Raw genomic sequence first — 57,671 nt, forward strand, 5'->3', positions numbered from 1 at the left:
CGGAAGCCCGTTTACGGGCCGCCGGTAACAGAAATGCAGATGTCAGACCGTACATGCGCCTGCCAGGGCGCGGCTGGTAAGAAAGCCTTACAGGCGCACAAGAGGAACCACCGGCTATGCCGGTGGGACCCCATTTGTTTTTCTCATCCCCGATGAAACCGGTCTGGAAATCACACGGGCGGTACTGCCGAAACATGTCGGCATGTTCCGGCGTTTTCCTGCGTGGCAAAACGCGGTGGGCAAAGGGGAAAGACAGAAGGGTCCGTATGCTCCGCGGGGGAGGGGGAAGTTTGTCGGAACCCGGGGGCGAGAATCGGTGAACTCTGTACGCCGGGGTGTTTTGCAGGTGCAGAGGGCGACTTTGAGCTGCGTCCGGTTCGTGCGGCTGCATGGGCCTGCTGCGGCACGGGGCCTCGTTGCAGGAGAGGCGTTTTCCCCCGGCGTCTGCGGCAAGGAAGAGGGGATTCCCTTGAAGAGGTGACGCCCCGGTCAACCTATCCGCCAGACACAGACTTTCACGAAGCAGTCGAGGTGCGGGGGGGGGAAGAAGCAGGCGCTCTGCCTGGTGTTTTGCAGGCTATTCCTATGCGCTTCTTAGGGAACGGAAATTCCTTGTTCTCAGGCTCTACCTCTCCTGGTCGGGTATCTTTTCGTCTGCCTTGCTGAGGAGGGTGCCTGCACGGCAGGCGCTTCTGCCGGATTCGGCGTGACTTCGCACGAAGAAAATTGTTTTTGAACAAGGCCGCAGCCAAACGTCCTGCTCCGTGCCCTGTATGCGAGGGAGAGGAATGAAGGGGAATGTCCGCTTCCGCTGCCTGCCGCTTTCAGCCGATGCCGTTTTTGACCGCGGGAGGGATAACGGTCAGGAGCCGGTGTGTAATTGGAGGCAGTACAGACAGCGGGAGGGGATAACCGCTGCTGAACCTGAGGAAAACTGGACTGCCTCATCATTGATGAAGAGTCCTGCAGATGGCCTATGCAGAGAATACGCGGCGCTTTGTAAATATCGTTTCCGTGCGGAAGCACTGCGTTGCATGAGAAGCGGCTGCCCTAAGGCGCGGGGGAGAATGCGGGTACATGAAAGCGCGACATGTCTACCCCTTCCAGTTTCAGCAGGGCTATCTTGTTGTGTATACCCCCCGCGTAGCCCGTCAGGCTTCCGCCTGCGCCTACCACACGATGACAGGGAATGATGATGGATATGGGGTTGTGCCCCACCGCGCCGCCTACGGCCTGCGCGGACATGGTGTTCCGGTTCATCAGCAGGGCCGCGCGTTCGGCGAGGCTGCCGTAGGTGGTTACCTCTCCGTAGGGGATACGGCACAGCTCCTTCCAGATGAGCTGTCGGAAGGCGCTGCCCGAAGGGGCGAGCGGCAGTTCCTCCGGGGATGTTTTTTCCCCGGCAAAGTATCTGTCGAGCCAGGCTCGGGCCTGTGCCAGCACAGGGCATCCCGGATCGGGCAGAAGCGGTTCACGCAGGGTACTTTGAAAATATTTCTGCCCATCCAGCCACAGACCCGTGAGACGGAGTCCGTCTCCGGCTACGGTCAACGGGCCTACGGGAGAGAGATAACGGATGAAATACATGCGGTCTCCTTGGCAGGCGCTATTGTGGCATATTCCTGAAGCGACTTCCAGCACGGTACGGCGGCACGGGCAGCGGAACCTTCGGATTTTTTCTGTCTTCAGTCTTTGCTGGTATGCCCGGTCATTCTTCGTGCACGGAAGCCGGGCAATTTTTTCTCGCGGGAATTTTATCCACAAAAGTTAATTTTACAATAATGTAACCTATAATACGAAAAAATATCATTTTGGAGAACTGTTTTTCAAAAATGTCATTTTTCTTGACTTTTCAGGCTAATTTCGTATCTTTCTGAAAAAGCCAACGACAACTTCATCATGGAGTATTTTTTCATGTCCAAGATCAGAATCGGTATTGTGGGCTACGGCAATCTCGGCCGTGGCGTGGAACTGGCCGTTGCGGCCAACCCCGATCAGGAACTGGTGGCGGTGTTTTCCCGCCGTGCTCCTTCCACGGTGAAGATTCTCACCGAAGGCGTGCCCGTGTGCCCGCTGGCCGATGTGGCGGCCTGGAAGGGAAAAATTGACGTCATGATTCTCTGCGGCGGCAGCGCCACCGACCTGCCCGAACAGACTCCTGCTCTGGCGGCGCTGTTCAACGTGGTGGACAGCTTCGATACCCATGCCAATATTCCCGCGCATTTTGCCGACGTGGACGCAGCTGCACAGAAGGCCGGAACCGTAGGCATCATTTCCGTGGGCTGGGACCCCGGCATGTTCTCCCTGAACCGCCTGTATGCCAACTGCATCCTGCCCGACGGGCACGACTACACCTTCTGGGGGCGCGGCGTCAGTCAGGGGCATTCTGATGCCATCCGCCGTGTGAAGGGCGTGCTGGATGCCCGTCAGTACACCGTGCCGGTGCCTGCCGCCATGGAAGCCGTGCGCAGCGGCAGCAATCCTGAACTCACCACCCGCCAGAAGCATACCCGTGAATGCTTCGTGGTTGCCGCCGAAGGTGCGGACAAGGCCGCCATCGAGCATGAAATCAAAACCATGCCCAATTACTTCGACGAGTATGACACCACGGTGACCTTCATCACTCAGGAAGAGCTGGACCGCGACCACAAGGGTATTCCCCATGGCGGTTTCGTCATCCGTACCGGCAACACCGGTCTGCACGGTGAAACGAAGCATGTCATCGAATATTCCCTGAAGCTCGGCTCCAACCCCGAATTCACCTCCAGCGTGCTGGCGGCCTATGCCCGCGCCGCCTACCGTCTGGCACAGAAGGGCGAAAAGGGCGCGAAGACCGTGTTCGACATTGCTCCTGCTCTGCTTTCTCCCCGCGACGGCACCGATCTGCGCGCTCATCTGCTTTAATGTTCATGGCCCGTAGCCTGAACCTTCCGTAAAAAATGCCCGCCGCTTATTGTCGGCGGGCATTTTTTACGCTTTTTGCCCCGGAGGGCGTAATGGAATGATAATGCCGTCAGTTCAGGCCGAAGAATCGTTCTGCGTTGTTGTATAGAATGTTTTCCGCCTGTTCCGGGCACGGTTTTTCCAGGTACAGGGCACACGGGGAGAGGCGGGAGCGTACAGAATCCTGTCGCGCAGCATGGAGGTTGCCGCTTTGATGTAGCCTGCGTTCCTGCACCGTGCAGGGCGTAGACGTCGGGAAAGCGGCAGGCGCTGGTGCCGGACGGAGACTTTCTCCCAAGGCCGCAGGCATGGCGGAAGGGTATTTTTCCGCCGGAGAAAGGCCGTGGCCATGTTGCCCGCATGAACGGATCTGCGGAATTTGAGCACAGGTCTGCGGAAGCCGCCGCAGGAGATGACGGCGGGATGTTGTTCTGTTCGCAGAAGTCGTGCACGGGAAAGAGGTTTTCATCGTCGATCGCCACGCCGTGGCCCCCGGTTTCATGAATGCGTGATGCAGGGGCCGTCCAGCACATACGTCGGAGAGGCAGCGTTTCCTCGCTTCCTTCGGGCGCCATGTCCGAGAAAAAGGCCGGGCCAGTTTTCGGGCCGTTTCGGCAGTTCATCGGTTTCACGGCTGTGGGAGTTCTTGCGGATGGGCCACTCCGTCATGTCTCCGCCCCTGTTCCTTTTCTCGAAGAGTTTTTCCATGGGGCTTTTTTCATGGGGGGAAAGCTTCATGCCGAAGGCCCTGCAGAAATGTTTCAGAGCGAAGGGCTTTTCCTCTTCCCTGTCGCACATGTTGCCCTTGCCCGGATGGGGCGCGAATACGGGACGCGGGCGGACGTCGATGACTTTCATGACGGAGTCAGGGTGGGAAAATTGGGAGAGGATGACGTCCGCGGCGGGGGAAGGCGCGGACGCCGGGGCAGATGGAGCCGATAAGTCCGTGACATGCCAGAACCGGAACAGGGGCCAGACTCATGTTATGGAAGGTGAAGGGCTCGCCCCGGAAAGCGGCAGGGGACAGCCTTCATACGGGAACACTATACGGATGCGAACGTCGTATGGCCTTGACGGAACAGGTACGGCAGGCCATATCTATAACTGTGACTTTTCCCCGGCGTGCGTCTCTTCGTCGGACTTTCCGGGGCGGCAAGCAACAGGCTTTCGGGCACAAGGAGCGCATCATGGAATATACGGAAGTCGGCGTCATCATTCTGACGTACAATGACTGGAAAAACACCCTGGCCTGCCTTGCGTGCGTTCATGCCCAGAGCGGGCTGCCGCGCCGCATCGTCGTGTGCGACAACGGCTCTGAAAACGAGGTGGCCGACCGCATTCTGGAAGGCTGGAGCGCTCTTGCCGAGCAGGCGGGGCTGCCCGCTCCGGTGGAGGTCTACGGCTCCGATTCCTCCCCTGCGCCGCTGGTGCTTCTGCGCCGTGAGGAGCCGGAAAGCATCGGCGGGGCCATGAATGCGGGTATGCGCTTTCTGCTGTACGACAGGGAATGCCGGTCCTTCTGGCTTCTGCGCAACGACGCGAGGCCGGAATCCTTTGCGCTTGCGGCGCTCTTGCGTCATCTGGAGGACGACGACCTCAAGCTTCCCATAGGCATGGTGGGGTCCACGCAGCTTGTGAAGGATTCCGACGTGCTGGAATGTGCCGCCGGAGGGCGCTGGAGCCGGTGGACGGGCGATCAGATTCCGCTGGACAAGGGGCTTGAGCGGCATGGTCTTTCCGATAGAAAGGACATTGCAGCGAAGCTTGACTATGTATCCGACGCTTCCTGCCTCATCACCCGGGCCATGGCCGAGGACATAGGGCTTTTCGACGAGCGTTTCAGCGGATTCTATGAAGATGTGGAATACGGACTGCGCGCCAGAAAGGGCGGATACGCCCTGAACTGGGCGCCCGGCGCTCTGGTGCGGCGTATGGACTGTTCCACCGAAGGGCTGACGCCTTTTCTGAGCGTCACCGACGACCCGGAACTCGATCCTAGGGACGACATGAATTTTATCCGGGCTCGCTTTTACCTGCTCCGGCGTGCGCATCCCTTTGCGCTTCCCTTCATGCTGCTTCTGCTTCCTTTTTCCTGGCGTACGTTCCGTTCGCGCAAGGGGCGTTTTTTCATGGTCATGCGTGCGGCGCTGGATGGAGCCGCGGGCCGCATGAAGGAGAGGCAGACTGCGTAACCGACGCGGTGGAAGAAAGCTTTCCCGTGAGAACGCGGGCCGTGTGCCTTGTCACCTCAAGGCTCTCTTCCGGCTTCTGAAGCGTTTTCCGGGCGTGCCTTCCGGCGGAGCAGCCTTTACTGTTTGGACCGGGCAGGCCCCGCAGCAAGACTGTTCCGGCCGCGGATGCTTTCCCTTCGGGCGGCAGGAGGGGGGACCGCTCTGCAGATCGTCGGGGCGGAAGAGGTTTTTTGTGTGTGCCGGGCATGAAAAAAGCCCCGCTTCCTGCGAAGCGGGGCTTTTTCGTCGGAAAATCAGTTTTTGCCTTCCATTTCCATGCGGTACTGTGCCACGTCGTCAACCGTGGCAAGAGGCATGTTGTGGGCGCGGGCGAATTCCGCCACCTCGGGCAGGCGGGCCATGGTGCCGTTTTCCAGCGTGAGTTCACAAAGCACGCCTGCGGGGGTGAAGCCCGCCATGCGGCACAGATCCACCGTCACTTCCGTATGGCCTCTGCGTTCGAGCACGCCGTTGGGCCTGGCACGCAGGGGGAAGACATGGCCGGGGCGGTGCAGGTCTTCAGGTTTCGCATCGGGCGCGATGGCGGCCTTTACGGTGGTGACTCTGTCTGCGGCGGAAACGCCGGTGGTCACGCCTTCGGCGGCTTCAATGGTCACGGTGAAGGCGGTATGGTTTTTGTTGGTGTTGTTCTGCACCATGGGGGGCAGATCCAGTGCATTGGCCTTTTCGTCGGTGAGGCACAGGCACACGATGCCGCTGCATTCGCGGATGAGCAGGGCCATCTGAGCGGGCGTGAGCGTTTCGGCGGCGTAGATGAGATCGCCTTCGTTTTCCCGGTCCTCATCGTCTACGATGAGGACGCCGTTGCCCGCCTTCAGGGAGGCGATGGCGCGTTCTACGCGTTCACGGGGAGAACCGAAGGATTCAAGGATGGAGAGCTGACGCATGACAAACTCCTTTGGGAGAATATCCGGCATCAGGGCGGCATAAGGCACTGGGAGAGAGGAGAGGGGGACGCCCCGCAAAGGAGGCCTGCGATCCATTCTCTTTCGTCCGGACTGTTACCGTCGGCCCCGGAATTTCACCGGATCTGCGGCTCTTCCCATGAAGAACCGCCCGCGGGCTTCCGGCATCGCCGGATCACCGCCGGTGGGGACTTTCACCCCGCCCTGAGAAATATGGAATTATTTTTAATACGTTCCCGTCCTGTGTCAAGAGGCTGTGCGGCCTTTCGGCGGAACTTCCGCATATTCTTTATGCGTATTCTGCCCGGGAGCTGTTGAGCCATGCAGAGGGCAGGCAGGATACGCCGCATCCGCAAGGCCGGCGAGGGGCGACAGGGAGGAAGAGACAGAAAGGCGGGACAAGTTCACTTACGACGGACTGAGGCCGCGTTTCGTCTTCCTGACTGTGATTCCTCGTTTCTTCCGACCGTTGCTGCGGCTTTTTTTTGAGAGCGGAGCGGTTTACGGGCCTGTCCCCGGAGGCGTGTCGCCCGCAGGAATGCTGCGCCTGACGGGAAAATACGAAGCACGGCTGTTTGGGGCAGGCGGAAAGGAGGACCGGGGAACAGGCAAGACGGCCGTGCCTGCTGCCTGGGCAGCTATGCCGGAGCGTATCGGAAAATGTATTTTTCCGATGTCGAGAGACTCCTGTGCATGTGGGCGAGGAAAAACGTTTTTTTTCCCGCAGGCGGCATCAGAGGGGACATTCGGAGCCGTGTTGATCCGTTTTTTTCCGAAAGGGGGCGGAGCAGATCCGGCAGGAGGTCGGGCTTTTGTGTTTTTCTGAAAATTTCGATGAAGAACGCACCTGGGACATGCAGGGATACGGTCTGTGGAACACCTGCCGCCTCCCGGTTTGCCCATCGGAAGGAGAGAAATAACGGTGCCTCCCCGCAGAGCCGTGATGTGCAGAGATTGGCGGGCGCTGCGCGATGGGGAAAAAAACGCGTCCTGATGCCGTATGCCTCCGATCTTCGGGGAGATGGCCTGCGCGCGATGTGCACGGGGCCGTACTCTCCGCCGTTGACAGAGGCGTCCAAGCCTGCGACAATGCCTGCTTGCCCGGCTTCCGGCCCGTCCGGCGGACCGGCAGTAATTACCATTCAGCGCCGCTAGCGGCAGGAGCAATACAGTGATGACCATTGACGAACAGGTAAAGATCATACGTCGCGGCATCGTGGACCTTGTGAGCGAGGAAGACCTCCGCAAGAAACTGGCCCGCGACAAGCCCTTGAACATCAAGGTCGGTTTCGACCCCACCGCCCCCGACCTGCATCTCGGGCATACCGTGGTCATCCATAAGATGCGCCAGTTCCAGGAGCTGGGGCACAACGTCACCTTCCTCATCGGTGATTTCACCGGCCGTATCGGCGACCCTTCGGGCAAGTCCAAGACCCGTCCTCCGCTGACCGAAGAAGAAGTGAAGGCCAATGCCGAAACCTACAAGGAACAGGTCTTCAAAATTCTTGACCCCGAAAAGACCACCGTGGGCTTCAACTCCGAATGGGGCGACAAGCTCACTCCCGCCGAATTCCTGCGTCTCATGTCCAGCTGCACTGTGGCGCGCATGATGGAACGCGACGACTTCGCCAAGCGCTACCGCGAAAATTCGCCCATCGCCATTCATGAATTCATGTACCCCCTGCTTCAGGCCTACGACTCCGTCATGCTGCATACGGACGTGGAAATGGGCGGTACCGACCAGATCTTCAACCTGCTCATGGGCCGCACGCTTCAGGGACACTACGGCATGGAAGCCCAGTGCGCGCTCACCATGCCGCTGCTGGTGGGGCTGGACGGCGAGCGCAAGATGTCCAAGTCCTACGGCAACTACATAGGCGTGATGGAAGCTCCTTCCGACCAGTTCGGCAAGGCCATGTCCATTTCCGACGATCTCATGTGGAACTGGTACGAGCTTATTTCCGTGAAGTCTCTTGAGGAAATCGCCGACATGAAGGCCCGCGTGCAGGCCGGTTCCCTCCATCCCAAGCTGGTGAAGGAAGAGCTCGCCATGGAAATCGTGGCCCGCTATCACGGCCAGGAAGCCGCCGTTGCCGCACGCGAAGGCTTCAACAACGTGTTCACCAGGGGCGGCATTCCCGAAGACGCCATTACCTGGAGCGTGAACAGCGCGGAAGACGACTGTTCCCCCGTGGCCATTCTTGCGGCCACCGGCCTTGTGCCCTCCCGTGGCGAGGCCAAGCGCAAGATTGCGGCCGGTTCCCTCAAAGTGAACGGCGAGAAGCTCACCGACGGCCTCACCGCTCTGCCCGCCGGGGAGTATACGCTCAAGTACGGCAAGAAGGGCTTTGTGGTCCTTACCGTAAAGTAGGCTGTGCCATGAACGACATCAAGCCGGAACCTTTCGGCCGCTGTGCCGGAAACCGCTGCCCGGGCCGTTGCCCCTATCGCGACCCGGAACTCATGACGGCGGAAGGCCACGCAGCGCTGCTTGACGGCGTACGCCCCGCCGAAGGGGAACCGTGGCCCGCCAAGGTGGTGCATGTGCTCCTTCAGCCGGAGGAAAGCATCGTGGATGTGCCCCGTGTCAAGGCCAAGAACGTGGGCATACTGCTCAGAACGCTGGGGCTGAGGCAGGGAACGGCCATCGTTGCCTGCGGAGATACGCTGCTGACGCCGGACACGCCCCTTTATCCCAACCAGCATGTGCTGGTAAGAACGGTGATGAGCAGCGGCTAGCTTCCTCTCGGAGAGGGAGGCGCGGCGTCAGACGGGGCTTTTCCCCTTTTTGTTGCGGCCGACCGGGCAAAGTTCGGAATAGTTATTTTTACCCCTGTGTAATGTATATTTTTAAGGCGGAGCCATGTGCTCCGCTTTTTTTATGGGCAAAAACGGAAGCATTTATTTTCCGCATGTTTCGGATAGGATTTTCCGATTTGTCAAAAGAATGCGCGAAAAATATATACTGAAATAAATCATGACAGGTCCGGTTGTCAGGAAACGGCGGAAACGCCGCAAGAGTGCGTCCGGACGGCACCTTAAATTCCCTTCAGGAGATGTTATGAAAAAGTGGATTGCGGCCTTGTCCTGTTGTTCGCTGCTGGCGATGTCTTCCGGAACGTCCTTTGCAGAAGAAGTGCAGTTTCCGAGAAATGAGCCCATCAACTATCTGATTCCGTTCAGTGCTGGCGGGGAATCCGACCTGTTCGCCCGTATGCAGCAGCCGTATCTGGAAAAGATGCTGGGACAGAAGGTGGTGGTGAATTATAAAATCGGCGCGGACGGAGCCCTGGCTTGGAGCGAGCTGGTCAACAGTCCCGCTACCGGTCACAACCTTGCCGGTATCAACCTGCCTCATATCATAGTGCAGCCTCTGCAGCGGAAGAACGCCGGATATAAGACGCAGCAGCTCAAGCCCGTGATGATTTTCCATGTCACGCCCTGCGTGCTGGCCGTGCGTGCTGACAGCCCCTACAAAACGCTGGAGGAACTTATCACCGCGGCGAAAGAGAAGCCGGGCAGCGTCATCATCGGCGCCTGCGGCAACGGTACGTCCGGCCACCTTGCCTCCGTCATGCTCAATAGGGAGACCGGGCTCAATATTCCCTATATCCCCTTCCCCGGTACGTCGGATTTGCCCATAGCTCTGCTCGGCGGACATGTGACGGCCATTATGGCCTTCACGTCCGGCTATTCCCAGTATGCGAACGAAATGCGTGTTCTCGCCATAGCCTCGGAAGAGCGCGACCCCCACATAGATGCTCCCACGTTTAAGGAACTCGGCTACGACATCGTGGAAGGTTCCTTCCGCGGTATAGCAGTGCCTCCCTCTACGCCCGACGCCGTGGTGGAGAAACTGTATCAGGCCTGCGCCGCCATCAATGCCGAGCCTGAGTTCTCCAGAAAGGCCGGAGAGATGGGCATGACGCTTCTCGACATGAATCCGAAGCAGAGCGAGGAGTTCATCGCCGGGAAGATAGAGGAATATAAGGTTCTCCTCACGGATAACAACAAGTAAGTCCCCTGCCGGGAGGGCACCGGAAAATCCGGCGCTCTTCCGAGCGCAACATGTATTCATTCTCAGGAGACTTGTATGGATATTCTGCTGTCCGCCATAGGCGATGTATTCACGCTTCAGAATATGTGCTTTATGAGCGTGGCTATCTTTCTCGGCATCATAGCGGGCGCGCTGCCGGGCTTTTCCGCCACCATGGCCGTGGCACTCATGGTTCCGTTCACCTTTACCATGGATACCATTCCGGGCCTCGTCACCATAGGAGCCCTCTATGCATCCACCATTTTCGGCGGAGCCTTTTCCGCCATTCTTCTCAATACTCCCGGAACGCCATCTTCCATTGCGACATGTTTCGACGGGTATCCCATGGCGCGTAACGGCAGGGGCGAGGAGGCGCTCTATACGGCCTCGGTGGCCTCCAGTTTCGGCGGCGTCATAGGTACGGTCATCCTCATTCTCTTTGCCGTACCGCTTGCGAAGGTCTCCCTTCGCTTCGGCCCTCCGGAGTTTTTCTGGATGGCGGTGTTCGGTCTTACCATTATTGCCAGTCTTTCCGAGGAATCCATGCTGAAGGGCTTTGCCGGCGGTCTCATCGGCATTATGATAAGCATGATAGGCATGGCCCCCATAGGCGGAGACATCCGTTTCAACATGGGACTCGTATCCTTGCAAGGCGGGGTGGAGCTGGTTTCCGTACTCATCGGCTTTTTCTGCATTCCCGAAGTCTTCCGCATGGCCACTGCACCGAACCAGAAGCAGATGGTGGTGGGAAAGGTGCAGGGTAGCCGTAAGGCGCTGGTGGACGCCTGGCGTAACGTGGTGGGTCATATGGGCAATACCATGCGCTCTTCCGTGCTCGGCGCACTCATTGGTATTCTTCCCGGCGCCGGAGGGAACATATCAAACATCGTGGCCTATAATGAGGCGAAGCGTGCGGCAAAGGACCCCCAGAGCTTTGGTAAGGGCAACCCTCAGGGCGTAGTGGCCACCGAGTCGGCTAACAACGCCACGGTGGAAGGGGCTCTTGTCCCCCTGTTGACCATGGGAATTCCCGGTTCTCCGCCCGCGGCCATCATTTTCGGCGCACTGCTCATGCAGGGCATACAGCCCGGACCGGAACTGTTCAGCAAGAACGGCGACATCACCTATGCTTTCATGGTGTCCTTCTTCGTCTGCAACATTCTCATGGCCGTGTTCGGAATACTGGCCGGCAAGTACATTTTCCGGCTGGTGGTCAGTATTCCTTCACGTTGCCTCATTCCAGGCATCATGCTGCTTACGGTCATGGGCTCCTATGCCATACGCAACAACAGCATGGACGTCATTCTTATGTTCTCGAGCGGCATTCTGGGGTACTACCTGAAAGAGCTGGAATTCGACCCCGGCCCCATCGTTCTCGGACTCATCCTCGGCCCCATAGCCGAACGCGGCTTCGTGCAGGGCCTGCTTATGGGCGGTGCCGTCAGCGTGGAACACCCCTGGCTCATCTTCTTCATCCGTCCCATCTGCATCGCGCTCATGGTCCTCTGTGTGGTTTCCGTGTGTTGGCCGCTCATCAAGAAGCTGCTGAAAAAAAGCCCTGAGACAGGGAAGGCATGAGGTACATCATGAACGGCAAACTCAATATCGATATTCTCGGCGGTCTGTCCGTCTTGGCTATTGCAGCGTTTTTCTTCTTCCAGCTTGGTGACGACTTCTCCATGTTCGCGCTGTTCTTCCCCGAGAGGATGCTGCCAGCACTGGTCCTGCTGGGCCTTGCCGTCATCGTCAAGGGCTTTGTGCGGCCGACGAAACTTGAAAAGCCCGTGTTTCGGATAAACGGGACCATGATTGCGGCCGTGGTGACGGGACTTCTCTGGGTGATTCTTCTGGAGCCTGTTGGGTTCATCATCACGAGTTTTTTCAGCGTATCCGGTTTGCAGATACTGTACATGCCCCGGGATCAACGCAGTCTGAAAAGCGTTTTTGTCAATCTGGCAGGCTCCCTGATTATCGTGCTGCTTTTCTATTATGTGTTCGTTCAGTTCCTTGGTGTGACCCTTCCCGCCGGCGTACTCGGCATCTGATTCCGGTAGAGGGGAAGGGGATACCCCGTCCCCGGCCGTCAACATTCAACCATAAAGGACAAACGTCATGAAAGAATACCATATCGCCGTCATCCCCGGAGACGGTATCGGACAGGAAGTAACCCCCGAGGGCGTGCGTGTGCTTGAGGCCGTACGGGAAGTGACGGGCTCGTTCAGCCTGAACTATGAGTATTTTCCCTGGGGCTGCGACTACTATCTGAAAAACGGCTCCATGATGCCGGAAAACGGTATGGATATCCTCCGGCCTTTCGATGCCATCTATTTTGGGGCCGTGGGGCTTCCCGACCGGGTACCGGACCATGTTTCCCTGCACGGCCTGCTCATACGGATACGGCTGGAGTTCGACCAGTACATCTGTCTGCGTCCGGGCTACCTGCTGCCCGGGGTGAAGAGTCCCCTGGAAGGCAAGAAGTCCGGAGACATTGATTTTGTCATTGTCCGGGAGAATACGGAAGGTGAATATTCCGGTGCCGGTGGCCGATGTCATCCCGGTACGCCGTTCGAGCTTGCGCTTGAAACCTCGGTGTTCACGAAAACCGGCGTGGAGCGCACCATCCGTTATGCGTTCAACTTGGCACAGTCGAGAAGAAAGCATCTCATCTGCGTGACCAAGTCCAACGCCCAGCGTCATACACTTACGCTGTGGGACGAATGTTTCGAACGTGTGGCTCGGGAATTTCCCGACGTGAGAACGGAGCGCATGCTGGTGGACGCTATGGCCGCCCGTTTGGTGCTGCATCCGGAAAGCGTGGATGTAGCTGTGGCTTCCAACATGTTCGGCGACATACTTACGGATGTGGGCGGGGCCATTACCGGCAGTCTTGGTCTGTCTCCCAGCGGCAACATTAACCCCGAGCGCACGTTCCCCTCCATGTTCGAGCCCGTACACGGTTCCGCTCCCGACATCATGGGACAGGGCATAGCCGACCCCATCGCCATGATTTGGACCGGTGCCATGATGCTTGATTTCTTGGGCGAAAAGAGCGCCGCGGAGCTTATTGTAAACGCCATAAGGCATGTTACAGGAGAAGGGCGTTTTCTGGGACGCGACCTGGGAGGAACGGCAAGCACGGCGCAGGTGACAGATGCCGTCATCGCGCACATCAAAGCGTGTAGCTGAAGAGCTTCGGAGAAAAGGAACATACTCTGGTCAGCCACGGCTGCCGTCCCGATACCGGTTGACATTTCTTGGGAGTAGAAGAAAAGAGCAGGTCCTACTGGCCTGCTCTTTTTGCCGCTTCAGGTTGCGGGAACGTCTGGATACTGGCGTGGAATGGAGAGGCCCGTAGATGGTGGCGGGAACGGCGGGGCTGTGCCTGGTGCGTCGGCAGAGGCGCTTTTGCCGAATCTTCCGTGCTGTCGGTCCGGCTCGGCAACATGGCGCTACGGTATCATTACTCCAATGAAGGATATGACGGGCAAAGGGAAACGGCGGAGGCCGTGCTTACACAAAGGAACCTTTGTCCGTTTGGTGGAGAAAGCCCGCATACGTAACACGAGTGCTGTATTTCTTCGGCGCGGATATCGAAGAGCCGTACTCTAGGACAAGGTAGAGGGCACTGTCGCTAAGGCGGATACTTCGGGGAATCCCCGGTTCATCATGATAGGGGACTCCGGTGTTTCATTTCGCAGACGTGTTTTTTGCGGGGGCTTCCTGCTCCTCCAGAAGTATGCTTCTGAATTTGCGGAACAGGGCGTTGTAGTTTTCGTTCTGCCGTTCAATCATGCAGTAGGTGATGTTTCCTACGGGAAGAGACGAAGGCAGAACGGCCACAAGGTCGAGCTGAAGGCATTTTTCTATACAGCATCGGGGCAGGATGGCTATGCCTGCGCCTTCTATGATGAAGTTCTTTATCGACTCGATGTTGTACAGAATGTGCGGCGGTCTGTTTTCATTGTAGAAAGGCTGCTTTTTCAGATAGCTCATGGAGACTTCGTAGAGCTTGGTTCCTTTCTCGCGGATGACGAAGTCGCCGGACGTGCAGGTTCCTTCCTCAAGAAGTTTTCTGTAATGGTCGTACCGTTTGCGGCTTGTCAGCAGCACGCACGGCTCCACAAGAAGAGGTGTGAAGACCAGTCTGGGAAATCCCGAGGAAAAGGGAGCGAAGCCCATGTCCACAAAGCCCTCGTCCACCCAGGAGGCGATGGAGTGGGAGTTGCCGAATCTGAGCTGGATGTTGACGTCGGGATAGTCGGAAAAGACTTTCTGCAGAATATGCGGCAGATAATTGGAACCCATGACGGAAGAGGCCGCGATGTTCAGTATGCCCGAGAGAGTGTTGTTCTTGGCGTTGGCGTTTTTGATGGATTCTATCAGTCGGAAGATTTCCTCGACTTTGTGATAGATGTTTTTTCCGTGTTCCGTCAGACGGACGTTGTTTTTCTGACGTATGAGCAGCTGATATCCCAGCTCCTGTTCCAGCATCTGTATATGGTTGGTCACCGTGGGCTGTGTGGTAAACAAATCGTGGGCGGCCCGGGTGAAACTGCCGGTTTCGGCGACTTTTGCGAACGTCTCGAGATGGGCTATTTTCATGTTTGTTCCGGCATTGCTGGAAATGATGTTTTTCGGAATCCGGCAGGAGCATGACGTGGATCATGGTTCTTTCAGCGTGTCCAGTGTAGTGTTTTTCCCAGGGGGCTACAAGAGGCCCGGGCATTTTTCGGAGAGGAATGTCTGTTCCTCGCCGGACAGCCTTCGCCTGTGCCTTGTCGGAGATCATACGGAAAATCAGGAATGATTCCCCCTTGACTGCCTGCCGGGCGTGCTTATTTCAATGTCGATGCAGGAACATGATGCATCACAGGAGAATATGATATGGGTGTGGCTTACAAGGATTATTACAAGTTGCTGGGCGTCGAGCGTTCGGCATCGAAAGAAGAGATCGCCAAGGCGTACAAGAAGCTCGCCCGCAAGTATCATCCCGACCTGAATCCCGGCGACAAGAGCGCCGAAGAAAAGTTCAAGGACATCAATGAAGCCTATGAGGTGCTTAAGGACGAGGAAAAGCGCCGCATGTACGATCAGCTCGGCCCCAACTGGAAGGACGGCCAGCAGTTCACCGGCGGCCCCGGCTTTGAGAACTTCAACTTCAATTTCAACGGAGCGCAGGGCGGCTTCAGCGGCGTGAACAGCGACTTTTTCGAAGCGCTGTTCGGGCAGATGGGGCGCGGCGGTTTCGGCGGCCATGCGGATCGTGATCCCTTCTCCTCCTTCGGAGGCAGCTACGGCAGGCGTTCCCGCCGCGGTTCCGACGTGGAGGCTGAAATTGAGATCACCCTCGAAGAGGCGCGCAGGGGCGGTACCAAGCAGGTGACGCTTTCGAGCGGCCATTCCTCGAGCAATCTTCAGATCACCATTCCCGCGGGGATACGCGACGGCGGCAAGCTGCGTCTGCGCGGCAAGGGCAACCCCGGTGATCCTGCCGGAGACCTGTACCTTACCGTGCGCTATGCGAAGCACCCCGTGTTCCGCGTGGACGGGCTGGATGTGACCTGCGACGTGACGCTTCAGCCCTGGGAAGCCGTGTTCGGTACCAGAAAGCGCGTACCCACGCTGGACGGCGAAGTGGAAATGAACATTCCGGCAGGCTCTTCCAGCGGACGCAAGCTCCGCATACGCGGGCGCGGCCTCGGCCCGGCTTCCGGCCGCGGCGACGAATATGTGACCGTCGCCATCAGCGTTCCGAAACCGGATGACCTGAACGAAGAGCAGCGGAAACTGTGGAAGGCACTTGCCGGGTTGAAGTAGGCTCTGAGATTGATATTCGAGGTGGGATATGGCGATTGAATCGATAAGCGCGTGCTCTCCCGCAGCCTCGGCGCTGATCGCCTGGGCCGAATTTCTGGAACAGACGGGCACGCCCGAGGAACGTGTCAGGGAACTCATGGAGCTTGGCTGGCTGGAACCGGCCGGCCGTGCGACCCATGCCGTATTGTTCCGCCGTTCCGACGTGTACCGTACCAGAAAACTCACGCGGCTCTGTGACGACTTCGAGATGCCCTGTGTGGCGGGTACCATTATCGTTGACCTTCTGGACCGTATTGCAAGCCTGGAAACGAGGCTTCGCGAACTGGAAAGAAGGTAGAAGCCGCAAGGCTGTTCCCCGGGGAAACCCGGTTTTCACAAAACAGAAAATTTCGCACGGCGCGGGCGTATCCGCGCCGATTTCTGAAGTGCGTGCCGTGAAAGGCCGCAGGTCTTCGCGGTTTCGCAGGGAGGATACATTATGGATATGAACAAGTTTACCATGAAGGCGCAGGAAGCTCTGGGCGACGCTCAGAATCTTGCCCTCATGCGCAATCATCAGGAAGTGGACGTGGAGCACCTGGCTCTCGCGCTCATGCGCCAGAAGGACGGGCTGGTTCCCGGCATCGTGGGTCGTATGGGCGTAAGGGCCGAAGTCGTGGCCGCCGAACTGGAACAGGCTCTGGACAAGAAGCCTTCGGTCACGGGTTCCGGCGTGGAGCAGCAGACCATACGCATTACCCAGCGTCTGGCACGTGCCCTTGCGCAGTCGGAAGAGCTGGCCCGCCGCCTCAAGGATGAATACATCAGCGTGGAACACATCTTCGCTCAGCTCATCGAAGCGGGCGGAGCCATGGGCGACATCTGCCGCAAGAACGGCATCGATCAGGAAAAGTTCCTTCGTGCCACCGCCGAAGTGCGCGGCGGCCAGAGGGTGACTTCCGCCAGCCCGGAAGATACCTACGAGGCGCTTGCCAAATACGGACGCGACCTTGTGGAGGATGCGGGCAAGGGCAAGCTCGACCCCGTCATCGGCAGAGATCAGGAAATCCGTCGTACCATACGCATCCTGTCGCGCCGTACCAAGAACAACCCGGTACTCATCGGTGAGGCCGGTGTGGGCAAGACGGCCATTGTGGAAGGTCTGGCTCATCGTATCGTGAAGGGTGATGTTCCCGAAGGGCTCCGCAACAAGAAGCTCATCGCCCTGGATATGGGCGCGCTCATCGCCGGTGCGAAGTACCGCGGCGAGTTTGAGGAACGCCTGAAGGCCGTGCTGAACGAAGTGCAGAAGGCGGAGGGCCGCATCATCCTGTTCATCGATGAACTCCACACCATCGTGGGGGCGGGCAAGACCGACGGCGCCATGGACGCAAGCAACCTGCTCAAGCCCATGCTGGCCCGCGGCGAGCTGCACTGCATAGGTGCGACCACCATCGACGAATACCGCAAGTACATTGAAAAGGACCCGGCTCTGGAACGCCGTTTCCAGCCCGTGCTTGTGGAAGAGCCCAATACCGAAGACGCCATTTCCATTCTGCGTGGACTCAAGGAGCGTTTCGAGGTTCATCACGGCGTGCGCATCAGCGACTCCGCCATCGTGGAATCCGTGCTGCTTTCGCAGCGCTACATTTCCGACCGTCAGCTCCCGGACAAGGCCATCGACATCATCGATGAAGCCGCGGCCATGATCAGAACGGAAATCGACTCCCTGCCTTCGGAACTGGATGAGATCAACCGCAAGGTCATGCAGCTGGAAATCGAACGCGAAGCTCTGCGCCGCGAAACCGACGAGGCTTCCCGCGAACGGCTTCAGAAGCTGGAAAGCGAGCTTGCGGACCTGCGCGGCACGCAGACGACGCTGCGCAGTCGCTGGGAAGCGGAGAAGGGCGCCATTGAGGGCGTGCGCGGCCTCAAGGAAAAGATAGAGCAGACCCGCCATCAGATCGAGGAGGCGGAACGCTCCTACGACCTTGCCAAGGCCTCGCAGCTCAAATACGCCACGCTTCCCGAGCTTGAGAAGAAGCTGAAGGAAACCGAGGAAAAGGCTGCCGCCGTGAGCGACGGAAAGGAAAACCGTCTGCTGCGCGAGGAAGTCGGGCCCGATGATGTGGCCGACATCGTGGCGCGCTGGACGGGCATCCCCGTGACGCGGCTTCTGCAGTCGGAGCGCGAAAAGCTCCTTGAGCTGCCCGCCCGTCTGCATGAGCGCGTGATCGGACAGGATGAGGCCGTACAGGCCGTGTCGGACGCGGTGCTCCGTGCCCGTGCCGGTCTTTCCGACCCTCATCGTCCTCTGGGTTCCTTCATCTTCCTCGGCCCCACCGGCGTGGGCAAGACGGAACTGTGCAAGGCGCTGGCCGAAGCCCTGTTCGATACCGAGGACAACATGGTGCGCCTCGACATGAGCGAGTACATGGAAAAATTCTCGGTGTCGCGCCTCATCGGTTCGCCGCCAGGATATGTGGGCTATGAGGAAGGCGGTCAGCTTACCGAAGCCGTGCGCCGCAAGCCCTACTGCGTAGTGCTCTTCGACGAGGTGGAAAAGGCTCACCCGGACGTGTTCAACACGCTCCTGCAGCTTCTGGACGACGGCCGCCTGACCGACAGCCAGGGCCGCACCGTGGACTTCAGGAACACCATCATCATCATGACGTCCAACATCGGTTCTCCCATCATGCTGGACGGCATCGACGACAAGGGCGAATTCAAGTCCGGCGTGCGCGATGCGGTGATGGCGGAACTCAAGCGCTTCTTCAGGCCTGAATTCCTGAACCGTGTGGATGAAACGGTCATGTTCTATCCGCTGCGTGCCGATCAGATCGGCGCCATCGTGGACCTGCAGATCAGGAACCTGCAGAAGCGGCTCGACGAACGCAAGATTACGCTGGAACTCACGGACGACGCCCGCAACTTCATTGCGGAAACGGCGTACGATCCTGCCTACGGCGCGCGTCCGCTCAAGCGCTGGATACAGCACAATCTGGAAACCAGACTCGCCCGCGCCGTCATCAGCGGCGACATCCGCGACGGCTGGAAGGTCCGCGTGGTGGTGGACAGGAACGAAGACGGCGGTACCCTGAGATTTGAAAAAGTGGAAGGGTAAGTCCGATAACATAAAAAGAACCGCCCCTCAGGGGGCGGCATGAATAAGGCCCGCGATACCGGAAAGGTGTCGCGGGCCTTTCATGTTTAAGCCTTCAGGCGGGAGGCTCAGCGCGACCGAGGCGGCCCCCGAATGCAAAGGGCGCCGACCGAAATTCAGTCCGGCGCCCTTTGGCACGCGAATCAGCGGCCCTTACAGGGCAGGACAGGCTGCCCTATGCCGCTTTCGATTGCGGCGCATCATGCAGCGCGCTCTGTTTCATGTCGAAACTGGAACAGTGACGGGCAATGGTATTGATGTAATCCTCATAGTTGTCGAGATAGAAGGACAGCGCCCGGGAAAAATTCATGCCGAGCATACCGTCGACAAAGAGCTGGCAAACCTCCTGCACATTGAGCAGTATGCTCTGGAATCGGGCCAGCACCACACGTTCCTCTCTGGTCATGCCGCGCAGCATGGTCAGCAGCGTCTGCTGGGCGCAGGGCTGATAATACCAGAAATACATGAGATCCAGCGCGTTGATGATGCTTTCCACCTGAAGGGCGCGGGCCTCTTCCGATTTTGTGAAGCGGATGAATTCCCTGGGCTGCGCCAGCAGGGAGAGCATGTCCTTGTCGGGAAATGCCAGCTCCAGCCGTGTGTAGCAGTCGAAAAGATGCGTGAGCCTGGTCTGATAGTCCCACCGGCGCAGGCGGTAGTTGTTGCGGCGGTCGGCCACGGCTTCGATGAAGCCGGCCACGGTGTCGGAGGCGAATTTCGACACGATGGCGGCCGCGGGGATGAGTATCTGTTCCGGCGGCATGTTCGTCAGCAGCGGGAACAGCGCATACAGAACGGAGTTGTAGAGCATGGCCACGGGAATGGCCAGCACGCTGCGGAAGAAGTTGCCGATGATGGCGGTTCGGGGGAAGCCCCTGTAGATGTTGTGGGAGGAAATGTAGATGCCGTTGGCCAGTGCTATGATGGAAAAGACCAGCAGCGGATAGTTTTCCACCGTAAGATGCAGCACCTTGCTGAGCAGCAGGTTTCGGGTGAGGCCCTCCAGCAGAATGACCGAAATGCCGGTGTACATGAGCGAGTCGCACACCCGCGACCAGTTCACGAATTTTTTCCACGAAAGCAGCATGTTCTTGCGCACGCCGCCTCCGGCGATCACGGCCTGTATCACGTTGCGCACGCCGGTGATGCCGAACCAGATGGGCGCGCCGAGCCAGGCCAGCACCCACCACTGCTGGGTGATCAGGAATGTGGCGAGCGCGGGAATGAAGCCCAGAAGCACCTTGAGAATGTTGGAAAAGGTGGTGTTCAGATAGGCCTTGCCCGGAGATCCCTCTCTGTCGGGCATGGGCGCGTTGTTGGAGACGGTGAGGCCGTTGGTCTTTTCGATGGTGATGCCGCCCATGGTGATGACGTTGCCCGGCTGCCCGATGCGGACGTCTTCATCCAGCGGTTCCCATTCCCTTGTGCGGCGCATACCGCAGGTGACGATTCCCAGAGAACGGCGCATCCATGCGCAGAAGGAAGAGGTGTGTTCCCCGGGCATGTATTCCTTGCGATAGCGGAGCGGAACCTGTATGGGCAGCGTGACCACGCTGATGTACTTGTTGCCGCTGAGGCTTTTGCGGGCGTTGCCCGGCAGCGTTTCGGGTACGGCAAGTCCCATGCCGTAGCGGTTTCCCAGGTGGCTTGTGGAGTCGGTGCCCATGTGGCTGGCAAGCGGAGCGTAACGGTACAGGGCCTGAAGCGCGGGAATGTCGTCCAGAATGCTCTGGAATTTTTCGCACCGTTCCAGAGCTTCGGGGTGACGGGCGCAGTCGAGCCTGCGGATCATGTCGCGCAGGATGCGCTTGAGCTGCATGACGTCGCCTTTATTGACGGCAATCTGCAGTTCGTTGATTTCCCTGAGGTGTTCGAGATTGCCGTCGTGCCATTCCTTGACGTTGAAAAGTTCGAGGTGGGTGATGAATCCCTGCCCGTCCCAGATGAGTTCCAGCACGTCTTCCGAGGTGAGACCGGCAAGCTGCAGCGTGATACGGTAGCCGCTTCGCAGCGAACTCAGTTTTTCCAGAAGCTGCGTGACGTTCAGGCGCAGCAGTTCGGGACGGGTGTCGTCGTCCGAAAGGGGCGGATCTTCCGGGGAGGGAAGGTCGGGGTTGCAGGCGGGGGCAAGGCAACTGTCGTGAATGACGGAAGGCGTGAATTCATCCATGCGCCGTATGCGCCGGAGAATCTCCGCCTTGCGCGATTCGTCCGCTTCCTCAAGTTCCATGGTGAGGTCGGTTATTTTGGCCTGGAACTTCGGCAGCAGCGTTTTATGGGCGAATTCGGCAAGATGCAGCAGGGAGGGCTGTCCGTTGCCCACGAAGGCGAGAAACGCCGCCTTGTCCAGCGTGGCGACGGGGATGCCGAGATCCCGCGTGAGGGCCGGAGCGTGGCGGCTGTTCCATCGTTCCAGCGTGGCGAAGACATGCTCCTGTATCCAGCGCGAGGCTTTGCGGCCTTCCTCCATGAAGGCGCTCATGGAAGGGGAGGTGAGAAATTCCAGAAAGTCCTCAACGTCGGAGAAGCCGCGCGGCGCCCAGATGAAATCCACATAGCGGCCCCGGAAGGCGGCGCGGAATTCCAGCCCGATACGCACGGAAATGCCCATGATGGAGGCCGCGCTCAGAAGTTCGCGTGCCACGTTCACGTCCACATAGTTGTAGTACACCACGGTGAGGCTGCGTATGCCCTTTACCCAGGCGTCCATGATGAGAAAGGTGGCGTTCTTGCGGCCCTTGGTATTGGCGTCGTGAACGTGCTGGTCCAGCGTGAGCTGATTCCATTCCTCCGGCATTTCCATGAGGTGATGGCGGGAGAGAAACTCGCGCACGATGCGCGGGTTGCCCGATGCTGCCTTGCGGAAATCGTGTATCAGCTTGAGCTGGGTATATTCATCGTTCCGGGAGCGGATGATGGCCTTCATGATCTGAATGAGCACCCGGCCGGTATTGTAACGGAACGTGGTCTGCGCGCTGTGCAGCACCTCGTCGTGCAGGGTGCGGAGTGCGGCCAGTCTGTCTTCCGCAGGGCCCGCCTTGGTGAGGCTGCCCAGAAGGTTGATGACCGCCTGAGCCATGCGGAATTCGTGGGTGGTGGTCAGGTTCAGAATGCCGTGAGGATGAAGCCTGGCATTGAATATTCGGTGTTCCAGATCGGAAGAGGGACCGTAGTCGATGATGGCGTTGATCATCTTCATCAGCTCTCTGTCCTGCCTGTCGAAAAAGAACATGTTGGACATGGGCGCACCACCGGTATTTGAACGCGGAAAGCGGAGAAAAAGAAATTATGACATTTTGTCATATATACGTGCATATGAACAGGACAGTCAATGAAATCGCTTTTTTATGACAGTTTCTTTATAAATTTGTGAATAAGTTTTCTTGCTGCACAAAACGAAAGGAAAGACACGCTGCAAAAAAAAACGGAGCCGCTCCGTGAACAGAGAGCGACTCCGCAGAAAAAACGTTTCCGGCGTTACAGGTCAGATCTTCCGGTAGGGCTTCTGACCTTCCTCGTACTGATCGCCGCCGAAGCAGTCGGCCACGACGGTAACGGGGAAGTTTTCCACTTCCATGGCGGCCAGAGCCTCGGGGCCGAGTTCCGGCCATGCCAGTACGGTATAGGATCGGATGCAGCGGGAAATGAGGGCTGCGGCCCCTCCCGTGGCGGCGAAATAGACGCAGACGTTTTCTTTGATGGAGTCCATGACGGCCCGGGAACGGTTTCCCTTGCCGATCATTCCGGCAAGGCCGAGGCTGAGCAGGCGGGGGGTGTAGGCGTCCATGCGGCCGGAGGTGGTGGGCCCGGCGGAGCCTATGGGCCTGCCCGGCTTCGCAGGCGTGGGGCCAACATAGTAGATGAGCTGCCCTGCGGGTTCGAAGGGCAGGGGGCGGCCTTCATCGAGCGCTTCGACCATGCGCTTGTGTGCGGCGTCGCGCGCGGCGTAGATGGTACCGCTGATGAAGACGAGATCGCCGATGTGCAGAGAACGTATGTCGTCCCTGGAAAGGGGCGTTGTCAGGTGATGGGTGGCGGGCATGGCGTATCCTTACAGCACGGCGGTGGCGTGACGCGCGGCATTGCAGTTGATGTTGACGGCCACGGGCAGGCAGGCGATGTGCGTGGCGCAGTATTCCACGTTCACCTTGAAGGCCGTCACGCTTCCCCCGAGTCCTGCGGGACCGGTGCCGAGACGGTTCACCAGTTCCAGAAGTTCCTCTTCCAGCCTGGCGTATCGCGGATCGGGATTGCGGCTGTCCACATCGCGGGCACAGGCCTTTTTGGCGCACAGGCAGGCCAGTTCCATGTTCCCGCCTATGCCCACGCCTATGACCATGGGCGGGCAGGGGCTGGCTCCGGCGTGGCGCACGGTGTCGAGCACGGCTTTTTTCACGCCTTCCAGGCCGTCTGCAGGCACGAGCATGTGCAGCGCGCCCTTGTTTTCGCTGCCTGCGCCCTTGGGGGCCAGGCGGAGGGTGATGCGGTCGCCCGCCACAAGGCGCGTATGAATGACGGCGGGCGTGTTGTCGCCGGTGTTTCTGCGCTCGAACAGGGGTTCCTCCACCGAGGATTTCCGCAGATATCCTTCCGTATAGCCTTTGGCGATGCCCTGGTTTACGGCGTCTTCAAAAAGGCCGCCCGTGATGTGTACTTCCTGGCCTATTTCGGCAAAGACCACGGCAAGCCCGGTATCCTGACAGATGGGGACATTTTCCTCCGAGGCTATGGAGGCGTTCTGAATAAGCTGACCGAGAACGTCGCGGCCCGTGGGGGAAAGCTCGCATTCTCTGGCGCGGCGCATGGCGGACAGCGTGGATTCGGGGAGGCGGCAGCAGGCCTCGACGGCAAGGCGGGCCACGGTGTCGCGTATGAGGTCGACGGAAATTTCTCGCATGATATCTCCCGGATGCGTGAAGTCGGCCCCGAACATAGGCCTTTTTTTCGGGAAAATAAAGCGAACGCCGCCGTACGAAGAGATTTTTACGTCGTTTCCCGGAACGAGCATTCCCGGATGCCCGGCTTCTTCGGCATGTATTGCCGGGGGATGGGGAAAGGGACCGGCCACGGCGCCGGAACGGCCATGGCCGGGATGTGCGCCCTTACATTTTGGTGATGACGGACTTCACGGAAACGTGTTCAAGCTGGCCTATCTTGCCGGTCATGGCGGAAATGGCCTCATTGCTGCCGTCCACGGCGAGGGAGATGATGGAGACGCCGCGGTCGCGATAGGGAATGCCGAGGCGGCCGACGATGATGTCGGCGTACTGATGCAGAATGGCGTTGAGAGCGGCGGAGGATTCGATATCTTCCACAATGATGCCGACAATGCCGAGGCGGTTTTCTTCCATGTTCGTATCCTTATGTTCATGAGTCCGGGGCAGGGCTGCGGCGCGCGAAAGCCCCTTTTTTGAAGCGCGCCGGAACGGCACGATGCTTTCAGCAACGGCGCGCGCTGTCAAGCCGTGAGAAAGGCGCGGCGCCGGCGAACACGCGACGAGGCTCCGCCGGAAACCATGAAGAAACGCGGAGAGAGGATCGGCAGGAGAAGGAGATTTCTTTTTCTTGCCACAGGGAGGAGAAAGCGTATGATGCCCCTCATCCGACCGGCGGATTCATCTTCCGGGAGGATCGCCGCATCTGCGGCTTTTCGTTACGGTATCCCGACTGCGAAGAGCGCTTCCGCGCGTTCCGGGCAGAAAGGTCTGTGCCGCCCGCCCCGCCGCCGGCGAGGTATTTTTGTATTCCGGGCGCCTTTCCTTGCGGGAAGGCGCCTTTTCTTTTCCCTGGGCGCCTTGTCTGAACGGCAGTTTCTGCCATAGCCGGCTTTTGCCGGGGCGGCTTGTCCGCCGGGGGAAGTGTTATGTATAATGTCCGCTCGCTCGATTCCAACGAGTTCATCGACCATGCCGAGATCATGGAATCTCTGGAAGAGGGGAGAAAAGCGGCCCTGAACAGGGCCGAAGTGGAACGCATTCTGGAAAAGGCCGCAGGATACGGAGGCCTTACCCACAGGGAAGCCGCCGTGCTGCTCCATGTGGAGGATGAAGAGATCCGGCAGCGCATGTATGCGCTGGCCCGCAGAATCAAGGAACACATTTACGGTCGCCGCATCGTCATGTTCGCGCCCCTGTATCTTTCCGACTACTGCGTGAACAACTGCCGCTACTGCGGTTTCCATGCCAGCAACAAAACGGTGCGGCGCAAGCTTTCCCAGGAGGAGCTGCGCGAAGAGGTGCTGGCGCTGGAAAAGCTCGGGCACAAGCGTCTTCTGCTGGAAGCGGGCGAAGACGACAGAAACTGCCCCATCGACTATATTCTGGAGTGTATGCACACCATTTATTCCACGAAGCTGCGCAACGGAGCCATCCGCCGTGTGAACGTGGACATTGCCGCCACCACTGCCGAAAATTACCGTAAGCTCAAGGATGCCGGGCTTGGCACCTACATTCTCTTTCAGGAGACCTACCACAAGCCTACCTATGAGTTCATGCACATGGGCGGCCCCAAGGCCAGCTATGAATGGCATACGGAAGCCATGGATCGCGGTATGCTTCAGGGCGGGCTGGACGATGTGGGCATCGGCGCGCTTTTCGGCCTGTATGACTGGCACTATGAGGTGATGGGGCTGCTCATGCATGCCGAGCACCTGGAGGCCGTGGCCGGAGTGGGGCCGCACACCATTTCCTTCCCCCGGCTGCTGCCCGCCGAAGGTGTGGACTATTCCGCCTATAAACTGGTGAACGACCGCGACTTCAAGCACCTCATTGCCGTGACGCGCCTCGCCGTGCCCTATACCGGCATGATACTTACCACCAGAGAATCCGCAGAGTTCCGCCGCGAACTTCTGGATATCGGCATGTCGCAGATGAGCGCGGGTTCCTGTGTGGGCGTGGGCGGCTATGCCCACCCCGGTCGTGAGATTCCTGGCGAAGCTCCGCAGTTTCATCTTGCCGACGAGCGCAAGCCGGAAGATGTGCTCAAGGGGCTTGTGCGCGACGGTTATCTGCCGAGTTTCTGCACGGCCTGCTACCGTTCCGGCCGTACGGGCGACCGCTTCATGCCCCTTGCCAAGAGCGGCGAAATCAGCAACTGCTGCCAGCCCAATGCCATGCTTACCTTCAAGGAATATCTGCTCGACTATGCCGACGAAGAATTGAAGGAACTCGGCGAACGCATGATTGCGGCGGAACTTGAATCCATCACCCGTGACAGGCGCAGAACCCAGACCATGGAATACCTGAAGCGGCTTGAGGCCGGAGAAAGAGACCTGCGTTTTTAGAGGTCACTTGAAAAACTGAAAACTGCGGCGGCAGGGGAACCCCGGCCGCCGTTTTTCATGCCCAAAGGCAGCAGGCCTGCCCCGGGAACCTCCCGTGCTGAGAATATTCCTGCCCCGGACCGCGTAGTTTCATGCTTTCTCCTTGAAAAGAGTGCAGAAAAGGCGACGCTCAGAGCTCTGAGCGTCGCCTTTTCTGCATCCTTTTGTTTTCACAACAGAAGATATGAACGCACGATAGCAAATATCGGAATTCTGACAAGGGTGAAAAAGAAAGAGACTCTACTAACATATTATATTTTATAGCAAAAAAAAATAATACTGTTCGACCCCTCACGCATGTTTGTTGCGGTGTTGTCAGTTTATACCGGAAGAACAGGAAGATTATTCAATGTAACATGCTAAAATATATAAAGAAAACACTCCCTGCTGTCATATCTTCTGTTACTAGGGGGAAAGCCAGGCTTTTCTCCTTGAAGAATTTTCAATTCTTGCACGAAACAGCGGGGCGTATGGTGCTGAGCGAATTCATTCATACCAGGTATGTTCCCTACATCAGGGAACACAAGCGCAGCTGGCAGACGGATGTGAGGTATGTGCACCGGCATATTCTGCCCTATCTGGGGGACTGCCGGCTTGAGGATATTGATGAGGAGAAGCTCTGCCGGTGGAAGGAAGAGCTCCTTGCCGCCGGGCTGTCGCACAATACCTGCTACCGGCTGTTCTGGCTGTTGAAGTATATTCTGAACTGTGCGGTACGCTGGCATGTGCTGGCAAGCGACGAAGCCTTCCGCCATGCCGTGTGCCGCCGCAGCGCTCCGCGCTGCCCGGAGGTGCTTTCCGCTTCGGAAAAGCAGCGCCTCATCGGGCTTCTTACTCTGTATCGGAACAATATTGCGGCACGGGCCATCCACCTTCTGCTTCTGACCGGAGCTTCCAAGTCGGAAATTCTCTATGCCCGCAGGGCGGATGTAGATCTTCCCGGCCGCAGCCTTGCCGTACGCCGCGGCTCCGAAGTCGTGCGCCGTCTGCCGCTCAGCGAGGCGGCGGTCAGGCTCATTGCCGAGCTGCCCGTGCGTGCCGACGTGCCATGGCTGTTCTTCCGCCCCGCCACGGGGGAGAGGGTGGTCACGGTGTTCGCCTTCTGGGACAAGCTTCGCCGCGAGCTGGGGCGTCCCACCCTGCGCCTGAACGACCTTCGTCATATCTTCGTGCATTCGCTGCTTCAGAACGGGGCAACGTACAAGGATGTACGCAGCCGCCTGGGGCACTATTCCTCCGAGGCTTTTCTTCTTCAGTCGCAGATGCAGGGCGGTCAGGCCGATCCTTCGCAGGGGGCCTTCCAATGATTGTTCGTCTTGTTCCGGGCAGCCTCCGCTCAGGCGGCAGGGCCTTTGCGTGCCTTGCGGCGTCGTTTCTTGTCTGTGCCCTTGCTTCGGGCTGCGTGCAGAAGCAGCCTTCCGTGCCTTCTGCACCTGCGGAAGCGGCGGCGCCTTCCGGGGATGCCTTTGCGCTGGCGCTTTCCCGCATGCAGGTGGGGGAAGAGGCGCTCATGCCCACGCCTTTCGGCATGGACAGCCTGGTGATGCTGGAATCTTCCTACACGTCCGGCCTCGGGCAGACGTGCAGAAGGGCGGCGGTTCGCGCCGGGGGCATCACCCACCGCATTGCCGCATGCAGGGATGCTTCGGGCTGGACGACGGCCGAGCCGATTTTTGAAAACGTGCAGAGATAAGCCATGGACAGCGCGCTTACCGTGCAGGGTCGCGTCATCTATGCCCTGATGATGCGCGAGGTGCATACCATCTACGGCACCTCCCGCCTGGGCTACTTGTGGGCGCTTATCCAGACGGTGTGGGGCATGGGGGTGTTCTGGGCCATGCGCTATATGGTAGGCGCTAAGGCTCCCCATGGTATGCATATCCTCATGTTTCTGCTGGCAGGGTTCGGTTTTTACAACATGTTCAGCGGGATATTGAGCAAGTGCATGAGTGCGGTAGCCGGAAACAGGGCGCTGCTGACCTTTCCGCAGGTCACGCCCGTGGATCTCATGCTTTCCCGCGCCGCCATCGTCTGGGCCACGGAAGTGGTGGCGGCTCTGCTTCTCATTACCATCGGTATGCTCTGCGGTATGCCGTTTTACCTTACCGATTTCGGGGGTCTGCTGTTTCTTCTTCTGCTTACGCCGCTTCTGGGCCTCGGTGTGGGGATGCTCTGTGCCTCTCTGGCAGTGCTGTACCCCACGCTGGAAAAAATCGTGCCCATGGTCATGCGTATTCTCTTTTTTGCCTCCGGCCTGTTCTATTCCGCCACCATGCTGCCTTCCTATGTGCTGCGGTATCTCTGGTACAATCCTCTGATTCAGATCATTGAATGGGGCAGGGTATGCCTTTCCCGCGGGTACAGCACCATTTCCTACAGTCCTGAATACCTGGTGTCCGTGACCGTAACATGCCTGTGCCTCGGCTTTCTCATGGAACGCTATGTGCGGAGGCGGCTGGTATGATCGAGCTTTCTCACGTGTGCAAAAGCTACGGCCTGCCGCACGGCCGCAAGGTGGTGCTGGACAATGTGTCCCACATTTTCCGCGAAGGCGTGAACATGGGCATTCTCGGCCTGAACGGCGTGGGCAAGTCCACGCTCATGCGTGTGATATGCGGGGCGGAATCGCCGGACAAGGGGCGGGTCAAGCGCACCAGCCGTGTTTCCTGGCCCATAGGCTTTTCCGGGGGATTCCACGGCAGCCTCACCGGGCGGGAGAACATGCGCTTCACCTGCCGCATCTACGGGGCGAATATCAAACAGGTGACTGATTTCGTAGAGGATTTTTCCGAACTTGGCCCCTACATGGACATGCCCATCCGCACCTATTCCTCGGGCATGAAAGCAAAGCTGGCCTTCGGGCTGAGCATGGCCATCGGTTTTGATTTCTACCTTATCGACGAAGGCTACGCCGTGGGCGACGCCTCCTTCCGCGCCAAGAGCGAAAGGGTTTTTCAGGAAAGAAAGGCCCACTCCACGCTGCTGGTGGTGGCGCACAGCACCTCCGTCATACGGGCGAACTGCGACAACGCCGCCATTTTAAAGGGCGGCAAGCTGATTTTTTTCGACACGCTGGACGAGGCGCTGTCGGTTTATGAAGGGATGTGCCGTGGAAAAAAATAATGTGGCCCTTACCCGGCAGTACGCCAAAACGCTGTGGCGCAGACTGCGCCGCTGGATGAAGAAACGTGCCTTCATCACGGCGCTGGTGCTGCCCACGGTGCTGGCCTTTTTCTATTTTCTCATGCTGGCCTCGCCCATGTACGTATCGAGCGCGAGCTTTGCCATACGCAGTTCCGATACGTCGGCTTCGGGGGGCACGGATCTTGCCTCCATGTTTTTGAGAACTTCCGGCTCCACGGGGAACGATGCCTACATCATCAACGACTATATTCAGAGCCTTGACCTTGCTCAGGATATCGACGGGGAACTGGGGCTGGTAAGCCATTACAGCGATCGGGAATACGATGTGATTTCCCGTCTGTGGCAGCACCCCACGCAGGACGAACTGACCCGCTACTGGCGCTGGGCGGTACTGCCGCAGCTCAATGTGGATACGGGCATCATTTCTCTGGAAGTGAAGGCCTACACGCCGGAAATGGCGCAGAAGCTCACGCAGGCCATTTTAAAGCGGAGCGAAGCGCTGGTGAACGCCATGAACGAGCGCGCACGCCACGACGCGGTGGAACTTGCGCGCGAGGAAGTGAGCCGTGCGGAAGAGCGTGTGCGCCATGCGCAGAGCGCCATGCGGGAATTCCGCGACACCCACAATCTCATCGACCCCAAGAGTACGGCTGCCGGTCTTCAGGAACTGGTGACGCGGCTGGAAGCCGAGGCCACGACGCTCCGCACCCAGATATCGGAAGCAAAATCGTACATGAACGCGGAAGCTCCGCTTTTGAAGTCGCTGAACCGGCGCCTTGCGGCGGTGGAAAAGCAGCTTGGGGAAGAAAAGCTGCGCGTGGCCGGGCAGAGCACCGTGCAGGGCAACCTGAACTCCCTTGTGGCCGAGTACGAAGACCTGACCATAGAGGCGGAATTTGCCCAGAAGCAGCTTGTTTCGGCCATGACCTCCCTGGAGCAGGCGCGCATCCAGCAGATGGCGCAGTCGCGCTATGTGGTGGCGTATCAGCAGCCCACGCTGCCGGACGAATCTCTGTACCCCCGGCCTTTCCTTTTCACGCTCTATGTTTTTGCGGCGCTGCTGCTCCTTCTGGGCATCGTGTCGCTGGTATGGGCGTCCATCCGAGAACATGCGGGATTTTAATATGAAAGCGATATACCACGCCGGCATACTATTTTCGCTCTGCACGCTCTGTGCTCAGCCTGTTTTTGCAGCGGAGAATCCGCTCCAGAACTACAGCGGGGCGGCGCAGTACGGCGGCTCTTCCATGGCATCGGGCACGCCCATGCAGGGCGGGCTGCCTGCCTCGGCCAGAAACGGCATGAATGTGGTTTCCCAGTCCACGCCCGGGGGCTATCCGGTGTTCGATTCTTCGGCGCCGTACCGGGAAAAGCAGTCCACCCCCACGGTGATGGACGCGCCGCCCGCCTGGGCGCAGGGAGGGCTTGCGCCTTCGGCTTCCGCACTGCTTGCCCCCTTCGGGGCCAATCTGTTCCGGGGAAATTTTGCGGGAACCTACAGCGACGGCATGAACGGCGACTATGTCATCCTGCCCGGCGACCGCATCATGGTGCGCGTATGGGGCGCGAAAACCTATGACGACGTGCTGCCCGTGGACCAGCAGGGCAATATCTTTCTGCCGGAAGTGGGGCCTGTGCGAGTGGCAGGGCTCAAGCAGTCCGCTTTGCAGGGGGCGGTGCGTTCGCGCCTTGCCTCGGTTTTCACCGACAACGTGAACATCTACGTCAACCTCCAGAGTTCCCAGCCCGTGGCCGTGTATGTGACGGGCTTTGTGAACCAGCCGGGCCGCTATGCGGGCAGCCCCGTGGATTCCGTGATGTCGTACCTCGACAGGGCGGGAGGCATTACGCCGAACCGGGGCACCTTCCGCAACGTGAAGGTGAAGCGCGGCAACAAGGTGGTGGCGAGCCTTGATCTTTATGATTTCGCCCTCAACGGCAACATGCCCGACATCCGGTTGAAGGAAGGCGACGTCATCCTTGTGGGAGAACGCGGGGTGAGTGTGGCGGCCTACGGCATGCTGCGGCAGGAAGCCCGGTATGAGTTCAAGGGGCAGGCCACGGGTTCGCAGCTCATCGCCTACGGCAGCCCGCTTTCCAGCGCCACGCATGTGAGCGTTACGGGCATCCGGGGCGGCAGGCCCTTCAATGAATACATGACCATGCAGGAATTTTCCTCCATGCGCCTTGCGGACGGCGACAGCGTGGAATTCGTGGCCGATACGCGTGGCCGCACCATCATGGCCTCGGTGAGCGGAGCCATACGCGGGGCATCGCGCTTTCCGGTGAAGAACAGCACCACGCTGCGCTCTCTGCTTGCCTATGTGGAGGTGGACCCTGCCCTAGCCGATGTTTCCGCCGTGTATGTGCGCCGCCAGAGCGTGGCGCGTCAGCAGAAGACCATACTGGAAGATTCCCTGCACCGCCTGGAGCGTTCCGCGCTCACGGCCACGTCCGCCACGGCGGAGGAAGCCGAGATCCGCGTGCGCGAGGCGGAACTGGTGCAGGACTTCATCCGCCGTGCGGCAAGCCTCACGCCCGACGGCGTGGTGGTGGTGAGCCGGGGCGGGCAGGTGCGCGACCTTCTGCTGGAAGACGGCGACGAGGTGGTCATTCCGCAGAAGAGCGACGTGGTGCAGGTATCCGGCGAGGTGCTTCTGCCCAAGGCCGTGACCTTCGATGCCGCCATGAAGGCGGAAGACTATGTGAAGAGCGCAGGTGGCCTTACCGACCGTGCGGATGAGGACAACATTCTTGTTGCTCGCATGAACGGGGAGGTGGGCCCCATTGCGGAACTGGGCGTGCATGCCGGGGACCGCATTCTGGTCATGCCCCGCGTGGATACCAAGAATCTGGAACTGGCCAAGGGCATCACGCAGATACTCTACCAGATTGCCGTGGCCACCAAGGTGGCTGTGGGGCTGTAGGCATGGAACATCCAGCGGTCAGCGTGATTATTCCCGTGTGGAACAGCGGGAAATACTTCCGGGAATGCCTGGACAGCGTTCTTTCCCAGAGCCTGCGGAATATCGAAGTGCTCATTGTGGATGACGCCTCCACCGACGGCAGCGGCGCTGTAGCCGAAGAATACGCCTCGCGCGATGCCAGAATCACGGTGATGCATCAACCCTCCTCCACAGGTGCAGGCCCTGCCAGAAACCGGGCCATGGCTGTAGCCCGTGGGGAATACATCGCCTTTATGGACAGCGATGATCTGTATCCTTCGAATGATGTACTGGAAACGCTGTACCACAAGGCTGTGGAGCAGAATGTTGATGTGTGTGGTGGGTCAATGTTTTATGTTAGTAAAAATGGAGAAATAAATAAAAAACAATTTTATGAATACATTTTTGATGATGATAGAATTTATAGTTTTTGTGAATATCAGCATGAAGGTGGTTTTTATCGTTTTTTATATAGAAGAAAATGTTTAATTTGTGGAAATTTATTATTTCCTTCATTGCGTAGATTTCAGGATTCTTTGTTTTTTATACAGGTAATGGTAAAAATAAGATGCTTTTATGGAATGAAAAAATGTAGTTATTTATATAGAAAAGGGCATAAAAAAAATATATGGGATAGAAGAAAATCATTAGATTATCTTATAGGAATTAAAAATGGTTTAGATATATCTAAAAAAGAGAGATTTTTTGATTTATATTATATATTAGTAAAAAATTTATATAGTAGAATGAAAATAATAAATGTAAATATACATGATATATTAAGTGTAGTAAAAGAAATAGATTTTTTTATAATTGTAGAAAGAAATAGATATAATAAAATAAAAATTACAAAATTAAAAATATATAGAATGGTTATTTATTTATATATTATAAAATTTTTGAGAGGTATTAGTATGAAAAAATAGAATAATATATCAGCCATTGTTGTGTATTTTTTTATTGTGGTAATTGTTTATAGTGGAGGATAAGTTATTATGAGTTTATTTGATGATAAAGTAATAAAAGAGATAAATAATATATTAATAGATTATAAAAAGCATGATGAAAAAAAATGTATTGAAAATGAAAAGATAAGCAATGAAAATATAAGATTAAAGGATAAAATTAATGAATTGAATAACATTAATAAAAAATTATATATGCAAAAGGAATATGAAAAGAAAGAGGTAGAAAATAAGGTAAAAGGTCATTTATCATATCAAATTGGATATGAAATTGTACATAAAATGCACAAATGGTATGGTATTTTTGTACTTCCTTTTACATTATATAATATATATAAGAATTTTGAAAACAAAAAAATACATAAACAAAGAAATATAGATATTTCTGTTATTATAGCAGTATATAATTGTAAAGATTTTATACGTCAGTGTCTTGATAGTTTAATTAAACAAACAGTTTCTAATTTTGAAATAATATGTGTTGATGATGGATCAACTGATAATACATTGAATATATTAAGGGAATATGAAAAAAAATATGATTTTATTAGTGTTTATACGCAAAAAAACCAATATGCTGGTGTAGCAAGAAATACAGGTATGTCATATGCAAAAGGTAATTATTTATTATTTTTAGATTCTGACGATTTTTTTGAACCTCAAATGCTTGAAGTTATATATAATCGTGCAAAAGAAACAAATGCAGATATTGTTGTATTTAATGCTCAAGAATATAATATGAAGGATAATATATTTCAGCCTTGTAAATTTCCTGTATCTCCTGAATTATTTCCAGATAAGAATGTATCCAGTTATATAGATTTTGGAGAAAAATTATTTCAGGCTAATTCTTGTTTAGCGTGGAATAAACTTATTAAATATAGTTTTATTAAAAAAGTTGGTGTGAAATTTGGCAATACAAAAAGTTCCAATGATACGGTCTTTATATATTCATTGTTGGCTCAAGCTGAAAAAATTTCACTAGTTAATGAAATTTTGGTTAATTATAGAACAAATAATCCCAATTCCTTACAAAGAAGTAAATCTTCTTCTTGGGAAAGTATATGTCTTGCATTTTTTAATTTAAAAAAAGAACTAATAAAATTAGGTGTGTATGAAAGTCAAAAAAGAACATATGTAAATAAATCATTACAGGCGTGCATGTATTATATAAATACAATAGATGATAAAACAAAAATAAAAATGAAATGTTCATTAAAAAATAAATATTTTAAATTATTAGATATTGATGATTATGGTAAAAATTATATTTATAATAAAAATTTTTATAATCAATATATGGAAATTATGTCAAATGAGTATATTCCTGTTGTGTATGCTACTGATAATAATTATGCAAAGTATATGGCTGTATCTATACAAAGTATTATTAAAAATGTCGGAAATAAAACAACAGTATTATTTTTTGTCATGGTAAATAGTGATTTTGAAAAAAGTAATATAAGTAAACTTGAAAATATTGTTTATAGTAGTGGTCATTATATTGAATTTATAAATATGGAAAACCAATTTAAAGGTGTAAAGACAACAATTAATCATATTACTTATCAAACATTTTATAGGCTTGCGATTCCTAATGTGTTATCTTATCTGAATAAAATTATATATATTGACTGTGATACAGTTATAAATTGTGATATCCGTGATTTATATAAAATAAATATAAAAGATAATTATATTGCTGGAGTTAAAGCGTATGCATTTGATAATAAAAAACATAGAAATAGATTAAATATTGATACTAAAAATTATGTCAATGCAGGTGTTTTAATTATTAATAATAGACTATTAATTAAAGATAAGCTTATTAATAAATTTTATGATCTCATTAATAAAAATTATGATTGTCAAGATCAGGATATTTTAAATGTTTCTTGTGTTGGAAAAATTATGAATATTCCATTTAAATATAATATAATGACGAAATATTATTTTCAACTAGATAATTTTATATCAGAAAATAAAGTAACAAAAGAAGAAATTGATGATGCTTTAAATAGTTTAAGTATTATTCATTATGCAGATAAAGTGAAACCGTGGAATGATAAAAATTCGATCTATGCAAATTATTTTTGGAAGTATGCTAAGAATAGTATTTTCTTTCAATAATAAAACTGAACTTAGGAGGTATATTTTTTATGATTTGTTTATCTCTTGGTGAAAATTGTATGCCTGATATGGTTATTCAGCGCTATGGTATCAAATCTTATTCTACACCATTCTCTTTTTCTCGGTGTAATATTTTTTATAGTTATCAGTTGTTTCAAACTAATTTTAAAAATTTAATAAATAAGGAATTTTTAGAAAAAGATAATAATTGTCAATTTCCTCAATTTTATAGAAATAAAAAAATATTTAATACTCCTGAAGATGGATTATTTGAAAAATCATGTTCAAATGGATTTGAATTTACACATCATAATGTAGTTGATAAAAAAAATGATAGAGAAAGTTTTATTCGAAAAATAAATAGACTTATTGATTTAAAGAATAGTAACGATGCTGTAGTGTTCTTTTATCATCATAGATATTTATATAATAGTAAAATTGATAAAATAATAGAATATAGTAATGAATTGATAAATTGTTTTAAATATAAAAACAAGTATATAGTTATATTAGAACAGATTATAGTAGATTCAAATATAAAAAGAAATATATTTTATAAAAGATTTGGAAATACAATTATTTTCTTTTTTTTGACAACAAAAGAATGGAAAGGGAAAGATAAAAATATTCTTTTTGCAAAAAATGATGAAGATTTAATACAAAAAATGATGTTTATATTGCATGATGAATTGTATGATATAGATTTTCCTTTATGTTTTCCATCTTATGATTAATGAGAGAGGATAGTGCAATGAACATTGCCGTTGCCGGAACCGGCTACGTCGGTTTGAGCCTGGCCGTACTGCTTGCCCAGCATAACAGTGTGAAGGCCGTGGATATCGTTCCTTCCAAGGTGGAACTTATTAATCAGAAAAAGTCCCCCATCGTGGATAAGGAAATTGAGGAATTTCTTGCGGAAAGGCCGCTGAACCTTTCCGCCACTACGGATGGGGAATCCGCCTACCGCGATGCGGAATTCATCATCATTGCCACGCCCACCAACTATGATGTGGAGCAGAACCATTTCGATACATCTTCCATCGACGCGGTGCTCCGGCTGGTGGAAAAGGTCAACCCCACCGCCACGGTGGTCATCAAGTCCACGGTACCGGTAGGGTATCTGGAAGGGCTGCGCAAGGCGTGGCCCGGCCTGCCGAACCTTATTTTCTCGCCGGAGTTCCTGCGTGAGGGCAGGGCGCTTTACGATAATCTGCACCCCTCCCGCATCATAGTGGGGACTCCCCGGAAATGCTCCGCCGACCTTCGTGCCCGTGCGGAGCGCTTTGCCGCGCTGCTTCAGGAAGGGGCCATGGACAAGGATATCCCCACCCTCATGGTGAACGCCACGGAGGCGGAATCCATCAAGCTCTTTGCCAACACCTACCTTGCGCTGCGCGTGGCGTTCTTCAACGAACTTGATACCTATGCCGAACTGCATGGTCTGGATACGCGGCAGATCATCAGGGGTGTGGGGCTGGACCCGCGCATAGGCTCCCACTACAACAATCCTTCCTTCGGTTACGGCGGCTACTGCCTGCCCAAGGATACGCGTCAGCTTCTGGCCAACTACAAGGGTACTCCCAACGACATCATTGCCGCCATCGTGGCAGCCAATAGTACGCGCAAGGACTTTATCGCCCATCAGATTCTTGCCCGTAAGCCGAAGAAGGTCGGTATTTACCGCCTGACCATGAAGGCGGGCAGCGACAATTTCCGTCAGTCGGCCATTCAGGGCGTCATGCGCAGGCTGCGCGATGAAGGCGTGGAGGTCGTTATTTACGAACCTACGCTGAGTCAGGATGTCTTTCAGGATTTCGCCGTCATTCACGACCTCGAGGCCTTCAAGTCCATGTCCGATGTGATCGTGGTCAACCGCATGGCTGAGGAAGTGAAGGACTGCATGGATAAAGTCTATACCCGTGACCTGTTTGAAAGAGACTGATGCTTTTATCAGACAGGAGCGTTTGATTTTGTGTCTATCCCGGTGCGGGAAGAGAGCTTCCTGCGCCGGGTTATGGCATTTTTCGCAGCATGAGAGAGCGGTTTTCGTTCTTACCGAGGTTCATGCTGGAAAAATGGCCTGTTTAAGGAGACTTCATGAACATCTTGCTGGCCGGCGGGGCCGGATACATAGGTTCGCACACGGCGGTGAGTCTGCTGGAAGCAGGCTACGGCGTGGTGATGGCGGACAACTACCGCAACAGCAGCCCGGAAGTGGTGAAGCGTGTGGAAAAGCTCACGGGCAGGAGCGTGCCCGCGTACAACGTGGACGTACGCGACGGCGCAGCCCTTCTTGCCGTGATGGAAAAGCATCCTGTGGACTGCGTAATCCATTTTGCGGGCCTGAAGGCCGTGGGCGAATCGGTAAAAAAGCCCGTGGAATATTACCGCAACAACATCGACACCACGCTGACGCTGCTGGAATGCATGAAGAAGACCGGGGTGCGGAACTTCGTGTTTTCCTCTTCCGCAACGGTGTACGGTGAGGAAAACCCCGTTCCCTATGTGGAGACCATGAAGAAAGGTTCCTGTTCCAACCCTTACGGGTGGACCAAGTCCATGATGGAGCAGATTCTTGAAGATGCGGCCGTGGCGGATGGGGAGCTTTCCGTAGTGCTGCTGCGCTACTTCAACCCCATAGGGGCCCACGCTTCGGGCGAAATAGGGGAAGACCCGCAGGGGATTCCGAACAATCTCATGCCCTACATCGCGCAGGTGGCCGTGGGCAGGCGCGATCATCTGACCATATTCGGTAACGACTACCCCACGCCGGACGGAACCTGCCGCCGCGACTACATTCATGTGGCGGATCTTGCGGAAGGCCATGTGAAGGCGGTGGAGTTCGCCGCGGCGCACAGGGGGCTGGAAGTGTTCAACCTCGGCACGGGAACTCCGTACAGCGTGCTGGAAATAGTGAAGGCCTTCGAACGCAACAGCCATGTTGCGGTGAAGTACGAGTTCGGCCCCCGCCGTGCGGGCGATCTGCCCGAGTTCTGGGCCGATGCCGGGAAGGCGCGGACCATGCTGGGCTGGCAGGCAAGGCGCAGCCTTGACGACATGTGCCGCGATACCTGGAACTGGCAGAAAAAAAATCCCCAGGGCTACCGCTGATGATTTTCAGATAAAACATGCACGCCTATGATATGATGTGTTTTTATATTGCATATGCATTATCACATAGGATACTTTATATTTATTCAATATAACATTAAATAAATTTCAATATCATTGTCCTCTGGAAGAAGTATGTCATGGTCGATTCGTCCATGACATACTTTTTTCTGGAGGATGAAGTGAAGAGAATTTTTTTCCTTGTTGCTCTGGCAATGGTTATAGTGCCTTCCTTTGCCTGTGCTTCGGGAAGCGGGGTATATCTTGCCCCGAAGTTTTCCTTTTCCGTACAGCATACCCGGGGGACTCTGGATCTGCATACCTCCACCTGGGGGCCGAGAAGAGTATTCGGGGCCGGGGCCGGAGGGGCGCTGGCACTCGGCTATGATTTTGCGCCGAAGTTCGATGTGCCCGTCCGGCTGGAATTGGAGTACGGCGCTTCCGACCATATTTCCAAAACGGCGAGCATAAAGGTTTTCCGCAGGCGTTTTCCCTTCCGGGCAAAGATCGGGGTACAGACGCTGCTTTTCCATTCCTATGCGGATATCCCGACCAGCAGCGGGTTTACTCCTTATATCGGCGCGGGGGCCGGTATGGCCTTTCTTTCCACCAAAGGCAGCGGCATGGGCATATCTACGGAAAGCACGGATTCCGTGCCTGCCGGACAGGTGGGGCTGGGCTGTTCTTACACGTTCAACAGGCATGTTTCCGTAGACATGGGCTATCGTTTCGTGTTTATGGGCGGTACGGATACGACGTGCAATTCCATACGGCTGGAACTTCACCGCAACTACATGCATCAGGTCATGCTCGGCCTGCGTGTGATGTTTTAGTGCCGAAAGAATCCGGTCGTGCCGTGCCGTAAAAGAATGTTCCCTGTCGTATGCCGTACTCTTCACATGACGGGGAACGTTTTTTGTCATGCGGCGGTGCAGAAGGGGCGGACTTTTATCGGAAAAGGCATAGGGGCATGAATATGCAGTCAAATGAAAAGGCGGGGGGAGCCATGGTCGAGTGCGGGAGTGCCGGGCGTAAGCTGTGGTATGAGGGGCGCGCTTCATTTTCTTGAAGGGCTTCCCCCGGAATTGCCGGAGCGGCGGCAAGGGGAACGCCCTGGCTGTGATGATGGAAAAATTAAAAAATAATATCATGCCATTATATGCTGTTTTACGAAATGAGGGGAACGGTTTGGGAAAAAATATGTTCGTCCATGCTTGCAAAAATATGGACAATGGTGTCTAACAGCAGGAAAATGTTGCATTTTTTTATAATTGTTCCGTGCAGTATAATTTTTGAAACTTTTGTTTTTTAAAAGTAAGATGCGCGGAGTTCAGACCGGCGGCGTCGGGCAGGGGGTATGCCTTTGCGGCCGGGAGAAGATGTTTGATGAGGGGAAGGTTATGCAGAGTTCTTCAGGTCATCCGGGAGGGAGTACGTTCTTCCTGGCTTTTTCCCGTAAGTTTTCCCGTATTCCGCACCTTGCCGCGTTTCTGGGAGGGGAGGTGCGCCTTGCGGGAAAAGAGCAGGGCGGCGAACCGTGCGCCGTGGCAGGCTGGGGTCACAAGCCGACGGCGGAAAAGGCCAGGCGCTATGCGACGGAACATGCCCTGCCCTATATTGCCGTGGAGGACGGTTTTCTCCGTTCCCTGAATCTTGGTTGCGAAGGGGCCGATCCGCTTTCTCTGGTGGTGGACCACACCGGTATTTATTATGATGCCACCGCTCCTTCGGGTCTGGAAAACCTTTTGAACGGGAAAGGCTGGGAAAATCCCGAACTCATGGCCTCGGCGGAAAAGGCGCTTTCCTCCATCATCCGGCACGGCCTCAGCAAGTACAATCATGCGCCGGAAGCGGAACCCGGGCTTCTCGGCAGGGAAGAAGTGGGCTCGCCGCGCGTGCTTCTCATCGATCAGACGGTGGGGGATGCTTCCGTTTCCCTCGGGCTTGCGGATGCCTCTTCCTTTACCGCCATGCTGGAAGATGCGAAAAAGCGTTTTCCCCATGCGCGGCTTTTTGTGAAAACGCATCCCGACGTGCTTGCGGGGAAGAAGAAGGGCTACCTTACCGAAGAGGCGAAACGCTGCGGAGCGGTGCTCCTTGCCCATGATGTTTCCCCCCTTTCTCTCCTCCGGCAGGCGGATGTGGTGTACTGCGTTACTTCCCAGATGGGCTTTGAGGCTCTCATGCTGGGCAGGGAAGTGCATGTTTTCGGTATGCCTTTTTATGCGGGCTGGGGGCTTACGACGGATGCCGTATCCTGCCCGCGCCGTGCAGGAAAGCGCAGTCTTCTTGAAGTGTTTGCGGCGGCCTACCTGCTTTATGCCCGTTATGTGAATCCCGTTACCGGGGAGAGGTGCGATATCCACGATACCATTGCCCGGCTTGCCGTTCAGCGGGAAAAGAACGAGGCCAACCGGGGATTCCATGCCTGCTTCGGGTATTCTCTGTGGAAGCATCCCCATGCCCGGGCCTTTGTGCAGAGCACGGGGGCGGAGTTTCGCTTCTTCAAATACTTCCACGGTGAACAGAGAGCCGTTTCCTGTGCCGTACGGCATGGCGGCGATGTGGTGGCATGGTCCTCCAAATGCGTGGGCGGCAGTCTTGAGGAGCGGTGTCGCAACGCCGGGGTTCCGCTGGTGCGCATGGAGGACGGCTTCATCCGTTCCGTGGGGCTCGGGTCGGAATTTCAGTGGCCGTATTCGCTGGTGCTGGACCGTCGGGGCATTTATTACGATCCCTCCCAGCCCAGCGATCTGGAAGTGATTCTTCAGGGACTGCCGGAAAGGGAGGATCACGACGAGCTTTGTCTGCGTGCCCGGAATCTCCGGGAATTCATCGTGGCCAAAGGGCTGACCAAGTACAATGTGGGCGGTACGGCCCTTTCCCGCGAGCGCTGGCCTTCCGGTCGCAGGGTGCTTCTGGTGCCCGGTCAGGTGGAGGACGACGCTTCGGTGCGGCGAGGAGGGTGCGGCATACGCAGTAATTTTGAACTGCTTGAGGAAGTACGTCGCCGCAACCCCGATGCCTTCATCATCTACAAACCGCACCCGGATGTGGAAGTACGCAACCGGAAAGGGAAGATAGAGGATGCCGATGCCCTGCGTGTGGCCGATGAAGTGGTGCGGGATATACGCATGGACGCCATGCTTGCCGTGGTGGATGAAGTGCACACCCTTACCTCTCTTACCGGCTTTGAGGCGCTGTTGAGGGGCGTCAGGGTATGTGCCTACGGCGGACCTTTTTATGCAGGCTGGGGCCTGACGGAAGACTGTGCCGCCGACAGGGCCTTTTTGTCCCGCCGTACGGCGCGCCTTACGCTGGATGAACTTACGGCGGGCGTTCTGCTGCTGTACCCCTCTTATTACGACTGGCAGACGGCAAGCTTCTGCACGGCGGAGGATGTCTGCCGCCGCCTTCTCCAGCCCGGCGGGCAGATGCGCGGCAAGTATATGGTGCGCGTGTTCGCCGCACTCCGTTCTCTGGCAAGGAAGGTGTTCTGATGGCAAGCTACCTTTTCCTTCAGGGGCCGCATGGACCTTTTTTCCGCCTGCTGGGGCAGGAAATGAGCGCGCGCGGGCACAAGGTGACCCGCGTGAACCTCTGCGGGGGCGATGTGCTGGACTGGCCGCTTGATGCGCTGGCCTATCAGGGCCGTACGTCGGACTGGAGCCGGTGGGTGCATGAGCTTATGGAAGAGCGCGCCGTTACCGATCTTCTGGTTTTCGGCGACTGGAGGCCTCATCACCGCGAGGCCGTGCATATCGCAAGGCTGCACGGCATACGGGTCTGGGCTTTTGACGAGGGCTATCTCCGCCCGCACTGGATTACCATGGAGAGAGGAGGGGTGAACGGCAACTCCACATTGCCGCATACGCCGGAGCAGGTGCGTGAACAAAGCCGTCTCTGCCCGGAACCTGTTCAGCCCGCATCCTTCCTCAACCCCATTGCCCGCCGCCAGCTTCAGGCCGTGCTTTATGCCGGGGCTTCGCTTCTGGGCATACCGTTTTTCCCCTTTTACCGCACGCATCGTCCCTACGGGCATCTGTGCGAGCTTTTCAGCGGATGGATACCCCATATTTTCACCAGGGCAAGCCGCATGAGGGCCTCGGAGCAGGCGCTGAAGAGACTGGATGACGCTCCGTATTTTCTCTTTCCGCTCCAGCTGGATTCCGATTCGCAGGTGCGGCGCTATTCCCCCTTCAGCGGCATGAAGGAAGCCATTGCCTGGGTCATGACATCCTTTGCCCAGTACGCGCCCGAAGGTACGCACCTTGTCATCCGCAATCATCCTCTGGACAGCGGGCTTATCCGATACGACCGTTTTATCCGCAGCTTCAGCGAGGCCTGCGGCATAGAGGACCGCGTTATTTTCGTGGAAAGCGGCAACGGCATGGACATGCTGCGCAAGAGCAGGGCCGTGGTGCTTTTGAACAGCACCATGGGGATGCAGGCGCTGGAGCTCGGTAAGGCGGTGTACTGTGTGGGCAAGGCCATTTACGCCATGCCCGGCCTTGCGCAGAGTGCGGAGGAAATTCCTCTTTCCCGCTTCTGGGAGGAGTTTCGTACGCCGGACAAGACGCTGCTGCAGGATTTTGAGCGGCTTCTGCTCTCTCATACGCTGGTGAACGGTAATTTTTATTTCGGCAACGGCATGAAAAGAGCCGTGCAGGGATGTGCGGCAAAGCTTGAGGATGCCGCCCGCGAGAAATCCTGAATCACAGGACGACGTTTCCTTTTCGGCGTAAGGCTGCACATTGCTCTGCATCGGAACGGCTTCTCTCCTGCCCTGTGGGAGAGGTACAGCGCAGGGCGGTGCGGAACAGAGGCACAGGAGTACACCGGGAACCTGGCAGATACAGGCTTCCCGTACGCTTCCCCCGCCCTGACGCAACGCACGCGTGGGCATTGACGTGGGGAATATTTTTCAGAAGAAGAAAGAACAGGCGGAACCGCTTTCTCAAAAGAGCGGTTCCGCCTGTTTCCGCAGAATGTATCCGGCGTATTCTACGGGAAGAACAGCCTTCTGGAGCGTGCGGTGATATCCTCGCCGCTGCCGATCCATACGAAACGGTCGTTTCTCAGGGCGGTGTCGCCCCGGTTCCAGCGGTAGGCCACCAGCGGCCCCCCGGCAACGGCGCTGAAGTCGAGGCAGGCCACCAGCGGGGAATACAGGCGTATATCTTCGCCGGGGCTGCGCCAGTAATGTCCGAAAAAGGTGGGATATTCCACGGGAAGGGCTTCCCAGCAGCCCGGCTCCGGCCTGGCATCCTCGGGAATGCTGGTCAGGTTCTCACAGCCCATGAGCGCCATGTCGCGGCAGCTTTCTGCCATGGGGAGCCACCATTTTACGCGATAGTTGTTTCTTGCGTTGCCTTCCTTGTCGAGCAGTGTCATGCCTTCGGGCAGCGGAAGTTCCGGCCCCTTGAGCAGCGTTTCCACGGCCTGATATTCACAGCTTGTCTTGTCGCAGCAGGCGCGCGTGTAACCCGCTTCCGCAAGGCAGGGGGCGTCTCTTCTGCCCGTAACGAGGCTTTCTCCCCCGCATTCGCCGCCGGTAAGCATGTCCATGGCTTCCTGCGACCAGCAGGCGTGCACCATGTGCAGGCGGTTTCCTTCCCCGCCGAGGTCGCCTATTTCCAGCCAGAGCGGCAGGGTCCGCATCCACTGCACCCAGGGCTTGTAGCTGTCGGCAAGCTGTTCCAGTGTGGCGGCGTGCTGCACCGTGTTTTTTTCGTTGTGGCTGCGGAGATATTCGCCGGAATCGTCCGGCCGGGGGGTGCTCCAGCAGACGGCGTTGAACTCATGGTTGCCCATGAGACATTCGGCAGTTCCCGCTTCGCGCATGTTGCGGACGAGGGTCAGCGTTTCCAGAATCTGAGGGCCGCGGTCGATATAATCGCCGAGAAAGATGACCATGCGGTCGGGGTGCCTCCACACGCCGCCGCTTTTTTCATATCCCAGGCGGGAAAGCAGGGCCTCCAGCTTGTCCGCGCAGCCGTGTATATCACCTATCACGTCGTAACCATTCAGCATACTTTGCTCCAGATGCCGGCGGGCAGGGCCGGGAAACCCTGAAAAAAGCCTCTGCCCCTGAAATTGAGGCCAGTGTAACACAAGAGGCATGGAGATAAAAGGGGAGCAGAGATATGTTTATGGAATGATCTTCGGGAATTTCGTACCGCTGGGCGGCGGAATGCTTTCAGGTTCCGGCAGGAGAAAGCACGGCTGCGGGGGAAGCCCGCTATGTTTTTACGGTGGCGGCAGGGATGGCGTCCCTGCTTCATGCAGAAAGCGTTCTGCACCGGAAGGGCTCCGGCGTCATCCGGCGCGGAGGATGCTGCGGCGAAGGCCCGCCCCGCGGCACAGGCCGACGGTGCGGGCGCAGGGGAACGGGGTCAGTCGGCGGCAAGACATGCGTCCAGGGCGGCGCAGACGGCCTCTCTGTCCATGTGCCTGCCGATGAAGACCAGTTTGATCATGCGGTCGCCGTAGCGCGCATCCCAGTTTCGGTCGAGTTCCGGGTTGGCGCGACGCGCCTCCTCCCGCTGCTGCGCCGGGGCCGTGGCCATCCAGCGGCCGAAGGGGGTGGCCACCGTCTGCCTGCCCGCCTGCTCGAACATGTAGGACATGGCCGGGTTTTCCCTGAACCAGAGGAGTCCCTTGCAGCGGATGACGTTTTCCGGCCAGCTCATTTCCACAAAGGAACTGAATTTTTCCTGATCGAAGGGGGCGCGACGGAAGTACACGAAGGTGGAAATACCGTATTCCTCGCCGTGGGAATGGCCTTCTTCGTGTTCGTGATGATGTTCATGAGGCGCGTGGTCGTGTTCTTCGTCGTGGCCGTCGTGGGCCTGGAGTGCGCGTATCCATCCGGCGGATTTTCCTGCCCGCGCGAAGTTGAAGCTGTGCGTGTCGAGGATGTCCTTTACCTGCACCCTGCCGTAATTGGTTTCCAGAATGCGGGCTTCCGGCTGGAGCTGGCGGATGACGGCGCGAAGCTCGTCAAGCTGTTCAGGGGCGACCTCGTCCACCTTGTTGAGCACCACGGTGGTGCAGAATTCCATCTGCTGGATGAGCAGGCTTTCCACATCGTCGTCATCGTTTTCCTGCAGGAGCTTCTGGCCGTTCAGAAATTCGTCGGCCATGCGCATGGCGTCCACCACGGTGACGATGGAATCGAGCCTGCATACCGTGGGCATGACTTCGCTGCCCAGAGTGATGGCCTGCGCTATGGGCATGGGTTCGCAGATGCCGCTGGCTTCGATGAGAATGTAGTCGAAACGGCAGGTGGCGATGAGATCGAGAATCTGCTGGAGGAGGTCTTCTTTAAGGGTGCAGCAGATGCAGCCGTTGGAAAGGGGGATGAGGCTGTCGTCCATTTCCACGTTGCCGCCTTTTTCGATGAGCGCGGCGTCGATGTTCACTTCGCCTATGTCGTTGACGATGACGGCGACCTTATAGCCTTCCTGATTGGAAAGAACATGATTGAGCAGCGTGGTCTTGCCCGCGCCGAGATAACCGGTGAGCAGCGTGATGGGAACGATGTTTCTGCGCATGGGAATGTGTTTCCGGCATGGCCGGTCTGAAGAGAGGCGGCAGAGCCGCAAAAAAGCGCGGCCGGTTTCCCGGCCGCGCGTGGAACCTATTTTTCGAGGCAGGTGTCCAGTGCGGCGCAGATGGCCGCCTTGTCCATGTGCTGACCTATGAACACCAGCTTCTGCATACGGTCGCCGTAGGTTTCATCCCATTCGGCGTCGAGCTGCTTGTCCACCCGGCGTTCGGCGGCCTGACGTTTGGCAGGAGCGGCGGCCACCCATTCTCCGTAGGGCGACGCGGTCATCTGGCGGCCAGCCTGTTCGTACAGGTAGGCGGTTTCGGGTTCATCCGCAAACCAGATGAGTCCCTTGCAGCGGATGACGCTGGAAGGCCAGGCATCGTTGACGAAGTCTTCGAACTTCTTCTGGCTGAAGGGCGCGCGGCGGAAATACACGAAGGTGGAAATACCGTATTCCTCGCCGTGCTCGTGCCCGTCGTGATGGTGATGGTGGCAGTGATGACCGTGGCCTTCTCCGTGCTCATGATGGTCGTGCCCGTGCTCATGATCATGGTGTCCGTCATGGTCATGGTGTTCATGGTCATGCACGCAGTGGCCGTGTTCATGATCGCATTGGGAATGATCTTCTTCTTCCGCAGGCGCGTCCGCCTCCAGAGCCTGCACCCAGCCGATGGAGGCGCAGGCGCGGTCGAAGTCGAAGCGGCCCGTATCGAGAATGGACTTCACGTCCACCTTGCCGTAGTTGGTTTCGATGATGTTCGCTTCGGGCTGAAGCTTGCGGATGACGGTCTTGAGCAGGCCGAGCTGATCTTCGGTGAGGCCGTCCACCTTGTTGAGGACGATGGTGGTGCAGAATTCTATCTGCTGGATGACCAGACTTGCGATATCCTCTTCTTCCAGATCCTCGTCCACCAGCTTCTGTCCGCCCAGGAATTCATCCACCATGCGCTGCGCGTCCACCACGGTGACGATGCCGTCGAGCCTGCATATCTTGGGCAGGGATTCGTCGCCGAGGCAGAGCGTCTGGGCAATGGGGAGAGGCTCGCAGATGCCGCTGGCTTCGATGAGAATGTAGTCGAATCTGCCGGATTCGATGAGGTTGAGCACCTGCTCCAGAAGATCGGTCTTGAGCGAGCAGCAGATGCAGCCGTTGGAAAGGGGCACGAGGCTGTCGTCCACTTCCACGGTTCCGCCTCGGGCGATGAGGCTGGCGTCGATATTCACTTCACCGATGTCGTTGACGATGACGGCGACCTTGTAGCCTTCCTGATTGGAAAGAACGTGGTTGAGCAGGGTGGTCTTGCCCGCGCCGAGGTAGCCGGACAGAACGGTAATGGGAACTATGCGTCTTTTTTTCATGAATAACCTTCCTGAAGGCGCGGATGCGCGTTGATGCCGGGGTGCGGCGGGCCCGGCGCGCGAACGGCGGCGGACCTTGGGGCCCCTTTCCGGCGCGGAGCCGGGAACTGAGTATGCGAAAGGGCCCGACCGGGAAAGGATAGGGCAAAATCGCGCGGCGTCAACCTCGGGTTTTACGAGATATGCCGGAAAAGAATTCCTGTACGAAGATATGCCGGGAAAAAGCGCGCAGGCCGGAGGGACGGCTCCGGGCAAAGCATGGATGCCGCCTTGCCAGAGCCGTGAGATTTTCGTAAGACACTGTTTTCCACAACGGGAGGATTTCCATGCAGTTTGTCTTCATACCGGAGCGCGTGTGCTCCAAAATGTACATGATAGAAGTGGACGAGAAAAGCCGCATCATCACCAGGTTCGACTTCAAGGGCGGCTGCCCGGGCAATCTCCAGGGCATAGGCCGTCTCATCCGCGGTATGCACATCGACGAAGTGATCAGCCGCTTTGAGAACATGCCCATCTGTCCTACCTCGAAGGTGTCGTCGTGCCCCGAGCAGATCCGCCGTGCGCTGCTGGATCTGCGCGCCAAGCTCGATACCGGCATGGTGCAGGAACAGCCCCGTTTCGGGCTGGAATCCTTCGCTTCCCTGAAGAAGTAAGGACTCCTTCTTATCCTGTCTTGAGGCCCCTCCGGGGGCCTTTTTCATGTCCTTTGCGGGGAAAGGTGGGGCTTTGGCTGCTCCGCTTCCCCGGGCGGGCATGTGCCGCCGCCCTGTCGGGAGAGGCGGCCGTTTTTGCAGAATATCCTACGCTTTCGTTCTCTGCAGGTAGTTTCTGAGCGCGGGCATGGCGTTTTTTGCGTCACGATAGCCCAGCCAGTACCATTCTCCCAGCTTTTCCAGATCGCTTTCCATGCGGCCTATGTCCATGAAGCGCGACGGGCTTAGGACGAACACGCGCCCTTCGCGCTGCAGGCGGGCGATGTCGTCGCAGAGACGGTTGTAGTCGGCGTTGCTTTCTGCAAGGGCCGCGGCAAGCTTCGGCCATTTCCTGCCGTAGATGAGATGGGCGAGCCTGCGCCCCGCCGAGGGGTTGCGGCGGTAATCGTCGGGCCGGGTTTTGATGACCACAATGTTGGAAAAGCCGTTTTCCAGCGCCCAGTGCAGGGGGATCTTGCAGGCGCAGCCTCCGTCGAGATAGGGGGCTCCTTCCATGTCCACCATCCGGGAAATGTAGGGCATGGTGGAAGAAGCCCGCGTGGCAAGCATGATGTCGGCGCAGACGCCTTTTTCGAAGTATTCCGCCTTTCCGGTACGGCAGTTGGTGGCCACGGCCACAAAGCGTCGTTCCGGGCTCATGAAGCGTTCCATATCCAGCGGGTCCAGCGTGCGGGAAAGTTCTCCGAACATGAAATCGAAGCCGAAGGGGCTGCGGTTTCTCAGAAACGCGCCGAAGCCGAAATAGCGCGGATCGTGCCGGAAACGCAGCGGGCTGCGTGCCGAGCGGCCTATCTGGCCGGAAACATAGCTTATGCCGTTGAGCGCACCTGCGGAAACGCCGATGGTGCACTGCAGATTGACGTCTTCTTCCATGAGCGCGTCCATCACGCCCACACTGTAGGTACCGCGGAGCGCGCCGCCTTCCAGAACAAGGCAGCCCGGTGTGACGATGGAGGATGCCCGCCCACGGGGCAGGCGGTCGAGGCCGGAGTATGTTTTTCTGTTCATTGCTGTCCCCGGAGCATGTCGCCCTGCGGCGGCACACTGCTTTTTCTGAGGATGGATTCCCCTGAAGCGGGCATGGTGCGGGTCGGCGGCGCGGCCATGACGGGGGGAAGAGAACAAGTATGCTACAAGAGGGCGGTCCTGTCGAGAATACGGAAGGAAGGGAATACGCCGCAGGTGTTCCGGCCCGGCGACGGAGGCGGCATACGGGAAAGTTCTGCACGAAAAGGGGCGGAAGCTTTCCGCCTCCGCCCCGGAGAGCTCGGCCGCCCCTTCCTGTGGTGCGCGGAGTCTCCCACGGGAAGGGGGAACGGCGAGATCTCAGGCGAGACCGGCTTCTTTCAGCCAGCGTTCCACAAGAACGGGGGAGGCGTCGCCCCCGCGCAGGGCGAGTCCGTTGCCCGTGCGTGCCCGGGGGCAGAGCGCGGCAAGATCCGAAGGCAGGTTCTGCCAGCCGCCACCACCGTGGGTGCAGAAGGGGAGTATGGTTTTGCCTGCCAGAGGCTGCGTATGCAGGAAGGTACGTACGGGGCCGGCCCAGGAACCCCACCAGTTGGGGGAACCGGCGAGAATGACGTCGTACCGCGACACATCGATATTGAGGGGCCGGACGGCAGGGAATACGCCCTCCTTCTGTTCCCTGCCGGCAAGGTCGACACAGGCGTTGTAGGAGGAAGGGTAGGGCGTGACGGGCTGGAGTTCCGCCATATCCGCGTTCAGTTTTTCCCGGATGACTCCGGCCAGAGCCCTGGTGTTGCCCGACCAGGAATAATAGACGATGAGGATGTTCCTCCCTTCGGCAGCCATGGCCGTGCGGGGGACAAGGGGGAAAATTGCGGCGACGGCCAGCGCGGACAGGGTCTTTTTAAGAAGAGAACGACGGGAGAGAGAAGAAAGAGGGAAGAATCGGGACATGACTGCCTCCAGGGTAAATGTTGCGGCCGTTCCTGCCGCATGGGAAAAAGGTAAGCCCGGACTTCTTGAGCATGAAGATATGTTCCTCTCTTTTTTTTGCCTGTTGCTGCCAGAGACGATGTTTTCGGTGCACACGCTCCCTGCCGCGGGAATTTCCGGGGCACGGCTTCTTTTCTGTAAGGATGAGAGGGCGTGGAAGGGGCTGAACGCGCCGTGCCGGACAGGAAAGAGAATGCCGGGGCGTGCTGCGGCGTTTTTCGCAGCATGTTCCGGCGGAAAAGCGCGTTACGGCGGCATTTTTTCCTGTGGAATGAAGAATACGCATCCGGTGAGGAAAAAGACGGTGAAAAGTACCGGAAGGCTCTGCCGGGCATGGTCTGGGGGCCTTTTTCCCGGGAAAAAGGAGCCTTCAGGAACGATGCAGCGCGTCTCTGATGTGTTTTTGTGCCGCCGCTTTTTGCTTTTGCCGAAAATGTGAAAAAAATAGCTTGGTTTTTCGCCCGGTTATTTTTGCAGTCCTCACTTGACAAGACAAGAAAAAGCAGTCCAGTATTATTCTACGATTTATGCCTGTCACCGGTATAAGCGGGCCGCACGAGAGCCTGCGCCGTTAGGGAGGGAAAGAGCCTCCCGGCAGGGCGTAACGTGCGACTGGGGGAGGTCCGCCTTTTCGCGGATCAGCATGGTTTCAGCCCATAAGGATGAAGAATATGAAACTGACCGGTTCGGAAATTTTTTGTGAAGTGCTGGTGGAGCAGGGCGTTGATACGCTGTTCGGCTATCCCGGCGGCGCTGTTTTGAATCTGTACGACGCTTTGTATAAATACCAGGATCGTATCCGTCATGTCATTACCGCTCACGAACAGGGCGCCGCTCATGCGGCCGATGGCTACGCCCGTGCTACCGGCCGCACCGGCGTCGTTCTGGTAACCAGCGGCCCCGGCGCGACCAACCTTGTTACCGGCATCGCCACCGCCTATATGGACAGCGTGCCCATGGTGGCCATTACCGGCAACGTCCCCACGCCCCTCATCGGTCAGGACAGCTTCCAGGAAGTGTACATTGCGGGCATCACCATGCCCATCACCAAGCACAACTTCGTGGTGGACAGGGTGGAGGATCTGGCCGACATCCTGCGTGAAGCCTTCCGCATTGCCCAGACGGGCCGCAAGGGCCCCGTGCTGGTGGACATTCCCAAGGACATGACCGCCGCTCTGGCCGAATTTGAACCTGCCGCCCCGGTGAAGGACGGCTATGTCACCGAAGTCGACATGGCCGCCGTGGACAGGGCCGCCGAAATCATCAACGCCGCCCAGCGCCCCGCCATCTACTACGGCGGCGGCGTCATCGCCTCCGGCGCGGGCGCGGAGCTTGCCGCCCTCATGAAAAAGGCCTGTATGCCCGGCGCGTACACCCTCATGGCTGCGGGGGCCGTGGACAGCAACGATCCGCTCAACCTCGGCATGGTGGGTATGCACGGCTGCCGTACCAGCAACTTCGCTCTCGACAATGCGGATGTGATGGTGGCCGTGGGAACCCGCTTCAGCGACCGCGTGGCTCTCGCTCCCGATGAATTCGGCCGCCGTGCCAAGCTGATACAGATCGACATCGACCCCAGCGAAGTGAACAAGAACGTGGGGGTGGACGTGAGCCTCGTGGGCGACGTGAAGGACATCATCTGCGCCCTTCTGCCCAAGATCAATCAGTCCTGCCGCGACGAATGGCTGACGCAGATCGCCGAATGGAAGCAGGAGGACTATTATCCTGAGGACAGCGATACCGTGCTGAAGCCTCATCAGGTGGTCCGCAAGGTGAATGAGATGGCCGGCGACGACGCCATCTACGTCACCGACGTGGGCCAGCATCAGATGTGGGCCGCCCAGTATCTGCATCACGTCAAGCCCCGTCATTTCCTGACGAGCGGCGGCCTCGGTACCATGGGCTTCGGTTACGGCGCCGCCATCGGCGCGAAGATCGCCGTGCCCGACAAGCCCGTGGTGCATTTCACGGGCGACGGTTCCTTCCATATGAACATGAACGAAGCGTGCACGGCCGTGAGCTTCGGCCTGCCCGTAATCACCGTCATTCTGGACAACCATGTTCTCGGCATGGTGCGTCAGTGGCAGACCAGCTTCTACGGCAGGCGCTATTCCTGCACCGACCTCGACCGCCGCACCGATTATGTGAAGGTCATCGAGGGCTTCGGCGGCAGGGGATTCCACTGCGAAAGCCTGGCCGAGCTGGAAAAGGCCATGGCGGAAGCCCTGAAGAGCGACGTGCCCGTGTGGATTCACTGCGTTATCGACAGGGATGAAAAGGTGCTTCCCATGATTCCCGGCGGCTGCACCTGCGACTCCATCATCATGGAATAGAAGGGGGAGAAAATGACGAAACATGTGCTTTCCATCGTGGTGGACAACAACGCCAACGTCATGGCCCGCGTGTCCTCCCTTTTCGCACGCCGCCGCTTCAACATGACCAGCGTCACGGCCGCCCAGACCAGCGATCCTTCCGTTTCCATCATCACCATTGTGACGGAAGGCGACTCTCATATCCTTGATCAGATTCTGAAGCAGACGCTCAAGATGGAAGAGGTGAAGTCCGTCACCATTCTTCCCCGCAACGAGAGCCTGCTGTGCGAAACCATCATGCTGCGTCTTGCCTTCGGGGAATCCAACATTTCCCGCATTAAAGATATAGTTGAGGTTTACCGGGCCAGAATTATTGACCTCACCTCGAGTAGCATGGTAGTACAGCTGACCGGAAAGCCTTCCAAAATCGAAGGCTTCATGGAAGTCATGTCGCCCTATCAGATCCTGGAAATGTGCCGGTCCGGCATTATCGGTATGCCGAGAGGATCACAGAGTGATTGGTGGAAAAGCAGCCAGGAATAGGCTGCTTCAACAGAAGATATTCATTGAAACGGAGAAATTATCATGATCAAGAAGTACTATGATGCAGACTGCAACCTTGGTATGCTCGACGGTAAGACGGTCGCCATCATCGGTTACGGCAGCCAGGGCCACGCCCATGCCCAGAACCTGCATGAAAGCGGCGTGAACGTCGTTGTCGGCCTGCGCAAGGGCAGCGCCAGCTGGGCCAAGGCCGAAGCCGCCGGTCTGAACGTCATGGAAGTGGAAGCCGCCGCCAAGGCCGGTGACGTGGTGATGATGCTCGTGCCCGACGAAGTCGCCGCCGACATCTACAACAGCCAGGTCGCTCCCAACATGAAGGAAGGCGACGTGCTCTGCTTCGCGCACGGCTTCAACATCCACTTCGGCTTCGTGAAGCCCGCCGCCAACATCGACGTGATCATGATCGCCCCCAAGGGCCCCGGCCACACCGTGCGCAGCCAGTACCTGGAAGGCAAGGGCGTGCCCAGCCTCATCGCCATTGCTCAGGACTACAGCGGCCGTGCCAAGGACTATGCTCTGGCCTATGCCGCCGGTATCGGCGCCGGTCGTGCGGGCATCCTCGAAACCACCTATCGTGAAGAAACCGAAACCGACCTCTTCGGCGAACAGGCCGTGCTCTGCGGCGGCGTGACCGAACTCATGAAGGCCGGTTTCGAAACCCTCGTGGAAGCCGGCTACGCTCCCGAAATGGCCTACTTTGAAACCATCCACGAAATGAAGCTCATCGTCGACCTCATCAACAACGGCGGCTTCGGCTTCATGCGCTACTCCATCTCCAACACTGCCGAATACGGCGACTACCGTACCGGCAAGCGCCTCATCACCGAAGAAACCCGCAAGGAAATGAAGAAGGTTCTTCGCGAAATCCAGGACGGCACCTTCGCTTCCGAGTTCATGCAGGAATTCTCCGCCGGCCGCAAGGGCAAGTTCCTTGCCACCCGCCGCATGGAATCCGAACATCAGCTGGAAAAGGTCGGCGCCGAACTGCGTCAGATGATGAGCTGGCTCAAGAAGTAGGCCCGCTTTGCAAGATTCGCCGGGTGGTCCCCGCCGCCCGGCGATTTTCTGTCTTTTCAGGGGAACAGAGGAGAGAGGTTTCATGAAACTTCGCAGTGCGAATGTCACGCAGGGCGTGGAACGCGCGCCCAACCGCAGCCTGTTCTATGCCATGGGCTATACCAAGGAAGAACTCGATCGTCCGCTGGTCGGCGTGATCAGCGCCCACAGTGAGATCGTGCCCGGACACGCCCATCTGGACAAGATTGCCGAAGCCGTGAAGGCCGGTGTGCGTATGGCCGGCGGTACCCCCATACTCATTCCCGCCATCGGCGTGTGTGACGGCATCGCCATGGGGCATATCGGCATGAAGTATTCGCTGGCCAGCCGCGAACTCATCGCCGACAGCGTGGAAACCATGGCCATGGCCCATCAGCTGGATGCCCTGGTGCTGGTGCCCAACTGCGACAAGATCGTGCCCGGTATGCTCATGGGCGCGCTCCGGCTGAACATTCCTTCCGTGGTGTGCAGCGGCGGCCCCATGATGGCCGGTGTGTACGACGGCGAAGAAGTGAGCCTTTCCAAGATGTTCGAGGCCGTGGGCGCCCGCAAGATCGGCCTTATCGACGATGAGAAGCTTGAAGAGTGCGAAACCGGCGTGTGCCCCGGCTGCGGAAGCTGCGCTGGCATGTACACCGCAAATTCCATGAACTGCCTGTGCGAGGCCGTGGGCATAGCGCTGCCCGGCAACGGCACCATTCCCGCCGTACATGCCCGCCGTATGCAGCTGGCCAAACATGCCGGCATGGCCGTCATGGAACTTTTGAAGCGCGACATCAAGCCCCGCGACATCGTCAACGAAAAGTCCATCCGCAACGCCCTGGCCTGCGACATGGCCCTCGGCTGCAGCACCAATACCGTGCTTCACCTCCTGGCCATTGCCCATGAAGCGGGCGTGGCCTTCGACCTTGCGCTGTTCAACGAAGTGAGCGCGCAGGTTCCCAACCTCTGCCATCTCGCTCCCGCAGGCCCCACCCACATGCAGGATCTGTATGCGGCGGGCGGCATTGCCGCGGTGCAGGCCGAACTTGCCAGGGGCGGCTACATCGACACCAGCCTCATCACCGCCACCGGCAAGACCCTTGCGGAAAACATCAAGGGCGCGGTCATCAAGAATACCGGCGCCATACGTCCTCTTTCCGATCCGTACAGCCCTACGGGCGGTCTTCAGATTCTCTGGGGCAACATCGCTCCCGACGGCTGCGTGGTGAAGCGCAGCGCCGTGGCTCCCGAAATGCTTACGCACAGCGGCCCCGCCCGTGTGTTCGACAGTGAAGACGACGCCATCAAGGCCATCTACAACGGGGAAATCCGCGAAGGCGACGTGGTGGTCATCCGCTACGAAGGCCCCAAGGGCGGCCCGGGTATGCGTGAAATGCTCAATCCCACCAGCGCTCTTGCCGGTATGAAGCTCGACAGAACCGTGGCCCTCATTACCGACGGCCGCTTCAGCGGCGCAAGCCGCGGCGCCTCCATCGGCCACGTTTCTCCCGAAGCCGCCGAAGGCGGTCCCATCGGGCTGATTCAGGAAGGCGATATCATCCGTATCGATATCCCGAACGCCAGCATCAATGTGGAAGTGAGCGAAGAAGAACTCGCCCGCAGAAAGGCGGCCTTCACTCCCCGTGAACCCAACATCAAGACCGGGTGGCTTGCCCGGTATGCCCGACTCGTAAGCAGCGCCAATACCGGCGCCGTGTTGAAATAGCAAAGGGAGGTGGTCGCCGCCTGATGAAGCGGCTCCCTGTTCCTTCGCGCAGCCTCCATGATTCCGTTTCCGGGCGGTCCGGGAACGGTCCCTCACTCAGGGGGGCATGAATTCCGTCTTTTCTGTTTTTCTCTTCAGGCGGTCTGAAGGGAATCCCTCAGGCAGGAGAGTGGAAAAGCGCACGGTATGAAGTTGTGGCTTTGCGTATGGGCGGTCCATGCGTATCCCTCACTCCACGGCAATCATACACCGGAGCATGATGGCGTATCCGATCTGTTCTTCGGAACAATCCCTCGTTCGGAAGCGCATACGGGGCAGCAAAAAAGTCGACGACTCTCCTCCAGGGTATTTTTAGAGGCATTCCTTCCGCGTGTCCTGTGCGGAAGAGCCCAGTCTCCGGCCGATGCAGAATATCCGCCGGGGAAAGAACCGGGCTGCTTCATGTCGAAACCTTCGGCATGAGGCAGTCCGATTTTTTATGCCGTACCTTGAGGCGCAGAAGAGCGGGGAAAGAAAAACGCCTGCACCTCTCGGATGCAAGAGGTCATCGGCCGCCTTCCGATTGCACCCGGCGGGATGCCCCGCTGCAAGGCATTCCGTAAAAGGGAAGGGCGCGGCATTTCTTTCAGAGGCGGACGGCTTTCCTGCCTTACGCGGATATTTTTTCCCAGTGTCGGAAAAGGCGGCGGAACAAGGCAGGCAAAAGCCTGCTTTCCCTCCTTTCGTTCACAGAAAAAGAGGCCGGAGAAAAGGAAGGCGCAGCGGAAGGCCGTGGCAGGAAGGGCGATATTCTTCCAGAGGAAAAGAGCTGCGGCCGAACCTGCCGGGAAGGAAACGGTGCATCAGGCATGGACTGTTCCGTATTTTGCATAGGGAAACTTACCGCACGGCTGGTCGTTTCCTCGTCAGCCTCAGGCTTTTGCATCAGCTGTGCAAGAACAGGCCCATGCACGATCCGGTATCTTCCTGCAGTTACCGGCGCTTCACAAGCGGGCTTCCGATGCACGAAAGGCGAAATCGCTCTCCGGTGTTGTTCCCGGCAGCGAGGGAGGCCTCATGTCCCGGCAAGCGTTGTTTTGCCTGCCGCAGTCACAGGGAAAAGTCGCTGACAAAGCATTTCTCTGCCATGGCTGGAGTTCTCTTTGCGGGCGTTTCATGCCAGAACCGTTTCTTTTCCCATAGCTGCCGCATGTCCCGATTTTCGTCACCTGCGAGAATCGTTTCTTTTGTCCCTGGCACGGCTGCCGGACAACCGCTTTTCAGAAATGCAAAGGATGGTCTCAACCTTTTCGGCAATTCCGGCCGGAATGGGGTGAAAAAAAAGCCCCCCGCTTCTTGAGAGGCGGGGAGCTGCATCGTCATGAAAGCCGGGCAATATCAGCCCCAGCGGCTGGATTTTTGTATGCCTCCGCCCGGAAGCGTGATGAGGCATGCGGCATCCGTCATGTTTTCCACTACATCCACGGGACGGGAAAGAACACACAGAGCGGTGGCCAGCGCGTCCGCCTCCATGGCGGAGGAGGCGACGACGCTTGCTCCCGGAAGCGTGGAGCAGCGGCCCGTGGCGGGATTCAGGATATGGTTGGTCTTTTTTTCGGCGTCGAGAATGTTCTCGTAGATGCCGGAAGTCGCCATGGCCTCGTCATGCAGGCTGCGTACGGCGGGATAGTCGCTTTTTCCCTGATATTTTTCCGGGTTTTCCACCGCCACGCGCCAGGGACGCCCCGCCTTGCT

45 protein-coding genes and 1 riboswitch (1 of these 46 running past the window's edge) are annotated in these 57,671 nt (G+C 56.6%); of the genes, 31 read left to right on the plus strand and 14 right to left on the minus strand.

Annotation, left to right across the window (positions count from 1 at the left end):
• Positions 1–1,050: 1,050 nt before the first annotated feature.
• Entirely contained in the window at positions 1,051–1,587 is a 537-nt protein-coding gene (locus CZ345_RS05400) for a methylated-DNA--[protein]-cysteine S-methyltransferase (RefSeq protein ID WP_077072171.1), read from the minus strand.
• 327 nt (positions 1,588–1,914) lie between these two features.
• Here CZ345_RS05400 and CZ345_RS05405 point away from each other — a divergent pair, with 327 nt between their 5' ends.
• Entirely contained in the window at positions 1,915–2,904 is a 990-nt protein-coding gene (locus tag CZ345_RS05405; protein WP_077072172.1) for a diaminopimelate dehydrogenase, read from the plus strand.
• 537 nt (positions 2,905–3,441) lie between these two features.
• On the opposite strand, the gene CZ345_RS05410 is transcribed toward CZ345_RS05405, so the two are convergent.
• Complete coding sequence (locus CZ345_RS05410) at positions 3,442–3,801, minus strand: hypothetical protein (RefSeq protein WP_077072173.1); 360 nt, start codon at positions 3,799–3,801, stop codon at positions 3,442–3,444.
• Between the two features lie 329 nt (positions 3,802–4,130).
• On the opposite strand from CZ345_RS05410, the gene CZ345_RS05415 reads away from it, so the two are divergent.
• Positions 4,131–5,135, plus strand: a complete 1,005-nt coding sequence (locus CZ345_RS05415; protein WP_077072174.1) for a glycosyltransferase family 2 protein — start codon at positions 4,131–4,133, stop codon at positions 5,133–5,135.
• A 293-nt stretch (positions 5,136–5,428) separates the two neighbouring features.
• Here CZ345_RS05415 and ribB read toward each other — a convergent pair whose 3' ends face one another.
• Positions 5,429–6,082: a 3,4-dihydroxy-2-butanone-4-phosphate synthase gene (gene ribB / locus CZ345_RS05420; RefSeq protein WP_077072175.1), complete on the minus strand. Its 654-nt coding sequence runs from the start codon at positions 6,080–6,082 to the stop codon at positions 5,429–5,431.
• A gap of 90 nt (positions 6,083–6,172) precedes the next feature.
• Positions 6,173–6,316: riboswitch (FMN riboswitch) on the minus strand.
• 955 nt (positions 6,317–7,271) lie between these two features.
• Here ribB and tyrS point away from each other — a divergent pair.
• From tyrS to CZ345_RS05450, 6 genes are all read left to right on the plus strand, one after another.
• A complete protein-coding gene (gene tyrS / locus CZ345_RS05425) occupies positions 7,272–8,471 on the plus strand; it encodes a tyrosine--tRNA ligase (protein WP_077072176.1) in 1,200 nt (399 codons plus the stop codon).
• An 8-nt stretch (positions 8,472–8,479) separates the two neighbouring features.
• Positions 8,480–8,839, plus strand: a complete 360-nt coding sequence (locus CZ345_RS05430; RefSeq protein WP_239446624.1) for a ubiquitin family protein — start codon at positions 8,480–8,482, stop codon at positions 8,837–8,839.
• A 322-nt stretch (positions 8,840–9,161) separates the two neighbouring features.
• Positions 9,162–10,118 (plus strand): tripartite tricarboxylate transporter substrate binding protein, encoded by a 957-nt coding sequence (locus CZ345_RS05435; protein ID WP_077072177.1) that lies wholly within the window; start codon positions 9,162–9,164, stop codon positions 10,116–10,118.
• A gap of 75 nt (positions 10,119–10,193) precedes the next feature.
• The gene (locus CZ345_RS05440) at positions 10,194–11,714 is read left to right on the plus strand and encodes a tripartite tricarboxylate transporter permease (protein WP_077072178.1); all 1,521 of its coding nucleotides are present in this window, start codon (positions 10,194–10,196) and stop codon (positions 11,712–11,714) included.
• Between the two features lie 8 nt (positions 11,715–11,722).
• Positions 11,723–12,181, plus strand: coding sequence for a tripartite tricarboxylate transporter TctB family protein (locus CZ345_RS05445; RefSeq protein WP_162274937.1), 459 nt, complete (start codon positions 11,723–11,725; stop codon positions 12,179–12,181).
• Positions 12,182–12,248: 67 nt separating this feature from the next.
• Positions 12,249–13,322, plus strand: coding sequence for a tartrate dehydrogenase (locus CZ345_RS05450; RefSeq protein ID WP_077072180.1), 1,074 nt, complete (start codon positions 12,249–12,251; stop codon positions 13,320–13,322).
• 501 nt (positions 13,323–13,823) lie between these two features.
• Here CZ345_RS05450 and CZ345_RS05455 read toward each other — a convergent pair.
• Positions 13,824–14,738, minus strand: a complete 915-nt coding sequence (locus CZ345_RS05455) for a LysR family transcriptional regulator (protein WP_077072181.1) — start codon at positions 14,736–14,738, stop codon at positions 13,824–13,826.
• A gap of 282 nt (positions 14,739–15,020) precedes the next feature.
• On the opposite strand from CZ345_RS05455, the gene CZ345_RS05465 reads away from it, so the two are divergent.
• The 3 genes from CZ345_RS05465 (at position 15,021) to clpB (ending at position 19,056) form a co-directional block, all read left to right on the plus strand.
• On the plus strand, positions 15,021–15,953 hold the full coding sequence (locus tag CZ345_RS05465) for a DnaJ C-terminal domain-containing protein (protein ID WP_077072183.1): 933 nt from the start codon (positions 15,021–15,023) through the stop codon (positions 15,951–15,953).
• A 28-nt stretch (positions 15,954–15,981) separates the two neighbouring features.
• On the plus strand, positions 15,982–16,290 hold the full coding sequence (locus CZ345_RS05470; protein ID WP_077072184.1) for a chaperone modulator CbpM: 309 nt from the start codon (positions 15,982–15,984) through the stop codon (positions 16,288–16,290).
• Between the two features lie 141 nt (positions 16,291–16,431).
• Positions 16,432–19,056, plus strand: a complete 2,625-nt coding sequence (gene clpB, locus CZ345_RS05475; protein ID WP_077072185.1) for an ATP-dependent chaperone ClpB — start codon at positions 16,432–16,434, stop codon at positions 19,054–19,056.
• 214 nt (positions 19,057–19,270) lie between these two features.
• Here the strand turns inward: clpB and CZ345_RS05480 are convergent, their stop codons facing one another.
• From CZ345_RS05480 to CZ345_RS05495, 4 genes are all read right to left on the minus strand, one after another.
• A complete protein-coding gene (locus tag CZ345_RS05480) occupies positions 19,271–22,336 on the minus strand; it encodes a hypothetical protein (RefSeq protein ID WP_077072186.1) in 3,066 nt (1,021 codons plus the stop codon).
• 243 nt (positions 22,337–22,579) lie between these two features.
• A complete protein-coding gene (locus tag CZ345_RS05485; protein ID WP_077072187.1) occupies positions 22,580–23,137 on the minus strand; it encodes a Fe-S-containing hydro-lyase in 558 nt (185 codons plus the stop codon).
• Between the two features lie 9 nt (positions 23,138–23,146).
• Positions 23,147–23,992, minus strand: coding sequence for a fumarate hydratase (locus tag CZ345_RS05490; protein WP_077072976.1), 846 nt, complete (start codon positions 23,990–23,992; stop codon positions 23,147–23,149).
• Between the two features lie 205 nt (positions 23,993–24,197).
• Entirely contained in the window at positions 24,198–24,446 is a 249-nt protein-coding gene (locus tag CZ345_RS05495) for a TM1266 family iron-only hydrogenase system putative regulator (protein ID WP_077072188.1), read from the minus strand.
• Between the two features lie 512 nt (positions 24,447–24,958).
• On the opposite strand from CZ345_RS05495, the gene hydG reads away from it, so the two are divergent.
• From hydG to CZ345_RS05570, 15 genes are all read left to right on the plus strand, one after another.
• Complete coding sequence (hydG, locus tag CZ345_RS05500; RefSeq protein WP_077072189.1) at positions 24,959–26,377, plus strand: [FeFe] hydrogenase H-cluster radical SAM maturase HydG; 1,419 nt, start codon at positions 24,959–24,961, stop codon at positions 26,375–26,377.
• Positions 26,378–26,886: 509 nt separating this feature from the next.
• Positions 26,887–27,723 carry a tyrosine-type recombinase/integrase gene (locus tag CZ345_RS05505; RefSeq protein WP_077072190.1) on the plus strand — a complete coding sequence of 279 codons (837 nt, stop codon included), beginning with the start codon at positions 26,887–26,889 and terminating at the stop codon, positions 27,721–27,723.
• Positions 27,720–28,109 carry a DVU3141 family protein gene (locus tag CZ345_RS05510; RefSeq protein WP_077072191.1) on the plus strand — a complete coding sequence of 130 codons (390 nt, stop codon included), beginning with the start codon at positions 27,720–27,722 and terminating at the stop codon, positions 28,107–28,109. Before CZ345_RS05505 ends, CZ345_RS05510 begins: the two co-directional genes overlap by 4 nt.
• A 3-nt stretch (positions 28,110–28,112) precedes the next feature.
• Positions 28,113–28,880, plus strand: coding sequence for an ABC transporter permease (locus CZ345_RS05515; protein ID WP_077072192.1), 768 nt, complete (start codon positions 28,113–28,115; stop codon positions 28,878–28,880).
• Positions 28,877–29,539 carry an ABC transporter ATP-binding protein gene (locus CZ345_RS05520; protein ID WP_077072193.1) on the plus strand — a complete coding sequence of 221 codons (663 nt, stop codon included), beginning with the start codon at positions 28,877–28,879 and terminating at the stop codon, positions 29,537–29,539. The genes CZ345_RS05515 and CZ345_RS05520 overlap by 4 nt, the downstream gene beginning before the upstream one ends.
• A complete protein-coding gene (locus tag CZ345_RS05525) occupies positions 29,526–30,683 on the plus strand; it encodes a KpsE/RkpR family capsule polysaccharide export protein (RefSeq protein WP_239446625.1) in 1,158 nt (385 codons plus the stop codon). Before CZ345_RS05520 ends, CZ345_RS05525 begins: the two co-directional genes overlap by 14 nt.
• Before the next feature lies 1 nt (position 30,684).
• Complete coding sequence (locus tag CZ345_RS05530; RefSeq protein WP_077072194.1) at positions 30,685–32,487, plus strand: polysaccharide biosynthesis/export family protein; 1,803 nt, start codon at positions 30,685–30,687, stop codon at positions 32,485–32,487.
• A gap of 2 nt (positions 32,488–32,489) precedes the next feature.
• Positions 32,490–33,431, plus strand: coding sequence for a glycosyltransferase family 2 protein (locus tag CZ345_RS05535; RefSeq protein ID WP_077072195.1), 942 nt, complete (start codon positions 32,490–32,492; stop codon positions 33,429–33,431).
• A gap of 69 nt (positions 33,432–33,500) precedes the next feature.
• Positions 33,501–35,600, plus strand: a complete 2,100-nt coding sequence (locus CZ345_RS05540) for a glycosyltransferase (RefSeq protein WP_077072196.1) — start codon at positions 33,501–33,503, stop codon at positions 35,598–35,600.
• 29 nt (positions 35,601–35,629) lie between these two features.
• Positions 35,630–36,334, plus strand: coding sequence for a DUF1796 family putative cysteine peptidase (locus CZ345_RS05545; protein ID WP_083717157.1), 705 nt, complete (start codon positions 35,630–35,632; stop codon positions 36,332–36,334).
• A 17-nt stretch (positions 36,335–36,351) separates the two neighbouring features.
• On the plus strand, positions 36,352–37,542 hold the full coding sequence (locus CZ345_RS05550; protein WP_077072198.1) for a nucleotide sugar dehydrogenase: 1,191 nt from the start codon (positions 36,352–36,354) through the stop codon (positions 37,540–37,542).
• A 155-nt stretch (positions 37,543–37,697) separates the two neighbouring features.
• The gene (galE, locus tag CZ345_RS05555) at positions 37,698–38,711 is read left to right on the plus strand and encodes a UDP-glucose 4-epimerase GalE (protein WP_077072199.1); all 1,014 of its coding nucleotides are present in this window, start codon (positions 37,698–37,700) and stop codon (positions 38,709–38,711) included.
• 140 nt (positions 38,712–38,851) lie between these two features.
• The gene (locus tag CZ345_RS05560) at positions 38,852–39,544 is read left to right on the plus strand and encodes an outer membrane protein (RefSeq protein ID WP_077072200.1); all 693 of its coding nucleotides are present in this window, start codon (positions 38,852–38,854) and stop codon (positions 39,542–39,544) included.
• A gap of 567 nt (positions 39,545–40,111) precedes the next feature.
• Positions 40,112–42,211 carry a capsular polysaccharide biosynthesis protein gene (locus CZ345_RS05565; protein WP_077072201.1) on the plus strand — a complete coding sequence of 700 codons (2,100 nt, stop codon included), beginning with the start codon at positions 40,112–40,114 and terminating at the stop codon, positions 42,209–42,211.
• On the plus strand, positions 42,211–43,425 hold the full coding sequence (locus CZ345_RS05570) for a capsule biosynthesis protein (RefSeq protein WP_077072202.1): 1,215 nt from the start codon (positions 42,211–42,213) through the stop codon (positions 43,423–43,425). Before CZ345_RS05565 ends, CZ345_RS05570 begins: the two co-directional genes overlap by 1 nt.
• 290 nt (positions 43,426–43,715) lie before the next feature.
• On the opposite strand, the gene CZ345_RS05575 is transcribed toward CZ345_RS05570, so the two are convergent.
• From CZ345_RS05575 to CZ345_RS05585, 3 genes are all read right to left on the minus strand, one after another.
• Positions 43,716–44,744, minus strand: a complete 1,029-nt coding sequence (locus tag CZ345_RS05575; RefSeq protein ID WP_077072203.1) for a metallophosphoesterase — start codon at positions 44,742–44,744, stop codon at positions 43,716–43,718.
• Between the two features lie 362 nt (positions 44,745–45,106).
• The gene (locus CZ345_RS05580) at positions 45,107–46,267 is read right to left on the minus strand and encodes a CobW family GTP-binding protein (RefSeq protein WP_077072204.1); all 1,161 of its coding nucleotides are present in this window, start codon (positions 46,265–46,267) and stop codon (positions 45,107–45,109) included.
• 86 nt (positions 46,268–46,353) lie between these two features.
• Complete coding sequence (locus CZ345_RS05585; RefSeq protein WP_077072205.1) at positions 46,354–47,625, minus strand: GTP-binding protein; 1,272 nt, start codon at positions 47,623–47,625, stop codon at positions 46,354–46,356.
• A 326-nt stretch (positions 47,626–47,951) separates the two neighbouring features.
• Here CZ345_RS05585 and CZ345_RS05590 point away from each other — a divergent pair, with 326 nt between their 5' ends.
• Positions 47,952–48,278: a TSCPD domain-containing protein gene (locus tag CZ345_RS05590; RefSeq protein ID WP_077072206.1), complete on the plus strand. Its 327-nt coding sequence runs from the start codon at positions 47,952–47,954 to the stop codon at positions 48,276–48,278.
• Between the two features lie 147 nt (positions 48,279–48,425).
• Here CZ345_RS05590 and CZ345_RS05595 read toward each other — a convergent pair whose 3' ends face one another.
• Positions 48,426–49,346 (minus strand): patatin-like phospholipase family protein, encoded by a 921-nt coding sequence (locus CZ345_RS05595; RefSeq protein WP_077072207.1) that lies wholly within the window; start codon positions 49,344–49,346, stop codon positions 48,426–48,428.
• 318 nt (positions 49,347–49,664) lie between these two features.
• The gene (locus tag CZ345_RS05600; protein ID WP_077072208.1) at positions 49,665–50,258 is read right to left on the minus strand and encodes a flavodoxin; all 594 of its coding nucleotides are present in this window, start codon (positions 50,256–50,258) and stop codon (positions 49,665–49,667) included.
• Positions 50,259–50,968: 710 nt separating this feature from the next.
• On the opposite strand from CZ345_RS05600, the gene ilvB reads away from it, so the two are divergent.
• The 4 genes from ilvB to ilvD all read left to right on the plus strand — a co-directional run bounded on the left by ilvB (position 50,969) and on the right by ilvD (position 55,937).
• A complete protein-coding gene (ilvB, locus tag CZ345_RS05610; protein ID WP_077072210.1) occupies positions 50,969–52,630 on the plus strand; it encodes a biosynthetic-type acetolactate synthase large subunit in 1,662 nt (553 codons plus the stop codon).
• A 12-nt stretch (positions 52,631–52,642) separates the two neighbouring features.
• Entirely contained in the window at positions 52,643–53,152 is a 510-nt protein-coding gene (ilvN, locus tag CZ345_RS05615) for an acetolactate synthase small subunit (RefSeq protein ID WP_077072211.1), read from the plus strand.
• Positions 53,153–53,197: 45 nt separating this feature from the next.
• The gene (gene ilvC / locus CZ345_RS05620; RefSeq protein ID WP_204224260.1) at positions 53,198–54,190 is read left to right on the plus strand and encodes a ketol-acid reductoisomerase; all 993 of its coding nucleotides are present in this window, start codon (positions 53,198–53,200) and stop codon (positions 54,188–54,190) included.
• A gap of 82 nt (positions 54,191–54,272) precedes the next feature.
• Positions 54,273–55,937, plus strand: a complete 1,665-nt coding sequence (gene ilvD, locus CZ345_RS05625) for a dihydroxy-acid dehydratase (RefSeq protein WP_077072213.1) — start codon at positions 54,273–54,275, stop codon at positions 55,935–55,937.
• Between the two features lie 1,377 nt (positions 55,938–57,314).
• On the opposite strand, the gene CZ345_RS05630 is transcribed toward ilvD, so the two are convergent.
• Positions 57,315–57,671, minus strand: the 3' end of a protein-coding gene (locus tag CZ345_RS05630; RefSeq protein ID WP_077072214.1) for an FAD:protein FMN transferase. Its footprint extends 621 nt past the window's final position; the window shows 357 of its 978 coding nt (coding positions 622–978); its start codon lies beyond the right edge, outside the window; it ends in the stop codon at positions 57,315–57,317.

The sequence above is a fragment of the Mailhella massiliensis genome, from assembly GCF_900155525.1.
GTDB lineage: Bacteria > Desulfobacterota > Desulfovibrionia > Desulfovibrionales > Desulfovibrionaceae > Mailhella > Mailhella massiliensis.

Excerpts from the sequence above, each read along its gene's own strand:
- CZ345_RS05400 (WP_077072171.1), bottom strand. The coding sequence starts at position 1,587 with ATGTATTTCATCCGTTATCTCTCTCCCGTAGGCCCGTTGACCGTAGCC.
- CZ345_RS05405 (WP_077072172.1), top strand. The coding sequence starts at position 1,915 with ATGTCCAAGATCAGAATCGGTATTGTGGGCTACGGCAATCTCGGCCGT.
- CZ345_RS05410 (WP_077072173.1), bottom strand. The coding sequence starts at position 3,801 with ATGAAAGTCATCGACGTCCGCCCGCGTCCCGTATTCGCGCCCCATCCG.
- CZ345_RS05415 (WP_077072174.1), top strand. The coding sequence starts at position 4,131 with ATGGAATATACGGAAGTCGGCGTCATCATTCTGACGTACAATGACTGG.
- ribB (WP_077072175.1), bottom strand. The coding sequence starts at position 6,082 with ATGCGTCAGCTCTCCATCCTTGAATCCTTCGGTTCTCCCCGTGAACGC.
- CZ345_RS05430 (WP_239446624.1), top strand. The coding sequence starts at position 8,480 with ATGAACGACATCAAGCCGGAACCTTTCGGCCGCTGTGCCGGAAACCGC.
- CZ345_RS05435 (WP_077072177.1), top strand. The coding sequence starts at position 9,162 with ATGAAAAAGTGGATTGCGGCCTTGTCCTGTTGTTCGCTGCTGGCGATG.
- CZ345_RS05440 (WP_077072178.1), top strand. The coding sequence starts at position 10,194 with ATGGATATTCTGCTGTCCGCCATAGGCGATGTATTCACGCTTCAGAAT.
- CZ345_RS05445 (WP_162274937.1), top strand. The coding sequence starts at position 11,723 with ATGAACGGCAAACTCAATATCGATATTCTCGGCGGTCTGTCCGTCTTG.
- CZ345_RS05450 (WP_077072180.1), top strand. The coding sequence starts at position 12,249 with ATGAAAGAATACCATATCGCCGTCATCCCCGGAGACGGTATCGGACAG.
- CZ345_RS05455 (WP_077072181.1), bottom strand. The coding sequence starts at position 14,738 with ATGAAAATAGCCCATCTCGAGACGTTCGCAAAAGTCGCCGAAACCGGC.
- CZ345_RS05465 (WP_077072183.1), top strand. The coding sequence starts at position 15,021 with ATGGGTGTGGCTTACAAGGATTATTACAAGTTGCTGGGCGTCGAGCGT.
- CZ345_RS05470 (WP_077072184.1), top strand. The coding sequence starts at position 15,982 with ATGGCGATTGAATCGATAAGCGCGTGCTCTCCCGCAGCCTCGGCGCTG.
- clpB (WP_077072185.1), top strand. The coding sequence starts at position 16,432 with ATGGATATGAACAAGTTTACCATGAAGGCGCAGGAAGCTCTGGGCGAC.
- CZ345_RS05480 (WP_077072186.1), bottom strand. The coding sequence starts at position 22,336 with ATGTCCAACATGTTCTTTTTCGACAGGCAGGACAGAGAGCTGATGAAG.
- CZ345_RS05485 (WP_077072187.1), bottom strand. The coding sequence starts at position 23,137 with ATGCCCGCCACCCATCACCTGACAACGCCCCTTTCCAGGGACGACATA.
- CZ345_RS05490 (WP_077072976.1), bottom strand. The coding sequence starts at position 23,992 with ATGCGAGAAATTTCCGTCGACCTCATACGCGACACCGTGGCCCGCCTT.
- CZ345_RS05495 (WP_077072188.1), bottom strand. The coding sequence starts at position 24,446 with ATGGAAGAAAACCGCCTCGGCATTGTCGGCATCATTGTGGAAGATATC.
- hydG (WP_077072189.1), top strand. The coding sequence starts at position 24,959 with ATGTATAATGTCCGCTCGCTCGATTCCAACGAGTTCATCGACCATGCC.
- CZ345_RS05505 (WP_077072190.1), top strand. The coding sequence starts at position 26,887 with ATGGTGCTGAGCGAATTCATTCATACCAGGTATGTTCCCTACATCAGG.
- CZ345_RS05510 (WP_077072191.1), top strand. The coding sequence starts at position 27,720 with ATGATTGTTCGTCTTGTTCCGGGCAGCCTCCGCTCAGGCGGCAGGGCC.
- CZ345_RS05515 (WP_077072192.1), top strand. The coding sequence starts at position 28,113 with ATGGACAGCGCGCTTACCGTGCAGGGTCGCGTCATCTATGCCCTGATG.
- CZ345_RS05520 (WP_077072193.1), top strand. The coding sequence starts at position 28,877 with ATGATCGAGCTTTCTCACGTGTGCAAAAGCTACGGCCTGCCGCACGGC.
- CZ345_RS05530 (WP_077072194.1), top strand. The coding sequence starts at position 30,685 with ATGAAAGCGATATACCACGCCGGCATACTATTTTCGCTCTGCACGCTC.
- CZ345_RS05535 (WP_077072195.1), top strand. The coding sequence starts at position 32,490 with ATGGAACATCCAGCGGTCAGCGTGATTATTCCCGTGTGGAACAGCGGG.
- CZ345_RS05540 (WP_077072196.1), top strand. The coding sequence starts at position 33,501 with ATGAGTTTATTTGATGATAAAGTAATAAAAGAGATAAATAATATATTA.
- CZ345_RS05545 (WP_083717157.1), top strand. The coding sequence starts at position 35,630 with ATGATTTGTTTATCTCTTGGTGAAAATTGTATGCCTGATATGGTTATT.
- CZ345_RS05550 (WP_077072198.1), top strand. The coding sequence starts at position 36,352 with ATGAACATTGCCGTTGCCGGAACCGGCTACGTCGGTTTGAGCCTGGCC.
- galE (WP_077072199.1), top strand. The coding sequence starts at position 37,698 with ATGAACATCTTGCTGGCCGGCGGGGCCGGATACATAGGTTCGCACACG.
- CZ345_RS05560 (WP_077072200.1), top strand. The coding sequence starts at position 38,852 with ATGGTCGATTCGTCCATGACATACTTTTTTCTGGAGGATGAAGTGAAG.
- CZ345_RS05565 (WP_077072201.1), top strand. The coding sequence starts at position 40,112 with ATGCAGAGTTCTTCAGGTCATCCGGGAGGGAGTACGTTCTTCCTGGCT.
- CZ345_RS05570 (WP_077072202.1), top strand. The coding sequence starts at position 42,211 with ATGGCAAGCTACCTTTTCCTTCAGGGGCCGCATGGACCTTTTTTCCGC.
- CZ345_RS05575 (WP_077072203.1), bottom strand. The coding sequence starts at position 44,744 with ATGCTGAATGGTTACGACGTGATAGGTGATATACACGGCTGCGCGGAC.
- CZ345_RS05580 (WP_077072204.1), bottom strand. The coding sequence starts at position 46,267 with ATGCGCAGAAACATCGTTCCCATCACGCTGCTCACCGGTTATCTCGGC.
- CZ345_RS05585 (WP_077072205.1), bottom strand. The coding sequence starts at position 47,625 with ATGAAAAAAAGACGCATAGTTCCCATTACCGTTCTGTCCGGCTACCTC.
- CZ345_RS05590 (WP_077072206.1), top strand. The coding sequence starts at position 47,952 with ATGCAGTTTGTCTTCATACCGGAGCGCGTGTGCTCCAAAATGTACATG.
- CZ345_RS05595 (WP_077072207.1), bottom strand. The coding sequence starts at position 49,346 with ATGAACAGAAAAACATACTCCGGCCTCGACCGCCTGCCCCGTGGGCGG.
- CZ345_RS05600 (WP_077072208.1), bottom strand. The coding sequence starts at position 50,258 with ATGTCCCGATTCTTCCCTCTTTCTTCTCTCTCCCGTCGTTCTCTTCTT.
- ilvB (WP_077072210.1), top strand. The coding sequence starts at position 50,969 with ATGAAACTGACCGGTTCGGAAATTTTTTGTGAAGTGCTGGTGGAGCAG.
- ilvN (WP_077072211.1), top strand. The coding sequence starts at position 52,643 with ATGACGAAACATGTGCTTTCCATCGTGGTGGACAACAACGCCAACGTC.
- ilvD (WP_077072213.1), top strand. The coding sequence starts at position 54,273 with ATGAAACTTCGCAGTGCGAATGTCACGCAGGGCGTGGAACGCGCGCCC.